58 protein-coding genes and 3 pseudogenes are annotated in these 54087 nt (G+C 70.8%); 26 read left to right on the forward strand and 35 right to left on the reverse strand.

The features are described from left to right. Positions 1-289 precede the first annotated feature (289 nt). The 4 genes from V3T34_RS10300 to V3T34_RS10315 form a co-directional block, all read right to left on the reverse strand. Positions 290-1036: an ABC transporter ATP-binding protein gene (locus V3T34_RS10300; protein WP_305076799.1), complete on the reverse strand. Its 747-nt coding sequence runs from the start codon at positions 1034-1036 to the stop codon at positions 290-292. Further along, positions 1033-2811 (reverse strand): branched-chain amino acid ABC transporter ATP-binding protein/permease, encoded by a 1779-nt coding sequence (locus V3T34_RS10305; RefSeq protein ID WP_305076798.1) that lies wholly within the window; start codon positions 2809-2811, stop codon positions 1033-1035. Before V3T34_RS10305 ends, V3T34_RS10300 begins: the two co-directional genes overlap by 4 nt. 2 nt (positions 2812-2813) lie before the next feature. Continuing rightward, a complete protein-coding gene (locus V3T34_RS10310; protein ID WP_091888222.1) occupies positions 2814-3851 on the reverse strand; it encodes a branched-chain amino acid ABC transporter permease in 1038 nt (345 codons plus the stop codon). Between the two features lie 226 nt (positions 3852-4077). After that, positions 4078-5235, reverse strand: a complete 1158-nt coding sequence (locus tag V3T34_RS10315; RefSeq protein ID WP_091888224.1) for an ABC transporter substrate-binding protein — start codon at positions 5233-5235, stop codon at positions 4078-4080. Positions 5236-5497: 262 nt separating this feature from the next. On the opposite strand from V3T34_RS10315, the gene paaG reads away from it, so the two are divergent. The 4 genes from paaG (at position 5498) to V3T34_RS10335 (ending at position 8964) form a co-directional block, all read left to right on the forward strand. Beyond that, the gene (gene paaG, locus V3T34_RS10320) at positions 5498-6301 is read left to right on the forward strand and encodes a 2-(1,2-epoxy-1,2-dihydrophenyl)acetyl-CoA isomerase PaaG (protein ID WP_305076797.1); all 804 of its coding nucleotides are present in this window, start codon (positions 5498-5500) and stop codon (positions 6299-6301) included. Between the two features lie 35 nt (positions 6302-6336). Then, positions 6337-6762 carry a hydroxyphenylacetyl-CoA thioesterase PaaI gene (gene paaI / locus V3T34_RS10325; protein WP_091888343.1) on the forward strand — a complete coding sequence of 142 codons (426 nt, stop codon included), beginning with the start codon at positions 6337-6339 and terminating at the stop codon, positions 6760-6762. 211 nt (positions 6763-6973) lie between these two features. Next, positions 6974-8308, forward strand: coding sequence for a phenylacetate--CoA ligase PaaK (gene paaK / locus V3T34_RS10330; protein ID WP_305076796.1), 1335 nt, complete (start codon positions 6974-6976; stop codon positions 8306-8308). Positions 8309-8334: 26 nt separating this feature from the next. Beyond that, positions 8335-8964, forward strand: a complete 630-nt coding sequence (locus V3T34_RS10335) for a TetR/AcrR family transcriptional regulator (protein ID WP_048431418.1) — start codon at positions 8335-8337, stop codon at positions 8962-8964. 276 nt (positions 8965-9240) lie between these two features. On the opposite strand, the gene V3T34_RS10340 is transcribed toward V3T34_RS10335, so the two are convergent. Beyond that, on the reverse strand, positions 9241-9534 hold the full coding sequence (locus tag V3T34_RS10340) for a hypothetical protein (protein ID WP_331369156.1): 294 nt from the start codon (positions 9532-9534) through the stop codon (positions 9241-9243). 176 nt (positions 9535-9710) lie between these two features. Between V3T34_RS10340 and V3T34_RS10345 the strand changes: the two genes are divergently transcribed. After that, entirely contained in the window at positions 9711-10229 is a 519-nt protein-coding gene (locus V3T34_RS10345) for a hypothetical protein (RefSeq protein WP_305076794.1), read from the forward strand. A 223-nt stretch (positions 10230-10452) separates the two neighbouring features. After that, positions 10453-10746, forward strand: coding sequence for a hypothetical protein (locus V3T34_RS10350; protein WP_305076793.1), 294 nt, complete (start codon positions 10453-10455; stop codon positions 10744-10746). 147 nt (positions 10747-10893) lie between these two features. Here V3T34_RS10350 and V3T34_RS10355 read toward each other — a convergent pair whose 3' ends face one another. After that, positions 10894-11469, reverse strand: coding sequence for a hypothetical protein (locus V3T34_RS10355; protein WP_305076792.1), 576 nt, complete (start codon positions 11467-11469; stop codon positions 10894-10896). A 158-nt stretch (positions 11470-11627) separates the two neighbouring features. Here V3T34_RS10355 and V3T34_RS10360 point away from each other — a divergent pair, with 158 nt between their 5' ends. The 3 genes from V3T34_RS10360 to V3T34_RS10370 are packed head-to-tail and all read left to right on the forward strand — an operon-like array spanning position 11628 to position 12612. Further along, positions 11628-12041, forward strand: coding sequence for a hypothetical protein (locus V3T34_RS10360; RefSeq protein WP_305076791.1), 414 nt, complete (start codon positions 11628-11630; stop codon positions 12039-12041). Between the two features lie 11 nt (positions 12042-12052). After that, entirely contained in the window at positions 12053-12373 is a 321-nt protein-coding gene (locus V3T34_RS10365; RefSeq protein ID WP_305076790.1) for a hypothetical protein, read from the forward strand. Next, entirely contained in the window at positions 12370-12612 is a 243-nt protein-coding gene (locus V3T34_RS10370) for a hypothetical protein (protein WP_305076789.1), read from the forward strand. Before V3T34_RS10365 ends, V3T34_RS10370 begins: the two co-directional genes overlap by 4 nt. Positions 12613-12652: 40 nt before the next feature. On the opposite strand, the gene V3T34_RS10375 is transcribed toward V3T34_RS10370, so the two are convergent. Continuing rightward, positions 12653-13234 (reverse strand): metallophosphoesterase family protein, encoded by a 582-nt coding sequence (locus tag V3T34_RS10375; RefSeq protein ID WP_305076788.1) that lies wholly within the window; start codon positions 13232-13234, stop codon positions 12653-12655. A gap of 367 nt (positions 13235-13601) precedes the next feature. Here V3T34_RS10375 and V3T34_RS10380 point away from each other — a divergent pair. Further along, positions 13602-13763, forward strand: a pseudogene (locus V3T34_RS10380) (DNA methyltransferase); the annotation flags it as partial. Positions 13764-13824: 61 nt separating this feature from the next. Then, entirely contained in the window at positions 13825-14373 is a 549-nt protein-coding gene (locus V3T34_RS10385) for a DNA-methyltransferase (protein WP_305076787.1), read from the forward strand. A gap of 27 nt (positions 14374-14400) precedes the next feature. Here V3T34_RS10385 and V3T34_RS10390 read toward each other — a convergent pair whose 3' ends face one another. Further along, on the reverse strand, positions 14401-14787 hold the full coding sequence (locus tag V3T34_RS10390; RefSeq protein ID WP_305076786.1) for a transposase: 387 nt from the start codon (positions 14785-14787) through the stop codon (positions 14401-14403). A gap of 176 nt (positions 14788-14963) precedes the next feature. Between V3T34_RS10390 and istA (V3T34_RS10395) the strand changes: the two genes are divergently transcribed. Both istA (V3T34_RS10395) and istB read left to right on the forward strand, forming a co-directional pair. After that, entirely contained in the window at positions 14964-16481 is a 1518-nt protein-coding gene (gene istA, locus V3T34_RS10395; protein WP_305076785.1) for an IS21 family transposase, read from the forward strand. Then, the gene (gene istB / locus V3T34_RS10400) at positions 16478-17287 is read left to right on the forward strand and encodes an IS21-like element helper ATPase IstB (RefSeq protein WP_056481133.1); all 810 of its coding nucleotides are present in this window, start codon (positions 16478-16480) and stop codon (positions 17285-17287) included. The genes istA (V3T34_RS10395) and istB overlap by 4 nt, the downstream gene beginning before the upstream one ends. A gap of 249 nt (positions 17288-17536) precedes the next feature. On the opposite strand, the gene V3T34_RS10405 is transcribed toward istB, so the two are convergent. From V3T34_RS10405 to V3T34_RS10415, 3 genes are all read right to left on the reverse strand, one after another. Beyond that, positions 17537-18106 carry a winged helix-turn-helix domain-containing protein gene (locus tag V3T34_RS10405; protein WP_305076784.1) on the reverse strand — a complete coding sequence of 190 codons (570 nt, stop codon included), beginning with the start codon at positions 18104-18106 and terminating at the stop codon, positions 17537-17539. 91 nt (positions 18107-18197) lie between these two features. Further along, complete coding sequence (locus tag V3T34_RS10410) at positions 18198-18353, reverse strand: hypothetical protein (protein WP_305076783.1); 156 nt, start codon at positions 18351-18353, stop codon at positions 18198-18200. A 105-nt stretch (positions 18354-18458) separates the two neighbouring features. Next, positions 18459-18764 carry a helix-turn-helix transcriptional regulator gene (locus V3T34_RS10415; RefSeq protein WP_305076782.1) on the reverse strand — a complete coding sequence of 102 codons (306 nt, stop codon included), beginning with the start codon at positions 18762-18764 and terminating at the stop codon, positions 18459-18461. Between the two features lie 140 nt (positions 18765-18904). Between V3T34_RS10415 and V3T34_RS10420 the strand changes: the two genes are divergently transcribed. From V3T34_RS10420 to V3T34_RS10435, 4 genes are all read left to right on the forward strand, one after another. Beyond that, positions 18905-19393 (forward strand): hypothetical protein, encoded by a 489-nt coding sequence (locus tag V3T34_RS10420; RefSeq protein WP_305076781.1) that lies wholly within the window; start codon positions 18905-18907, stop codon positions 19391-19393. 195 nt (positions 19394-19588) lie between these two features. Continuing rightward, positions 19589-21082 (forward strand): AAA family ATPase, encoded by a 1494-nt coding sequence (locus V3T34_RS10425; RefSeq protein ID WP_305076780.1) that lies wholly within the window; start codon positions 19589-19591, stop codon positions 21080-21082. A gap of 11 nt (positions 21083-21093) precedes the next feature. Continuing rightward, entirely contained in the window at positions 21094-21327 is a 234-nt protein-coding gene (locus tag V3T34_RS10430; protein ID WP_305076779.1) for a hypothetical protein, read from the forward strand. After that, a complete protein-coding gene (locus tag V3T34_RS10435; RefSeq protein ID WP_305076778.1) occupies positions 21324-21602 on the forward strand; it encodes a hypothetical protein in 279 nt (92 codons plus the stop codon). Before V3T34_RS10430 ends, V3T34_RS10435 begins: the two co-directional genes overlap by 4 nt. A 36-nt stretch (positions 21603-21638) precedes the next feature. Here the strand turns inward: V3T34_RS10435 and V3T34_RS10440 are convergent, their stop codons facing one another. Continuing rightward, positions 21639-22544 carry a phage antirepressor KilAC domain-containing protein gene (locus V3T34_RS10440; protein ID WP_305076777.1) on the reverse strand — a complete coding sequence of 302 codons (906 nt, stop codon included), beginning with the start codon at positions 22542-22544 and terminating at the stop codon, positions 21639-21641. 140 nt (positions 22545-22684) lie between these two features. Between V3T34_RS10440 and V3T34_RS10445 the strand changes: the two genes are divergently transcribed. Continuing rightward, on the forward strand, positions 22685-23119 hold the full coding sequence (locus V3T34_RS10445; protein WP_305076776.1) for a hypothetical protein: 435 nt from the start codon (positions 22685-22687) through the stop codon (positions 23117-23119). A 167-nt stretch (positions 23120-23286) separates the two neighbouring features. On the opposite strand, the gene V3T34_RS10450 is transcribed toward V3T34_RS10445, so the two are convergent. The 8 genes from V3T34_RS10450 to V3T34_RS10485 form a co-directional block, all read right to left on the reverse strand. Continuing rightward, a complete protein-coding gene (locus V3T34_RS10450; RefSeq protein ID WP_305076775.1) occupies positions 23287-23601 on the reverse strand; it encodes a hypothetical protein in 315 nt (104 codons plus the stop codon). Between the two features lie 9 nt (positions 23602-23610). Beyond that, positions 23611-23814 carry a hypothetical protein gene (locus V3T34_RS10455; RefSeq protein WP_305076774.1) on the reverse strand — a complete coding sequence of 68 codons (204 nt, stop codon included), beginning with the start codon at positions 23812-23814 and terminating at the stop codon, positions 23611-23613. After that, the gene (locus tag V3T34_RS10460) at positions 23811-24179 is read right to left on the reverse strand and encodes a hypothetical protein (protein ID WP_305076773.1); all 369 of its coding nucleotides are present in this window, start codon (positions 24177-24179) and stop codon (positions 23811-23813) included. Before V3T34_RS10460 ends, V3T34_RS10455 begins: the two co-directional genes overlap by 4 nt. A gap of 1 nt (position 24180) precedes the next feature. Then, positions 24181-24714, reverse strand: a complete 534-nt coding sequence (locus V3T34_RS10465; RefSeq protein WP_305076772.1) for a lysozyme — start codon at positions 24712-24714, stop codon at positions 24181-24183. Next, on the reverse strand, positions 24714-24944 hold the full coding sequence (locus tag V3T34_RS10470; RefSeq protein ID WP_305076771.1) for a DUF7940 domain-containing protein: 231 nt from the start codon (positions 24942-24944) through the stop codon (positions 24714-24716). The genes V3T34_RS10465 and V3T34_RS10470 overlap by 1 nt, the downstream gene beginning before the upstream one ends. Further along, positions 24941-25279 (reverse strand): hypothetical protein, encoded by a 339-nt coding sequence (locus tag V3T34_RS10475; protein WP_305076770.1) that lies wholly within the window; start codon positions 25277-25279, stop codon positions 24941-24943. Before V3T34_RS10475 ends, V3T34_RS10470 begins: the two co-directional genes overlap by 4 nt. Beyond that, positions 25276-25725 carry a hypothetical protein gene (locus tag V3T34_RS10480; protein ID WP_305076769.1) on the reverse strand — a complete coding sequence of 150 codons (450 nt, stop codon included), beginning with the start codon at positions 25723-25725 and terminating at the stop codon, positions 25276-25278. Before V3T34_RS10480 ends, V3T34_RS10475 begins: the two co-directional genes overlap by 4 nt. Positions 25726-25816: 91 nt before the next feature. Then, a complete protein-coding gene (locus V3T34_RS10485; RefSeq protein ID WP_305076768.1) occupies positions 25817-26014 on the reverse strand; it encodes a hypothetical protein in 198 nt (65 codons plus the stop codon). A gap of 604 nt (positions 26015-26618) precedes the next feature. On the opposite strand from V3T34_RS10485, the gene V3T34_RS10490 reads away from it, so the two are divergent. The 4 genes and pseudogenes from V3T34_RS10490 to V3T34_RS10505 form a co-directional block, all read left to right on the forward strand. Continuing rightward, complete coding sequence (locus tag V3T34_RS10490) at positions 26619-28391, forward strand: hypothetical protein (protein WP_305076766.1); 1773 nt, start codon at positions 26619-26621, stop codon at positions 28389-28391. A gap of 39 nt (positions 28392-28430) precedes the next feature. Then, a complete protein-coding gene (locus V3T34_RS10495) occupies positions 28431-29297 on the forward strand; it encodes a hypothetical protein (protein WP_305076765.1) in 867 nt (288 codons plus the stop codon). Positions 29298-29802: 505 nt separating this feature from the next. After that, positions 29803-30971 (forward strand): IS3 family transposase gene (locus V3T34_RS10500; RefSeq protein ID WP_305076763.1). Its coding sequence is split into 2 segments (ribosomal slippage): positions 29803-30070 and positions 30070-30971, totalling 1170 coding nucleotides; the frame shifts between segments, so codons are not numbered across the junction. Positions 30972-30986: 15 nt separating this feature from the next. Beyond that, positions 30987-32468: pseudogene (locus tag V3T34_RS10505) on the forward strand (ISL3 family transposase); the annotation flags it as partial. Here V3T34_RS10505 and V3T34_RS10510 read toward each other — a convergent pair. Both V3T34_RS10510 and istA (V3T34_RS10515) read right to left on the reverse strand, forming a co-directional pair. Next, complete coding sequence (locus tag V3T34_RS10510; protein ID WP_305076762.1) at positions 32401-32745, reverse strand: hypothetical protein; 345 nt, start codon at positions 32743-32745, stop codon at positions 32401-32403. The pseudogene V3T34_RS10505 and the gene V3T34_RS10510 overlap by 68 nt on opposite strands. After that, positions 32745-34040 carry an IS21 family transposase gene (istA, locus tag V3T34_RS10515; RefSeq protein WP_407942691.1) on the reverse strand — a complete coding sequence of 432 codons (1296 nt, stop codon included), beginning with the start codon at positions 34038-34040 and terminating at the stop codon, positions 32745-32747. Before istA (V3T34_RS10515) ends, V3T34_RS10510 begins: the two co-directional genes overlap by 1 nt. 55 nt (positions 34041-34095) lie before the next feature. Between istA (V3T34_RS10515) and V3T34_RS10520 the strand changes: the two genes are divergently transcribed. After that, positions 34096-35730 carry a cation:proton antiporter gene (locus tag V3T34_RS10520; protein WP_305076761.1) on the forward strand — a complete coding sequence of 545 codons (1635 nt, stop codon included), beginning with the start codon at positions 34096-34098 and terminating at the stop codon, positions 35728-35730. Between the two features lie 86 nt (positions 35731-35816). Here V3T34_RS10520 and V3T34_RS10525 read toward each other — a convergent pair whose 3' ends face one another. The 3 genes from V3T34_RS10525 to V3T34_RS10535 all read right to left on the reverse strand — a co-directional run bounded on the left by V3T34_RS10525 (position 35817) and on the right by V3T34_RS10535 (position 41525). Beyond that, the gene (locus tag V3T34_RS10525; protein WP_305076760.1) at positions 35817-36095 is read right to left on the reverse strand and encodes a hypothetical protein; all 279 of its coding nucleotides are present in this window, start codon (positions 36093-36095) and stop codon (positions 35817-35819) included. A 125-nt stretch (positions 36096-36220) separates the two neighbouring features. Next, positions 36221-40171 (reverse strand): PAS domain S-box protein, encoded by a 3951-nt coding sequence (locus V3T34_RS10530; protein WP_331369157.1) that lies wholly within the window; start codon positions 40169-40171, stop codon positions 36221-36223. A 178-nt stretch (positions 40172-40349) separates the two neighbouring features. Next, the gene (locus V3T34_RS10535; RefSeq protein WP_305076759.1) at positions 40350-41525 is read right to left on the reverse strand and encodes a YihY/virulence factor BrkB family protein; all 1176 of its coding nucleotides are present in this window, start codon (positions 41523-41525) and stop codon (positions 40350-40352) included. Positions 41526-41863: 338 nt separating this feature from the next. On the opposite strand from V3T34_RS10535, the pseudogene V3T34_RS10540 reads away from it, so the two are divergent. Both V3T34_RS10540 and V3T34_RS10545 read left to right on the forward strand, forming a co-directional pair. Then, positions 41864-42868, forward strand: a pseudogene (locus tag V3T34_RS10540) (PAS domain-containing protein); the annotation flags it as partial. 145 nt (positions 42869-43013) lie between these two features. Further along, positions 43014-43391: a M48 family metalloprotease gene (locus V3T34_RS10545; protein ID WP_305076758.1), complete on the forward strand. Its 378-nt coding sequence runs from the start codon at positions 43014-43016 to the stop codon at positions 43389-43391. A 44-nt stretch (positions 43392-43435) separates the two neighbouring features. Here V3T34_RS10545 and V3T34_RS10550 read toward each other — a convergent pair whose 3' ends face one another. The 9 genes from V3T34_RS10550 to V3T34_RS10590 form a co-directional block, all read right to left on the reverse strand. After that, positions 43436-43987: a phosphate-starvation-inducible PsiE family protein gene (locus tag V3T34_RS10550; protein WP_331369158.1), complete on the reverse strand. Its 552-nt coding sequence runs from the start codon at positions 43985-43987 to the stop codon at positions 43436-43438. Positions 43988-43989: 2 nt separating this feature from the next. Next, entirely contained in the window at positions 43990-44832 is an 843-nt protein-coding gene (locus V3T34_RS10555) for a DUF2382 domain-containing protein (RefSeq protein WP_305076756.1), read from the reverse strand. A 186-nt stretch (positions 44833-45018) separates the two neighbouring features. Continuing rightward, positions 45019-45696: a PRC-barrel domain-containing protein gene (locus V3T34_RS10560; protein ID WP_305076754.1), complete on the reverse strand. Its 678-nt coding sequence runs from the start codon at positions 45694-45696 to the stop codon at positions 45019-45021. Between the two features lie 68 nt (positions 45697-45764). Continuing rightward, a complete protein-coding gene (locus V3T34_RS10565; RefSeq protein ID WP_407942689.1) occupies positions 45765-46430 on the reverse strand; it encodes an HdeD family acid-resistance protein in 666 nt (221 codons plus the stop codon). A gap of 60 nt (positions 46431-46490) precedes the next feature. Next, positions 46491-47162, reverse strand: coding sequence for an Hsp20/alpha crystallin family protein (locus tag V3T34_RS10570; protein ID WP_305076753.1), 672 nt, complete (start codon positions 47160-47162; stop codon positions 46491-46493). An 83-nt stretch (positions 47163-47245) separates the two neighbouring features. Beyond that, positions 47246-47467 (reverse strand): hypothetical protein, encoded by a 222-nt coding sequence (locus V3T34_RS10575; RefSeq protein ID WP_305076752.1) that lies wholly within the window; start codon positions 47465-47467, stop codon positions 47246-47248. A 35-nt stretch (positions 47468-47502) separates the two neighbouring features. Further along, entirely contained in the window at positions 47503-50418 is a 2916-nt protein-coding gene (locus V3T34_RS10580; RefSeq protein WP_305076751.1) for an ATP-dependent Clp protease ATP-binding subunit, read from the reverse strand. Between the two features lie 171 nt (positions 50419-50589). After that, on the reverse strand, positions 50590-50868 hold the full coding sequence (locus V3T34_RS10585; protein ID WP_305076750.1) for a hypothetical protein: 279 nt from the start codon (positions 50866-50868) through the stop codon (positions 50590-50592). Then, positions 50865-51623, reverse strand: coding sequence for a Crp/Fnr family transcriptional regulator (locus V3T34_RS10590; protein WP_305076749.1), 759 nt, complete (start codon positions 51621-51623; stop codon positions 50865-50867). The genes V3T34_RS10585 and V3T34_RS10590 overlap by 4 nt, the downstream gene beginning before the upstream one ends. Before the next feature lie 154 nt (positions 51624-51777). Between V3T34_RS10590 and V3T34_RS10595 the strand changes: the two genes are divergently transcribed. Then, on the forward strand, positions 51778-52287 hold the full coding sequence (locus V3T34_RS10595; protein WP_305076748.1) for a YciE/YciF ferroxidase family protein: 510 nt from the start codon (positions 51778-51780) through the stop codon (positions 52285-52287). 43 nt (positions 52288-52330) lie between these two features. Here V3T34_RS10595 and V3T34_RS10600 read toward each other — a convergent pair whose 3' ends face one another. Then, positions 52331-53899 carry a potassium/proton antiporter gene (locus V3T34_RS10600; RefSeq protein ID WP_305076747.1) on the reverse strand — a complete coding sequence of 523 codons (1569 nt, stop codon included), beginning with the start codon at positions 53897-53899 and terminating at the stop codon, positions 52331-52333. Positions 53900-54087: the final 188 nt, after the last annotated feature.

The raw sequence follows: 54087 nt of genomic DNA on the forward strand, positions 1-54087 counted from the left end.
CAACCAGACCGTTATGAGCGGTCGGCTCTAACCATTGAGCTACAGGCCCTTCGGTTTCGTCTTCGGTGTCCTGGCGATTGGCCCGCGGACGGGGCGGAGCGCTCGGTCGCGGGGACGGTGACGCGAAACCTGTCCGTAGGTACCCGGCGAGGGCGGTGGCGGCAAGCCCCTCGGTGGCGGTTCCGGACCGGGAGGAAGCGGTTGTATCCTGCGAGGCCGCGATACGACCCTGGCGGGTGACGGCGTTCCCGCCGTGGGGGACCGCCGGCCGTCCCGCGCGGCCCCGAGGTCAGCCCGTCGCCGCGGCCCGGTCCGGCGTCTCGGCCCCGAGGCTGCCGAGATAGGTCTCGGCGACCCGGGCGTCGGCCTGCAGGGTGCGGCTGTCGCCCTCCAGCACCACGCGGCCGCCGTCGAGGACGTAGCCGTGATCGGCGATCCGGAGCGCGGCACGGGCGTTCTGCTCGACGAGCAGGATCGCCACCCCCTCGTCGCGCAGGCGCGCGACCGTGCGCATCACCTCGGCGACGATCAGGGGGGCGAGGCCGAGGCTCGGCTCGTCGAGCATCAGGAGGCGCGGGCGGCCCATCAGCGCGCGGGCCATGGCGAGCATCTGGCGCTCGCCGCCCGAGAGCGTCCCGGCCTGCTGGCGCCGGCGCTCGGCCAGGCGGGGAAAGAGCCGGTACATCTCGCCGAGATCGCCGCCGCCCGTGGTGCGGAACCGGAAGGCGCCGAGCTTCAGGTTGTCCTCGACGGTCATCGTCGAGAAGAGCTCGCGCCGCTCGGGGATCAGGCTCAGCCCCAGCGCGACCCTGGCCTCGACGGGCAGCCGGGTCAGGTCGCGCCCCTCGAAGCGGAGGGTCCCCTTCGCCGGCAGCACCCCCATCAGGGCGTTGAGCAGCGTGGTCTTGCCGGCGCCGTTGGCGCCCAGCACCGTGACGAGCCGGCCGGGCGCGACGCTGAGCGAGACGCCCCGCACCGCCTCGACCTTGCCGTAGGCGACGGAGACGGCGTGCGCCTCGAGCATCGGAACGGTCATGCCGGGCTCCCCAGATAGGCCTCGACCACCGCCGGGTCGCGGCGGACCGCGGCGGGGGCGCCCTCGCACAGCTTGGCGCCGAAATTCATCACCACCAGCCGGTCGGCGAGCCCCATCACGAAATCCATGTCGTGCTCGACGAGCAGGATGCCGAGTCCCTCCTGGCGCAGGCGGCGCAGGAGGTCGCCCAGCGCCTGCTTCTCCTGGTGGCGCAGGCCGGCGGCCGGCTCGTCGAGGAGGAGGAGCTGGGGACCGAGGCAGAGCGCGCGGGCGATCTCGACGATGCGCTGCTGGCCGAGCGCCAGGCTGCCCGCCGGCAGGTCGCGGCAGGCGGTCAATCCCACCCGGGCGAGCTGGCGGTCGGCCTCGGCGAAGAGCGCGGCCTCCTCCGCCGCATCGAGGCCGAGCGCGCCGCGGACCGGGCCGGCGGCGCCGCGCAGATGGGCGCCGAGCGCCACGTTCTCGATCACCGACATGCCGGCGACGAGCTTGACGTGCTGGAAGGTGCGGGCGCAGCCGAGCCGGGCGATGCGCCGCGCCGGCAGGCCGGTCACGTCCGTCCCCCGGAGCCGCACCGCGCCGGCGGTGAGGCGTGCCACCCCGGTGACGAGGTTGAAGGTGGTGCTCTTGCCCGCGCCGTTCGGCCCGATCAGCGCCACCACCTCGCCGGCCCTCACGGCAAACCCGATGTCGTTGACCGCAACGAGGCCCCCGAAGGTCTTTCTGAGGTTCGCGGCTTCGAGCAGCGCCGTGCCGGGGGCGGCGGCCGGGCGCGGCGCCAGGGGCTCGCGCGCCGGCCCTCGGTCGGGCGGGGCGGCGACGGAGCGGCGCACGATCAGCGGCCACAGGCCGTCCGGCGCGCGCTGGAGCATCACCACCAGCAGCACCCCGAACACGATCGCCTCGAAGTTGCCCTGGGCGCCGAAGACCAGCGGCAGCACGTTCTGGAGCTGGTCCTTCAGCACCGTCACCAGCACGGCGCCGAAGACGCCGCCGCCGATCGAGCCGGCCCCGCCGATCACCGCCATCAGCAGGTACTCGATGCCGGCATTGATGCCGAACGGCGTCGGGTTGATGGCGCGCTGGATGTGGGCGTAGAGCCAGCCCGACAAAGCCGCCAGCATCGCCGCGTACACGAAGGCGACGATCTTCACCCGCGCCGTGTCGACCCCGAAGGATTCCGCCGCGACGACCCCGCCCTTGAGCGCCCGGATCGCCCGGCCGGTGCGCGAGCGCAGCAGGCGGTGGGTGAGCCAGAGGCTCAGGGCCAGGAATCCCCAGGTCAGCAGCATCGCCTCGCCGCCGCCCAGCACCGGGTGGCCGAGAAGCGAGATCGGCGGCAGGCCGGTCAGCCCATCGTAGCGGCCGAGCGCGTCGGTGTTGCCGAGCACGTAGAAGAACGAGATGTTCCAGGCGATGGTGCCGAGCGGCAGGTAATGGCCCGACAGGCGCAGCGTGATCGCGCCGATCACCCAGGCGGCGACGGCCGACAGGAGCAGGGCCGCCGGCAGGGAGAGCCAGGGCGAGAGCCCCCCTTGCGTGGTCAGCAGCGCCGTGGCGTAGGCCGAGATGCCGACGAACATCGCCTGCCCGAAGGAGGTGATGCCCGCAACCCCGGTCAGTACCACGAGGCCCGTGACCACGATCGCCGAGAGGCCGGCATAGGTCATCAGCGTGAGCCAGAACGGCGGCACGCCGGGCAGGAACGGCAGGGCGACGACCAGGAGGGCGAAGAGGCCGGTCAGGAGTGGGGTGGGGGCGAGACGGGTGGGCATGGTCACTCCTCGTCCTCTACCGGGGCCGAGCGCAGGGAGCGCCAGAGCAGGACCGGGATGATCGCCATGAACACGATCACCTCCTTGAAGGCGCTGGCCTCGAACGAGGCGACGGATTCGATGATGCCGACGAGGATCGCGGCGGCGGCCGCCGCCGGGTAGCTCGCGAGCCCGCCGATGATCGCCGCAACGAAGCCCTTGAGGCCGATGAGGAAGCCGGTGTCGTAGTAGACGGTGGTGAGCGGCGCGATCAGCACGCCGGACAGCGCCCCGATGAAGGCCGCGACCGAGAAGCTGAGACGACCGGCGAGCGAGGGGGCGATGCCCATCAGCCGGGCGCCGAGCCGGTTGACGGCCGTCGCGATCAGCGCCTTGCCGAGCAGCGTGCGCGAGAAGAACAGCCAGAGCGCGACGATGATCGCTAGCGTGAGCCCGATCATCCAGAGCGACTGGCCGCTGACGAGCAGGGGGCCGGCCGGGAACGAGGCTTCCGACAGCGGCGGGGTCCGCGAGCCCTCCGCGCCGAAGAACACCAGGCCGAGGCCGGTCAGCGCCAGGTGCACGCCGACCGAGGCGATCAGGAGCACCAGCACCGAGGCATGCGCGAGCGGCCGGAACGCCACCGCGTGCAGGAAGCCGCCCATCGGCGTCACGATGGCGAGGGTCAGGAGGATCTCGACCGCGAGGCCGGGCTTCGTCGGCGCCAGGATCCAGGCCGCCGCGGCGACGAGCGCCGGCAGGGCGAGGTCCCGCAGCGCGAGGCGCAGGAGCCCGCGCCCGTCGAGGGTGTGCCGTCCCTCGGCACAATCGGCCAGGAAGGCGAGGCCGCCGAGGCCGAGGAGCAGCGGCACGGTGCCCGGCAGCGTGCCGGCCTCCAGGCTCGCCAGCGTCAGCGCCCCATAGGCGACGAACTCGCCCTGCGGGATCAGGATGACCCGCGTGACGGTGAAGACCAGGACCAGCGACAGGGCGATCAGCGCGTAGATCGCGCCGTTCACGACGCCGTCCTGGAGGAGGAGAAGGAGGATCGTGGCGTCCACGGAATGGGATCCTGGGCGTCTTGGGGGATGCCGTGATTTTTTATGTCTGTCCCACGCGCGACCTCATCCTGAGGTGCGAGTGCAACGAGCCTCGAAGGAGGGCTCCGATGATCGCAAAGATGTCTGGAGCCCTCCATCGAGGTGTTAGTCCATCTGCGATGGACTAACACCTCAGGATGAGGTGGAGGGAGGGAGAGCGGCCTGGCGTCCGATCAGGATCCGCCGTTCAATTCGTCGCCGACAACAGCTTCCACTTGCCGTTCTCGATCGTCACCATCACGCGGGCGCGGTCGTCCTGGCCGACATGGTCGGTCGGGGTCATGTTGACGACGCCGTTGGTGTAGACGACGTCCTTCAACCCCTCGATCGCGTCGCGGAGCGCCGACCGGAACTCGGGCGTGCCGGGCTTGGCGGTCTTGAGCGCGACAGGGATCGCGTTCGCCAAGAGCACCTGCGCGTCGTAGGCGTGGCCGCCGAAGGTCGCGAGCGAGCCAGGCCCGAACTTCGCCTCGTAGGCCTTGGTGTAATCGAGGGCGACCTTGCGCACCGGGTTCGATTCCGGGAGCTGCTCGGCCACCAGCAGGGGACCCGCCGGCAGCACCGTGCCTTCCAGGTCCTTGCCGCCGACGCGCAGGAAGTCGGCATTGGCCACGCCGTGGGTCTGGTAGTACTTGCCGGCGTAGCCGCGCTCCTTGAGCGTCTTCTGCGGCAGCGCCGCGGGCGTGCCCGAGCCGGCGATCAGCACCGCGTCGGGACGCGCCGCCATCACCTTCAGCACCTGGCCGGTGACGCTGGTGTCGGTGCGGGCGTAGCGCTCGGTCGCGGCGAGCTTGATGCCCTTGGCCTCGAGCCGGGGCGTGATCTCGGCGAGCCAGCCGTCGCCGTAGGCGTCGTTGAAGCCGACGAAGCCGACGGACTTCACGCCGGCCTTGGCCATGTGGGCGGCGATCGCCTCGGCCATCAGGCCGTCGTTCTGCGGCGCCTTGAACACCCAGCGGCGCTTGTCGTCCATCGGGGCGACGATCTTGGAGGAAGCGGCGAGGCTGATCAGCGGCACCTTGGCCTCGGCCGCGACCTCGATCAGCGCCAGCGAGACCGGCGTCACCGAGGAACCGACGATGGCATCGACCTTATCGTCGCTCGCCAGCTTGCGCGCGTTGGCGACGCCCTTGGTGGTGTCGGTCGCGTCGTCGAGGACGATCCACTCCACCTTCTGGCCGCCGATCTCGGTCGGCAGCAGCGTCACGGTGTTGGCCTGCGGGATGCCGAGCGAGGCCGCCGGGCCGGTCTTGGCGATGGTGACGCCGATCTTGATCGGCTGTGCCAGCACGGGACCGGCCAGAACGGTGCCGGCGAGGGCGAGCGCCCAGACGATGCGCTTCATGGTGGTATCCTCCCGTTTACGGGCCGCGCCGGTTGTTGCTCCGGTCGCTGGCGTCACGGGCCTTCGTTGAGCCCGTCCGGTCGTGCTTTGCAAGTCCGCTTTGTTGGCAAGTCCGCGCGGCGCCCGTCCACCCTGGCGTTTGGCTGAGGGCGTGCGTTTGACTTCACCCGCGCAGCTTTATAATTTACCGTCCGGTTGGTCAATAGATCGCGCCGGCGGCTCCTCGGGGCCCGACACGGCGGGACGGGGAGGACGGAACCGAATGAGCGAGACGAGCGAGACCCTGGTGCTGGTCGAGCGCCACGCCGGCTACCGGGTGCTGGTCCTCAACCGGCCCGACCGGCTCAACGCCTTCAACGAGCCGCTGCACCTCGCCCTGCGCGCGGCGCTCGGCGAGGCTGCCGCCGATCCCGACTGCCGGGCTCTGATCCTCACCGGGGCCGGCCGCGGCTTCTGCGCCGGCCAGGACCTCTCGGCCCGCAATTTCGCGCCCGACGTCGAGCCCGACCTCACGCGCACCCTCGAAGCCTTCTACAACCCCCTGGTCCGGCAGATCCGCGACCTGCCGATGCCGCTGATCTGCGCCGTCAACGGCGTCGCGGCAGGCGCGGGCGCCAGCCTCGCCTTCCACGGCGACCTCGTGCTCGCCGCCCGCTCGGCCAAGTTCCTCCAGGCCTTCGCCAAGCTCGGGCTGATTCCGGATGCCGGCGGCACCTGGCTGCTGCCGCGCCTCGCCGGGCGGGCCCGGGCCCGCGGCATGGCGCTGCTCGCCGAGCCGATCACCGCCGAGCAGGCGGAGGCCTGGGGCATGATCTGGCGGGTGATCGACGACGCGGACCTGATGGCCGAGGCGCATCGGCTCGCCGCCCACCTCGCGTCGCAGCCGACCTACGGCCTCGCCCTGATCCGCCGCGCCCTCGACGCCTCCGAGACCAACGACCTCGATGCCCAGCTCGCCGTGGAGAGCGAGCTGCAGGGCGAGGCCGGGCGCACGCCCGATTACCGCGAGGGCGTCGCGGCCTTCCTGGAGAAGCGCCCGGCCCGCTTCACCGGGCGGCGCCGGTGAATCCCGGCGAGCTGGCCCGCGCCTGCGCGGAGGCGATGTGGGCCGAGGACCGGGCGAGCCGGGGCCTCGGCATGGCCCTCGACCATGCCGGGCCGGGCGAGGCGGTGCTGTCGATGCGGGTGCGCGACGACATGACGAACGGCCACGGCTCCTGCCACGGCGGCTTCATCTTCGCGCTCGCCGATTCGGCCTTCGCCTTCGCGTGCAACGCGCACAATCAGCGGGCGGTGGCGCAGCATTGCGCCGTGACCTTCCTGCGGCCGGGAAGGCGCGGCGAGGTGCTGACGGCGCGGGCCGTCGAGCGGGTGCGCGAGGGACGCTCGGGGATCTACGACGTGACGGTGACCGACGCGGAGGGGCAGGTGGTGGCGGAGTTCCGCGGCCATTCGCGCACGGTGCCGGGGACGGTGCTGGCGGGGGAGGGGGGAGCGGTGCCGTCTGCCCAATCGGAGCCCCCCTGAACGCCGCTACGCCTCATCCCACCCACAACCTCATCCTGAGGTGCGACCGAAGGGAGCCTCGAAGGAGGGCTGCAGATGTCTCGCGCTCCCTGGAGCTCTCCTTCGAGGTCAGCCGATCTTCGATCGACTAACATCTCAGGATGAGGTCGCGGGTGGGGTGATCGGGGTAATCTACACATAGAAAGTCAAAAATACTCCAGGGAGAGACGCCATGCTCCAGATCGCCCCCCGCAAGCTCGCCCGCATGGTACCGGAGGCCTCCGAGCTCGACCGGTTCGAGACCGCCTCGCGGGCGGAGCTCGCCGCCTGGCAGCGCGAGAAGCTGCGCGAGACCCTGCACCACGCCTACGCCAACGTGCCGCATTACCGCGCCGCCTTCGACGCCGCCGGCGTGCATCCGCGCGACTTTTCCGACCTTCCCGACCTCGCCCGCTTCCCCTTCACGGCGAAGGCGGATCTGCGGGCGAACTATCCGTTCGGCATGTTCGCGGTGCCGCGGGAGGAGGTGGCGCGCATCCACGCCTCGTCGGGCACCACGGGCAAGCCGACCGTGGTCGGCTACACCAAGGCCGACATCGACACCTGGGCCGACGTGGTGGCGCGCTCGATCCGGGCGGCGGGCGGACGGCCCGGGATGCTGGTCCACGTCGCCTACGGCTACGGGCTGTTCACCGGGGGGCTCGGCGCGCATTACGGCGCCGAGCGGCTGGGCTGCACGGTGATCCCGATGTCGGGCGGGATGACCGAGCGCCAGGTCCAGCTGATCCAGGACTTCAAGCCCGACATCATCATGGTGACGCCGTCCTACATGCTGGCGATCCTCGACGAGTTCCGCCGCCAGGGGCTCGACCCGCGGGCCTCCTCGCTCAAGGTCGGCATCTTCGGGGCCGAGCCCTGGACCAACGCGATGCGCCAGGAAATCGAGGAGGCGTTCGACCTCCACGCCGTCGACATCTACGGCCTGTCCGAGGTGATGGGGCCGGGGGTCGCCAGCGAGTGCGTCGAGACCAAGGACGGGCTCCACATCTGGGAGGACCACTTCTACCCCGAGGTGATCGATCCGCAGACCGGCGTGGTGCTGCCGGACGGGGAGGAGGGCGAGCTGGTCTTCACCTCGCTCACCAAGCAGGCGATGCCGGTGATCCGCTACCGCACCCGCGACCTGACCCGGCTGCTCCCCGGTACCGCCCGGGCGATGCGCCGGATGGAGAAGATCACCGGGCGCTCCGACGACATGATGATCGTGCGCGGGGTCAACGTCTTCCCGAGCCAGATCGAGGAGAAGATCCTGACGATCCCGGCGCTCTCGGCGCATTACCAGGTGGTGCTCTCCCGCGAGGGCCGGATGGACACCATGAAGATCCGCGTCGAGGCCCGGCCGGAGGCCGACATCGCGGATCTGCGCGAGGCGGCGGCCGACCGGCTCTGCCAGGCGGTCAAGGACACGATCGGGATCACCGCGACGGTGGACGTGCTGGCGCCCGGCGGCATCGAGCGCTCGCTGGGCAAGGCCCGCCGGGTCGTCGACCGGCGTCCCCGCGAGTAATACGAGACCAGCAGCGACGAGATCTCATGGCCCGCACCCGCGCCACCGACTACGACGACAAGCGCCGGGCGATCCTCGATCGCTCGGCCGAGCTGTTTGCCGCCCACGGCTACGACCGCGCCTCGATGAGCCGGATCGCCGAGGCCTGCGGCGTCTCGAAGGCGAATCTCTACCATTACTACCGCGACAAGGACGAGATCCTGTTCGACGTGATCCGGCTGCATCTCGAGGAGCTGCTGGAAGCCGTCGAGGCCGCCGACCGCCCGGGCCTGCCGCCCGAGGCGCGCCTGCGCGGCCTCGCCGAGGCCCTGCTCGAGGCCTACCGGGATGCCGACGCGCAGCACAAGGTGCAGATCAACCACCTCGGCCTCCTCGCCCCCGAGCGGCAGGCGGAGCTGAAGGCGAGCGAGCGCGAGCTGGTGCGCCTCTTCTCCGAGGCGATCGCCGGGGTGGCGCCCCACCTCGCCGGCACGCCGCTCCTCAAGCCCGTCACCATGTCGTTCTTCGGCATGGTCAACTGGCACTATCTCTGGTTTCGCCCCGGTGCCGGCCTGACCCGGGCGGACTACGCCGACCTCGTCACCCGGCTGATCGCCGAGGGCGCGCGCGGCATCGCCGCCGCGCCGGCCCCCGAGCGCCGCGCCGCCGGCGGGTGACGGCCCGCCCGACTCTCCCGTGGACGACCGGCGAGGCTCCTGCTACCACCGCCGGCGGTCAGGCCCCGTAGCTCAGCTGGATAGAGCAGCCGCCTTCTAAGCGGGCGGCGGAAGGAACGGCCAAGCGCTCCTCCCCTCTGCAGAGCAGTCGCCGCGACCGCGCGCCGAACCTTCCGGTAGCAAACCCGTAGCATACCGGCAGATGGCTCCGAACGCGCCGCTTGAGGCGGCGTGACGCCTGCGCGACGGCGCCGAGCTCGCTACGGCGGGATGGGGCTATCCGGCCGAGCCGCCGCGGCGTCCCCGCGCCTGACGGACCGGCGCGGTCGCGCGGCTGCGCTCCTCGGCGACCAGGCGCACCAAGGGCTCGGGCGTATCGTCCTTCACCTGGACTCGCCGGAGCACCCGCGACAGGCATGCGTCGAGGTCCGCCGCCTTGACCTGCGCCTCCGCAATGGCCCCCGGGCGCCCCGGCGGCGATGCGGCCGCCCCGGCGCGCAGCATCTCCATGTAGCCGGCGTGGGCGTCGCGGAGGCGCAGCGCCTCCATGACCCGGCCCGCCAGCCTCATGTCGTCTCGGTCCATCCCCGCCATCGCGCGCCCTCCGCCACCGTCCCGGGGATGGCGGGCGCGGGGTTACGGCCGCATTTCCGGACACCGGCGCGTTGCCGCCGTCCACAGGGATGGCGGCTGGTGGCTTTCGAGGACCGGTGGGACGATTCCCTCGTCACCCGGGAGAGCCCCCCATGCGCTACGACGACGACCGCGACGACGACGAGCAGGACCCCTTCATCCGCGATAGGCTGGAGGAGATCTACGCCGATCAGGACGACACGCCCCTCCCGGAGCCCGACGACGAGCCCGGGCAGGACCTCGTGCCCCCGGCCGAGCCCGAGATGGCCATGGCGCTGCCGGAGGAGGGTCGGGAGGAGCCCGTGCTCACCGGCGCCGCCGTGGCGGCCGCGGCCCGCCGGCAGGACGCTGCCCGCAAACGGATCGAACGCGCCGCCCGCCGCCGCCAAGGCGTCCCGGACACGCGCACCGTCGACAGCGCCATCGCCTGGGCGCTCGCCCGTGTGCTGCGCGAGGCGGGCGTCCCCGACCTGGTCCGGCGCGCCGGGACCGTGGAGGGGCTCACCGTCGAACTGGCGCCGATCCTCCGCTACGCCATGGAGGCCTTGCGGGCGCGGGGGGGCAGCCCGGAGATGCGGCGCACGGTCATCGCCGGGAAGCTGCTCCCGGGGCCGACGAGCCGGGCCGGCTGAGGCGGCGGCGACCCGGACGGCGTCCAGCCAAGTATCCGTTTCAATGAGGCATGGTAACGGGGCGCTCCTCTTCCAGGGGGCGCCCTTTCTGTTGGCGCGTCCGGCTGAGGGGGAACGCCCAGGACTTCCTTTACTCTGCCCACAGGAAGTCGACCGGCGAGCCTTGGCGCCGATTCGGCGAGCTGCGATCTCAAGGTGGCACCGAACGAGGGAGGCCGCCCTGATGACGCACTACCACACCAGCGCCCACCAAGTCGGGCAGGCCTTCGAGACCGCGGCCTACTCCTTCGCCGGCGGCCTTGCCTCCGCCCTCATCACCGGCCGGGCCGCCCGCGCCGAGCGAGATGCCGAGACGGCGGATGCCTGGCGCGCCGTCGCCGCGCGGGTCCGCGCCGGACGCATCGAGGCTGTTCGGGCCAGGCAGGCGGACGCCGCCCGCGCCGAGGCCGCCCGCCAAGACGAAGACGAGCAGCGCCGCCGCATCCTCATTCTCCGCGCGCGTGCCGCCGCGGCATGACGAGATGCCACCGTCGCATCCCGTGATGCCAGCGCGTGTGCTGGGGGAAAGAGTCAAGTCGGTTAAGCAAGACAGATGGCGTTATCCACAAATAAATAAGCCCGCCTCGGTCTCCCGGGGCGGGCTCGCTTGCGTCGGGCCGTCCGATCAGGCGACGGCGAAGGCCGGTGCCGGCCGGTGGGACGCCTCCCGCCGGTCGCGCCGGGGTTCGGCGTCCGGGTGCGGCTGGGGCGCCACCTTCACGGCGAGGCGCTCCATCTCCTCCTTCCGCCACTCTGCCATCGTGAGCGGCCGGGGCAGCGCGGCGAGATGCCGGTTGCCGAGCAGGTGCGCGCCGACGTGGCGGGGCTCCAGCGACGCCAGCCGGAGGGCCTGCTCCGGGGTCAGCCGGTCGAGGTAGACGCGCGCCGCGTCGTCGAGGCAGGCCGTCGCCTCGGGCGCCTGCCCGGGCAGCGGTGCCAGGTGCGCCACCGCGGCGCGCCCCCATGCCTCGTGGACGGCGGCTGGCGTCGAGGCGGGCTTAGCCTTGGTGGCCGCGTCCTCCTGCGCCATCGCCTCGATCTCGGCCATGGCCTCGGCCTGCGCCTCGGCGACTGCCGGCGGCGGGGCGGTGACGGCCCGGGCGACCCAGCGGGCGCCGTCCCAGATGAGCCGGGGGACTGCCGCCATAGCGGCCAGGGCGGCCCGCATGATGGCGGCGATGAAGCGGATAAGCGAGCGCACGGTTTCCTCCTGAGGGGTGACCCCGTCAGGGTGCGCTCGGACGACGAAAGCCACACGGGCCGCGGGGGCTCTTGTGCCCGGCATCGCGAATCGTACCATGGTCCCTATGCGGTCGGCCCTGCCGACCGCCCATCCGCCGCACGGGAGACCTCGGCATCATGCGTCCCACCGCCCCCATTCTTTCGCGTCCCGCCCGCCGCCTTGAACAGGCCGACCGCGAGCGCATCGCCGACGCGCTCCATGCCGCCGGCGCCACGCCGGTCGTGCACGCTCGCATCGCGGCCCCGTACGACGAGTACCCGCACCCCGAGCTCGACCTCGTCATCCAGGCCGACTGGCGCAGCACGCGCCCGATCAAGGAGGCTTGGGTCAACTGGGCCCTGGAGAACGACCTCGACCTCGACGGGAAGATCGAGGTCCGCCTCCTCTACACGCATGCGCTGCCTGAGGGGCGAAAGCGCCGCGAGCGCGAGGGACTCAGCGGCCTTCAGGTCGATCTCGCGCAGGTCCTGCTGGAGCGCGATCTCGCGGCCCTCGACGCCGACGACCGTGCCCTCGGCCTGGCCATCTGAGGGAGGCGACGGTGAACGACAACAACCCCGTGCACTTCCACGCCCTCGGCGCCCGCCGCGCTGCCTTGAGCGCCTTGCCGGCACTCCAGTACCTCAAGGGCGCCCGCACCCGCGCCGACGCCGAGGGCGTCGCAGCCTCCATCGCGGCCGCCTGTAGCCGGCCGCGGCCGGCGTGGTACCGCGAGGATCGGCCCGGCGACCGGTACCTCGGAACCCTCGCGAGCGGTGAGGTCCTGGCGTGGGCCTGCGGCGTCACTCCGGACGAGCCGCTGGAGCTTATGGCGTGGGTGGACGAGTGGCAGGGCGCCTGCGTCTGGAGAGCGGAAGCGTGACGCCCGATCTGCTCGCGGCCGCCGGCCAGGCCCTCTTCGGTGACGAGTGGCGCCGCCCCCTGGCGGCCGCCCTCGATGTCGATGCGCGCCTCATGCAGCGGTGGGCCGCGGGCCAGCGAGGCATCCCCGAGACGGTGGCGCCGGCGCTGCTCGCGCTGCTCGGGCGGGAGGCGTTGGGGCTGGAGGGGCGGGCCCAGGCCCTGCGCCGGGCGGCCGTAGCCATCGCGGAAGCCGAATAGCCGAAGGGCCCCGGGACGCTCCCCGGGGCCCTTCGGCGTTTCAGCGGATCTTGCCTGCGGCCGCGTCGGCGGCGAGTTCCTCGGGCCAGGTCGCCGCCCGTGCCATGCGCGCCTTGATCTCGTCGAGCCGCACCGGCCGGAAGTCGCAGGCGTCGACGCCGACATCCGCCGACCGCCGCGTGTCCGGCAGGCTGGCGTGGGTGTGCCCGAAAAGGTGGAGGGTCCCCTGCCAGATGCCGGGCCAGGCCCGCATCGAGTAGTGGCACATGAACAGCCGGGTGCCCTCGACGGTGACGTCGACGAACCCTTCGTGCTGGCTCGCCCAGGGCAACCGCCGGCCCCGCTGTTCGTGGTTCCCGCAGACGAGCCGCTTGACGCCGTTGAGGCGCTTGAACACCGCGGCCGCGTGCTCGGCCGAGCAGCCGAACGCGAAGTCCCCGAGATGCCAGATCTCGTCGCTGAGCCGGACGACGGCGTTCCAGTTGGCGATGAGGGTCTCGTCATGCTCCTCGACGGAGCCGAAGGGTCGCGGCCGGGACATTCGCCCTTCCATCATGCCCTCGTGGCCGTAATGGGTATCGGCGGTGAAGTAGGTGATGGGGTTCGAGGTCGAGTTCTTCATCGGGGCAGCCTCCTGTCGAAGGGGCTGCCGCGCTCGCGGTCACGCCCCCGGGTGGGTGGGTCTCTCGGTGCGGGGGGTGGCTATTCGTTTCACGGCGCTCTCCATGCGGGGCCAGGGTGGGATCGCAGCTCCCGACTCCCTCGGCAAGCGGCGGCTGCCGGCGTGGTTACGTTTTCCCTTGCCGGATCTCCTGGGCGGCCATGTCCGGATTTTCGGACATGGCACCTCCCGTGAGCTTCCGATTGACTCCCGAGGCGATTCCGCAACAACCGAACCTCAACGCTGTAGGGGTTAGCTCCGCCCCATCGTCACCGCGGACGTCCGGGAGGGCTTGCGCGCGCTCGACGCCAAGTCGGTCAATTGCGTCGTGACCTCGCCGCCGTACTTCTGGCAGCGCGACTACGAGGTCGAGGGGCAGATCGGGCACGAGGCGACCATCGAGGCGTACGTAACGGCCTTGGTCGAGACCTTCCGGGAGACCTACCGCGTGCTCGCCGACGACGGCGTGCTGTTCCTCAACCTCGGCGACGCCTACTACAACGCGAAGGGCCGCCCCCCTCGGTCACGACCCGAAGCACTCGGCCCGCCTCATGGCCCGGCAGAAGCTGCGCGCGGTCGACGGGCCTGGCCTCGGCCTGCCGCGCAAGTCGCTGATCGGCCTCCCGTGGCGAGTCGCCCTGGCCATGCAGGCGGACGGCTGGGTCCTGCGCAGCCCCATCATCTGGCAGCGCCCGAACGCGCTCGGCGAGCCGACCGCCAAGGACCGGCCCTGGCGGACGTACGAGCACCTGTTCCTGTTCTCGAAGGGGCCGCGGTACCGCTTCGACCGGTCCGGTCTGAACGGGGCGGAGGACGTCTGGGTGATCCACGCCCGGCCGGAGAACCCCTATGCGCATTGCGCGCCGTTCCCCGTCGAGTTGGTCGAGCGATGCCTTGCCTGCGGCTGCCCGACCGGCGGCACGGTTCTCGACCCCTTCCTAGGATCGGGCACCACCCTCGTCGCCGCGGCGCGGGCCGGCCTCCATGGTGTGGGGGTCGAGCTCAACGACGCCTATGCCTCGCTGGCGGAGCGTCGCATCCGCGAGAGCGTGTCCGATGTTGCGCGGCGTCCCCGCAAGGTCGCCGTCGCGGCCGAGTAGGACCACGATCATACGGTTTCCGGTTAATTAGGCCAGCTTGGGTTTTGGCTTGGCAGTTTTGGGCAGCCAGTGGAAGCTTGTGCGTGAGCGGATGACGTTGGTCTGCTCGCTCAAGGTGGCGCATCGCTGCTCGACCACCCGTTCCAGCTCATCCAGGTTGGCGATGTGCCGGTTGACCACCGGCTCGTCGACCAACGGCCACAGCGTCTCGGCCGGCTGCAGTTCGGGCGTGTAGGGCGGCAGGTAGACCAGCCGGACGCCCTCGGGCACGCGCAGATTGGGCTGGGTGTGCCAGCCGGCATTGTCGAGCACCACCACCGCCCGGCAGCGCGTGCCCGCTCCGACCTCGCGCGCGAAGTCGGCCAGCAGCCGCTCGAAGAACGGCTTGGACAGGCCGTTGGAGAGGTACCACACCGTCTCGCTGCAGCCCGACAATCAGGATGGTGACGGCACGACAATCAAGATGAGGCACTGATCTCGTTCGCGTCCCGGAGGGAGGGCGAAGCCCGAGCGTAGGGACGCGAACGAGATCTGGCGATCACGGCCGACCGGCTGTGCGGACGGCCCTCCTCGCCGAGGAGGGGTCCCGCATGCCCGGCCGCCATGTGACCGATCGCCAGATGAGGCTCTACATGCAGTTCCGTCAGACCGACCCGCGACGTGCCGCGGCCGCCAAGGCCGGCTTCAGTCCCGCCACCGCCGACCGCATCGAGCAGGATCCACGCCTGCCATCTCTGAAGAAGGCTCCCAGGGGTCGGCGGCGGCCCGATCCTCTGGCCGAGATCTTCGAGGCCGAGGTCGTACCCCTCCTGCAGGCCTCCCCGGGCCTTCGTCCCATCGCCCTGTTCGAGGAGATGATCCGGCGTCACCCCGAGCTCGATGCCGGCGTCCGGCGCACCCTGGAGCGCCGCATCCGGTCCTGGCGGGCGCTGCACGGTGCGGAGCAGGAGGTCATCTTCCGCCAAACCCACGAGCCCGGGCGGATCGGCTTGTCGGACTTCACCGACATGAATGCCGCCGGCATCACCATCGCGGGGATCGCGCTCGATCACCGGCTCTACCACTTCCGGCTCGCCTACTCGGGCTTCGAGCATGCCCACGTGGTGCTGGGCGGCGAGAGCTTCGTGGCGTTGGCTGAGGGGGTGCAGAATGCGCTCTGGAGCCTGGGCGGCGCACCCGGCGAGCACCGCACCGACAGCCTCTCGGCCGCCTTCCGCAATCTCGACGCGGACGCGAGCGCCGACCTCACCCGCCGCTATGAGGCGCTATGTGCCCATTACGGCATGACCCCGACCCGCAACAACGCCGGCCTCGCCCATGAGAACGGGGCCGTCGAGGGGCCGCACGGCCATCTCAAGCGCGCCATCGCCGACGCGCTCCTGCTGCGGGCGAGCCGCGAGTTCCCGGATCTCTCAGCCTACCGGCGCTTCCTCGACGAGTTCGTCGGGCGCCGGAATGCCCGCAACGCCCGGCGGATTGACAGCGAACGGGCCTCGCTGAAGGCGCTGCCCCGGCATCGGAGCTGCGACTATGAGGAGACGGTCGTACGGGTCACCAGTTCGGGCGGCTTCACCCTGCGCAAGGTGTTTTACACCGTGCCCTCGCGCCTGATCGGGCACCGCCTGCGCGTGCGCCTCTACGACGACCGCCTCGCACTGTTCCTTGGCGGGACCCCACTCCTGGAACTACCCCGTGGGCGAGCCCATCCCGATGGCCGCCACGATCAGGTCGTGAACTACCGCCACGTCATCCACGCCCTGCGGCGCAAGCCGATGGCGCTGCTCAACCTCGTCTACCGCGACCGGCTCTTCCCACGGGACGCCTACCGCCACGCCTTCGACGCCCTGTTGCAGGCTGGTCCCGAACGGCAGGCCTGCCGCGTCATGGTCGAACTCCTGGCGCTCGCCCACGAGCGAGGCTGCGAAGCCGAACTCGCGGTGAGGCTCGCCGCGGATCTGGAGGCCCGACGTCTGCCCGACCTGGCGGCCCTACGCGTCACCTTCGCACCGGACCCGGCCGGCATCCCGCACGTCAGCGTCCATCTGGCGACGCTCGCCAGCTACGAGGGGCTGCTGGGTTCCACCGTCCAGACGGGAGAGGTCGCATGAAGACCGCCTCCGCCGCCGACGTCGCCCGCCTCGCCGTCATGCTTGGCGACCTGCGCTTGCCCACCATCAAGGCCGTCTGGCCGAGCTTTGCCGAAAAGGCCGACACGGAAGGCTGGCCGGCAGCCCGCTTCCTGTCCGCCCTCGCCGAGCACGAGCTCGCCGAACGCGACCGACGTCGCATCGAGCGTCATCTCGCCGAAGCACGCCTGCCGCCGGGCAAAACCCTGGACACCTTCGACTTCGAAGCCGTCCCGTCCGTCTCCAAGGCTCAGGTCATGGCCATCGCCGCTGGCGACGCCTGGCTCGGTACCGGGGCCAACCTGCTCCTGTTCGGGCCGCCCGGCGGCGGCAAGAGCCATCTGGCGGCCGCCATCGGCCTGGCACTGATCGAGAGCGGCTGGAAGGTGCTGTTCACCCGCACCACCGATCTCGTCCAGAAGCTCCAGATCGCCCGGCGCGACCTCACCCTGGAAGCGGCCCTCGCCCGGCTCGACCGCTTCGACCTGCTGATCCTCGACGACCTCGCCTACGTCACCAAGGATCAGGCCGAGACCAGCGTACTGTTTGAGCTGATCGGCGCCCGCTACGAGCGGCGCTCGATCCTCATCACCGCCAACCAGCCGTTCGGTGAATGGGGCAAGGTCTTCCCCGACCCGGCCATGACGCTTGCTGCCGTCGACCGCCTCGTCCATCACGCCACGATCTTCGAGATGAACGTCGAGAGCTATCGGCGGCGTGCCGCTCTGGATCGCAAACGCGGGCCCGGCCGCCCACCAACCCGCGCGACAACGAAGACGGCGCCGTGATCGCCGCGCCGCGTCAATCAAACGGCCAATCAGCCTTGCGCCGCGCTCACCAGAGGACCAAACTCCTCCCGCCGCGACGCCAATGTGCCTCATCCAGATTGTCGCTGACCAATCATCCAGATTGCCGCGCTACAGTCTCGCCGCTCTCCGGCGCCACAAAGGCGGTGACGTGCAGCCACTTGAAGCGATGGTGACCCAGCGCCACCGGCCGCTCGCCCGCTGGCGCCCAGACCCGCCGCGTGACCGGCTTCAGGCCGAGGCGGTGTTCGTCCGTCGCATAGGCGACGACGGGGAGATGCGGCTCACGGGCCTCCTCCTCGTCGACGGCCTGCGCCAACTTTTTTTAAAAGCCTGTGCGGCCTCGGGGGTGGCCGCACGCGGATTGCGCGGGCGCGGCCGTTGCAGCGACCAGCCCAGCGCTTTGAGCGCCTCCCAGCCGCGCTGCACCGCCACCTCCCGCCCCAGGTCCTGAGCCAGGATGTCTGCCACCTTGCGGCTCGTCCACACGCCCCCGTCCGGCGGCGGCTCGGCCAGGCGCTGGCGCACTCGCTCGAGGACGTCTGGCGTCAGGAGGCTGGCCGTGGCGCCGTTGTGGCGGCGCCGATCGCCCAGCGCTTCGACCCCCTCGGCGTTGTAGCGCTCGCACAGACGGCGCACCCAGCGTTCACTGAACGCGGTGGCCGCGGCGGCTTGCGCGAAACTATGGCCCTTGGCCAAAAGCCAGATCGCCTGGGTCTGGCGGGCAGTGTGCGCGTCACGGCAGGCCGTGAAACGCTCCTCCAACTCCGACACGCTCAGGTGTGCGACAGGGCCGGCCATCGGCGCCTCCCTCGACAATCAGCATGCCCTAGCAATGCACCAAACCACCCCCAGTTCACAGCTAAGCTGACCAAATCATACGGAAAGCGTATCAGTCCGCCGGATTTCCGGACAGAGCCAGGCGGCGCATGGCCCGCGCCCGGTCGGCATCCGTCATGCGCCGGCGCCAGCCGTCCGGGACGAGGCTCGGCGCGGGGTCCCAGCCCATCAGGGCCGAGAGCGTCGCGCGGTCCCCGAGGTCAGCCATGTCGAGGCCGTGCTGCTCGGCGTAGCGGCAGAGGCGCCGGTGCGTCTCGTCGAGGCGAACGAGGGGTGCCGGGATCGGCGACAGGTCCGGTATCCGGGCGGGCGGCTACCAGCGCGGCCGGGGCGGGCCCCGGCGGGCATTCCGCTCGTCCTCCTCGGCCTGCTCGCGCTGGAGGTCGTCGAGCGTAGGCCACCCGTAGTTGAAAGTGGTCAGGGCCAGGTCGAGGCCGACCATGTTCATCATGCGCAGCACGGTGGCGAACGACATGTCGGGGTTGTAGCCGTTCTCAAAGGCGATAATGCGGGTGCGGCTGGAGCCGATGGCGACGGCCACCTGGCCCTGCGTCAGACCCTTCTCGCGCCTCGCTTCCTTAATGGCTTGGCCGAGTTCCTGGATGTCGATCCGACTCATAAACGCGACATTTCCCGCCTGAGGGAGCCTTGAGGTCGCGTTATCGCGACCTCGGGCATGCCCGCAGGATGCGTCCTGGGCACGCAAGGGACCACGCCCGTTAACCATGCCGGCCGCTCCGCCGTGCTATCCCGGGCGCCATGCGCGTCGCCCTCCATCCTGTCCCGGACCACCCGGACGCCGTCGGTACCCTCGACGGTCAGCCCCTCCTCGTCGTCGGGCGCGAGCTCCAAGTCGGGGGCCGGCCCGTCCCGCTCGACGAGGCCGGCGAGGCCCTAGCGGCCGCCGTCGAGGCCGCGGCGACGGCGCTGTGGGGCGGGGACTACCTCGGCTCGCTCGCGCGCGTGCTCGACTTGAACCGGCGCTCGGTCGTCGGGGACAGGATCGCCCGGAACGGCCTGCCAGCCTGGGCGCTTGCCATCCTCGGCTACGGCGCCGGGCATCCCCGGCCGCGCGGGCTCGGGTACCTCCTCCTCGCGGCCGCCGAGCTCCTCGACGACGCCGGCGCGACGCCGGCCGCGGCCCGGGGCGCCGATTGCTCGGGGCTCGCCCGGCAGGGACTGGATGACGCCCTGGCTCTCGTCGCGCGGGCGCGGGACATGAAGCGGCTGCCGGCCAGCGGCGGGTAATAGTTCCTTCAGGATCGGCGGGGTATCCAGTTCGACTCTGCGCCTGAGTTCCGCTCGGGCGCGCGGTGAAGGATACCCGACATGACGAGCACCCTGGACGAGGGCGCGCGGGCGTGCGCCCTCGAACGCTACTTATCCGGCGACGCGGAGGCTCCCAAGCGGGGCGGCTTCCCCTTCGCCCCGGCAGCCCTCCTCGTGACCGCCCGCTACGGCAGGACGGTTCCCTCGCTTCGGCCCGCCACGGCCATCGGGGAGGACGTGCGGCTGGTCGGCGTCTACAGGGCGTTGAAGATCGCCTTCGACGCCTACGCGCATGACGCGCCTCACGACAAGCGCACGGCCTTGCAGACGCTGTCCGTCCAAGTCTCGACCGCGTTCGACTACGTGCGCGGGTGCATCGTCGAGGGCGAATTCATGGCTCTCGACTGCACTGACGAGGAGCAGATCGTCGACGGGCATTTCATTTTGCTTGCCGGTGTCCTGGCCCTCTGCCTATGGGAGTGCGGTCATGAGCAGGGCCGCGAATACGTCCGCGGACGGATGCGGGACCTGCTCGCCGGCGCCGATGGGTACATCTACGCGAGGGCGAGCCTCGGCTTGGCGGAGGACACGGACAGCCTGACGTGGCGCCCGGGCGGCGGTGCGCTCGGCTCCCTGCAGGCGGCCCTGGCCCGCGGCGGGCGGCTCCTCGACGATGCGTCCCGGGGCGCGCCCGCACCGGAACCGGCATGGGCCGCTGAGGCCCGCGGGAAGGCCGCCGCGGAGAAGGCGGCGAAGAAGCGGCTGGAGAGCGGGCCGAGCCTGATGGTTTTGGCTGCCATCGAGCACTTGCCGGGTTTGGCCAAGGCCGGCGAGGCGCGCCCGGGCGGCGCGACGGGATCGACCCCGAGGGCGGAGTGGGCGCCTCTTGCCGGCCGGCGGCTGCCCCTCGCCCGCGTCCCGGACCTCGCGGCGGCCCAGGCCGACCTGGTGTCCGAGTTTCCGGACGACGCCGCCGTCATCGACGCGATCCTCCGGCCGCTGGCCGGGCGGGCCTACGTCGCCTTGCCGCCGACGCTCCTCCTCGGCCCCCCGGGAACCGGCAAGAGCCGGCTGGCGAGGCGCCTCGGCGAGGTCCTCGGACTGGCGGTGACGGTCTACGGCTGCGCCGGGGTGGCCGATTCGAGCTTCATCGGCACGTCGCGGCAGTGGAGCTCGGGTCGCGCTTGCGTCCCCTTGCAGGCGATCCGACGTGCCGAGGCAGCCTCGGTGCTGGTCGTCCTCGACGAGATCTCGCGCGCCGGGACGCGGCTCGATAACGGCCGGCTGGTCGACGGCGTCCTGGCCCTGACGGAGCGCGAGACCGCGAAGGCATATCATGACCCGTACCTGGAGTGCGCCGTCGACTTGTCGGCGGTCAGCTACGTCGCGACGGCGAACTCGCGCGCCGGCCTCGACCCCGCCCTGCTCAGCCGGTTCCGGGTGCTGGAGATGGGACCGAGGACCGCGGCGTCGCTCCCGTCCCTGTCGCGCGCGATCCTCGCCGACCTGCGGGGTGAGCGCGGGCTCGACGCCGTCTGGCTTCCGGACCCGGACCCCGAGGAGGAAGCGGTCCTCGCCGCTCACTGGCGGGATGGCAGCGTGAGGTCGCTGCGCCATCTCGTCGAGGGCCTGGTCGCCGCGCGGGACCGGCTCGCGGTGCGTCAATGAGGGTGGCACACATGCTCCAAGCATCCCCCGTCCTCGACGACCTCGCCGCGACCGCGGCCCGCATCCAGGCCCTATGGGAAAGCGGCCGGTGCTGCTCCCTAGTCGGGCGCGGCCTGCGGGCTCGCGTCCTCCGCGTCAGCCGTCTCGTCCAGGCCGGCCGCATGGCGCCCGACGAGGCCCGCCGCATCGCCAACGAGGCCGAGGGCGTCGCGGTGTCCTTCGGCCCGCTGGAGGACGTCCCTTGAGCTCTGACCTCGCCGCGGCGGCGGCCCGCATCCAGGCCGCCGTCGCGGCCGGCGAGATCTGCCCGCTCGTCGGCCGGGCCGCGCGGGTGCGCATCCTGCGGACGGCCCACCTCGTCGACGCCGGGCAGATGCTCCCCGTCGAGGGCCGGTTCCTCGCCATGGAAGCCGAGGCGCTTGCCATGGCCATCGCTCTCCTTCCGGCGTCGCCGCGGACCGTCCGGGCGGCCGAAACGCAAAGGCCCGGCTTCGCTAGGGAAACCGGGCCTCCGGAGTAGCCAACCCGACTTAGCTACGCATTCCGCGCACCGGGGTCAGAACCCGGGCAGGGACCCCTGCGACGGCGGGGCCGGCGGCTTCACGCCGAGCTCCTTCGCGTAGAAGACGATGCCCTTGCCGGTGAGCCGCGTGACCGGCCGGGGCTTCCCGCCATGCTCGGCCCATACCACCGTGAAGAGGCCGCGGTCGATCAGGCGCTGGGACGCCATGTTGCCCCCGTTGCGCTCGAACAGGTCGTGCCTGCCCTTGAGCCACGCGACGAACTTGTTCGGCGGCTGCCGGAGCGCCTTGCCCGCTGCTTGCAGGCCCCACGTCCCGTCGCTGTCGGCGAGGGCCTCGCAGAACTCGACGGCTGGCCGAGCGGCTTCGACCTTCGCCTCGGCCAAGGCGAGGTTCGCGGCCTGCTCCTGCGTCACCTGGAGAAGCTGCAGGGCGATGACCTGCAGCTGCGCCTGGTCGCGCACGTTGATGACCGGCAGGGTTGTCGGCGCGGGTACCGGCACCGGCGCGACCGGGACCGCGTAGGTGCCTGTCCTCCGGATGGAAGGAAGGACCACGTCACCGACCCAGCGGCGGAAGCGGTAGGGCGCGCTGCTCTCCTTCATGGCGTTCCGCGACCGGAAGATGAGGGTGTACATGGCGCCCTCGGTGATGACCGAGCGGAGCGGATTGCCCCGGCGATTACCCTCGCTTGAACCGAGGGTATTCCGGTCGTCGATGCGGAGGGTGACGATGCTGCGCTCGTCCGGGCTCAGGGCCTTCAAGGCCGCGGACACGTTGACCGTGCCTATGGCCGCGCAGACGTCGGCGGCCACGAACAGCGCCTCGCCGGCGCGGTCGATGACGCGGACGGGCTTGTCGTCGAAGAAGAACGTGGAAGGGGTCTCGCCCAGGGTGGCGAGGGCGGTGGTCGTGCTATGGTGCAGGGCAGCCTGATTCACGGGGCTCTCCGTGGGTCGGGTCAGGCCCTCGGTGGTGTTGACGCACCCCGGGGGCCGGCGCTGCCGGGCCGGCGAGCGTTAACGCGATTCTAGCGATTCGAATTTGGCTTGCCTGGTCTCTCCAGCTTCGAGATGTGCGATTGACCGATGAAGAGGATATCCCACTCGGCCTGACGAAGGAGCAGTGGGCCGCGATGCTCGCCGAGGCCGAGAAGCGCGATGCCGCCAACAAAAAGCGGTCAGCGACGATGAGGGCGAAAGCCGCGGCTCAGAAGGCGGCACGCCTCACTCAGCCGCCCGCCAACCTCGATGATGCTTGGCAACGGCACGCGGAGACTTGCCCGTATCCGCCTTACTCGGATGAGGCGTCCGCGTGGTTCCGGGAGCACTCTCGCTTTGAGTTCGACGGCACGACTTGGCGGCGCGAAAAAACGTACCAGAAGACGAACTCTGGTAAAGGCAAGCGGCTGCGTAGCATCACGTATTACGGCGCAGACGCTCGTGTAGTCACGACATACGACGCTGGCGCGAACCGCCGGAATGACCCTGAGCGGGATTGGGGCCTTCCGGATTAGTGCTGTTCTCCGGCCAAAGCGCGGCCGCCACCAGGATGGCGAACACCGCGAGGGTGGCAGTCTCAGGCGGGGTGTCCGTATTCTCGGATATGACGGCCCGGGCGGCACGGAGCGCGTCCCGGGCGAACAGGCGGGCATCCGCCCGGGCGGCGTCGGCGGCTGAAATCTCAGCCACCGGTTGCCTCGCGCACCGCGGCGAGTTGGGCGCGGAGGTGTGCGATCTCGTCGAGCAGGACCCGGCGCTCGGCCACGTAGATGCGGTTCGAGCTCTCGGCGCAGGCGCGGCCGCCCTGCGCGTCGCCGAGCTGGCCCTGCAGGTCGTCTATGCCCTGCCGCAGCGCGAACAGCGCCGCGGCGTTGCCGAACACCTGCACGTGGTCCCGGCCCTCGCCGACGTTGACGATGGCGGCCGCGTCGACGGGGGCCAGGGTGCGCCGCGTCGGGTCCGCGCCGTTGGGGAACTCGATGAACGTGACGCGCATGGGGGCTCCTCAGGGTCGGGGTCGGCGGGTGCGGGAAGCCGCTTGGACGGCGGCGGCGACGTCGAGGCGCGACGGGACGAACTCGCCCCGGAGCGCGGCCAGAACCGGCGCGTCGGCGCAGGTCAGCAGGGACGGCGGTACTGCCGGTCGGGAGACGGTCTGGCACCCGGCGAGGAAGGCGGCGAGCGCGGCCGCGGCGGCGACCCGGATCATGGCGCGCCCTCAAGGACCCGGCGCAGCACCGGGGCGACCGGGGCGTCGTCGGACCGGGGCGCCGTCAGGATGCGGTCGCGTACCCCGCGGGACGCCCGGGATCGTGCCGCCGCTTTTTCGGACACCGCCTCGACGGCCTTGGCGCCTGCCGCCGCCTCGGCGGCCGCGATCCTCGCCTCGTCGCGTTCCCGGCGTGCCGTCACCAGGTCGGCCTGCAGGTGGGCGAGGTAGGCGGCGCCGGCCAGAGCCACCGCCGCCAGGGCCAGCGGCAGCACGGCCCGGCGCAGGTAGACGACCGCCAGGCCAGCGGCCGCCGCGGCGGCGAGGGCCGCGAGCCCGAGGGGCGTCCAGACCAGGGCGAGCACGTCAGATTCCCATCCGGCAGAGGGCGCGCTCGCGCTGGCGCCGGGCGGTCAGACCCGGGACGACGCGGCCGCCGGCGCGGTTGAACAGGAGGAGGGCGTCGCAGGCGCCGGCCCTGTCGCCCGCGTTCCAGCGGCGGACGACCGTGCTCTTGCAGAAGGCGCCGGCGCCGATGTTGTAGGCGAGGTCGAGGAAGGCGACGTAGACCGGGTCCGGGATCGGCACCTTGACGCACCGCTCGACCGAGGTGTCGGCGAACTCGCCCAGCGCCTTGACCAGCATGGCGTCGCATTGGGCCTTAGTGAACCGCATACCGAGCGCGACCCCGCGGGTCTCGCCGTAGCAGACGGTCGGCAGGTCCCGGGCGAGCCGGTCCTTGTAGGCCACCAGACGGACACCCTCGTTGCCGCCGGTGAAGGTCACAGCCGTCGCGGCGACGCCGGTGGCGGTCCCGCCGGCGAGGACGGCCGCCAGGATGCGGTTGCGGGCCTTGGCGGGGGCACGGGCCAGCGGGCGCAGGAACGCGAGCATGGCCATCAGGCGTCTCCGGAGATGGCGGGCTGGGCGACGAGGCGGGCGACGGCGCCGGCCAGGGTCACGCCGGTCAGGGCGAAGGCGAAGGTCGTCGGGTCGACGGGCGGGGAGCCGGCGAGCACGCCCATGCCGGCCTCGACCGCCGAGCAGACCACCCCGAACAGGGACAGCCAGAACGACCAGGAGTGCCGGGCGACGCGCCGGGCGTTCGGGACGAGCCGGGGGCGTCTCACGGGCGCGCCCTCCGGCCGGGACGGGGCCGCGGCGGAAGGGACGCACCCCCGCCATCTTCGTCGTCGCGGAAGGTACGGCGAAGGATCTCGCCGTGGTCGTGCAGGGCCCTGGTGAGGTCCGTGCCGGTCCGGACCAGCGTGTAGCCGAGGTCCCGGTCGGCAGGGTCGAGGGCGATGCGGGGCAGGCCGGAAGCCGCCTCCGGGGGCCTGCGGGCCTCCTTGATGCGGGCGAGCACGTAGGTGCCCCCGGCAAGCAACCCGCCGACGGCAACGGTGCCGATGGCCTTGAGGGCGTCGGCGGGCAGGCCGACGAAGGTCGCGACAAGGTCGATCAACGGGCAGCCCTCCGGAGGATGGCGGCGCGCTGGTCGTTCCGGCCCTGGTCCCAGATCGCCCGGAAGGCGCAGTAGCCGTCGACCGCCGCGAGCACCCCGTAGGCCCCGACGCCGGTGTTCACGCCGGGGTAGCCATCGTGCCAGAGCAGCCACGTGACCCAGCCCCAGAGCGCGGCGCCGGCCGTGGCGGTGACGAACCTGAGGATGGGGCTGTGCCGCTTCGAGCCGTTCACCCAGAGGGCGAGCATCCTGATCAGCGCGACGCCGAGCAGCGCGGCGCCCCAGGTGCCCTCCGGGGCGATGGCGCCGAACGCGGCGAACGTTGGCCGGCTGAAGGTCGGCCCCGGGAGCAGGAGGGCGACCGCAACGCCGAAGGCCACCAGAGCTCCGACCCATTCGGCCTCGCGGCGTTCGTGATGCCCGTTGAACGGGAGATAGCGGTACACGGGGGCGGCCTCGGGGGCCGCCGACGCGGCCGGGATGGTGCCAGCCTGCTCGCCGCCCCGTGGCCAGTTCCAGGCCACGCCCGGTTCCGGGTCAGGCCCCCCGCATCACCACCGTGACGACCCGGGGCCCCTGCAGCACCAGCCCCACCCTGCCGACCGTCACGCCGTTCGCGCCCCACCGGGGACCGGGGTAGCCGTAGTAGGCCAGCCACACCCGGATACCGTCGACGTCGTAGCCGAGCCCCCGGAGCGCCTCGACGGCCTCGCGGTCGGACAGCCCCTCCAGCACCGGCTCCAGGCCACACACCCGGTCGGCGAAACGCCGTAAGGCGTGGAGGGTGGGACGGGCTCGGTACCCGCCCGACCGATCATGCGACACGCAGGGAGGCGGGGGCGACGGATCGGACGGAGGGGCGGCCACGGGGGCCAGGGCGAGGCAGGGAGGCACGGTGCGGCTCCGGGACGGGTTCGGACCAGGCTGCACCCGGAACCCCGCCAGGCGAGCCTGCCTGCGCCACCTCGTGCCCCTACCGGTCCCAGCATCTTCGGCCCGAAACCCCGCACCCCCTACAGGAAGCCCGTAGGGCTTCATTTTTATAGACCCGGTCGAAACGTGACACCTGTCCTACCGTGAACCGGTCGACTGGATGTCTGCCGCGAACGATTCGGTGGACCATCCTTGCCGGGTCTGGGCCTCGCCGTGGTCCGCTCCTCCCGGGACGGGGTGGGACTGCGCACCCCGGACCCGCCCGGCTTGTCGAATTCAAGAACCAGCTGCACCGTGTCGGCGTGAACGATTTGCTGGTTTGCGGGTAGAGGTGCCTCGCGGGTCGGCGTAGCCGGAGAGCAGCGAACCCGTGTCCCCCATCGCGTCGCCCCTTGACGGGGCATCCGTGGCCGATCCTGGCCCGACCGACGACCTGCGCTTCATCGAGCGCCCCACGACATACGGCCTGCGCTATTCGCGCTACGCCGCGCTCCTCCACCCCGCGGACACGCGCGGCATCGCGGTGCTGACGCACTCAGTCCGGCTGCCGGAGCTGGACGCCGACGGCAAGGAGCAGTGGCGCACCGAGGCGACCGGCGCCGACGGGGCCGAGCTCCCCGCGGCGGTCGACACCTTGCGCCCTCGCAGCATCACGCTGAACGTGTTCCGGAAGCGCGAGGGCGAGGACCACCGCAAGCACCCCCGGAAGGCGACCTGGAACCTCGCAGGCCTGAACTGCCTCTGGGTCGACCTCGACTACTACAAGGCCGAGGAGTACGCCGGTGCCACCAGGGAGCACATGGCAGAGGCCATCATGCTCCGCTGCTACGACAGGAACCTGCCGTACCCGAGCTTCATCCTGTCGAGCGGGCGGGGGCTCCTGCCGGTCTGGCTCCACGACCGTCAGAAGCCGTCCATGCTGCCGGTCTGGAAGGCGCTGCAAGACCGCCTCCACGCCGATTTCGTCGACATGGGCAGCGACGCTCGGGGCCGCGCCTGCACGATGTCGTTCAGCGTCGCCGGGCGCACCAAGCGCGACCGGGTGACGGGGCAGGAGAACATGGTGCAGGTCGTCTGGCCCGAGTACGTGGACCAGATCAAGCGCCACGACTTCGACTTCCTGCGCACGGAGATGCTGCGCTACTCGGCCGACGAGGTCCGGACTTACCGCAAGGCCCAGGCTCGCGAGCGGGCCGCCAAGGCCAAGGCGAAGGCCGAGCGCGCGGCGAAGGCGGTCGCGGCCGGCGAGGCTCACAAGCGCCCCGCCCTGAACCTCGCCACGCTGCACCGCTCCGTCTACCGGGACCTTGCGCGCCTGTTCGAGGCCCGCTACCAGGGCTGGCCCGTCGACCCCGGCCAGCGCGACCTATGGCTCTACCACCTGTCGGTCGCCGCGGCCTGGTGCATGGCCCCGGACGCGCTGGTGGCCGAGATCGACCGCCTCTCGCCCTTGTGCGGCCTGACCGTCCAGCGCGGCCGCGCCATGATGGGCACGGTCATCCGCAAGGCGCGCCGGGCGGCGGCCGGGGCCACCGACGCCTACAAGGCCGGCCGTTCCGACCCCCGCTACAAGTCCAAGCCCAAGAGCCTCGTGAAGGAGCTCGACGTCACGGTCGCCGAGATCCGCCGGCTCGAGCTGCGCATCCTCCTGACCGACGCGGTGCGGCGCGAGCGCGAGGCCGACCGTTCCCAGCAGCGCCGGGCCGAGGCCGGCGCCAAGCCGCGGGTCGACGCCCAGGCCGCGCGCCTCGCCCTCGGGCAGCGTGCCCTCAGGCTCCGGGCCAAGGGGTTGACCACGGAGGCCATCGCCGCGGAGGCAGGCGTCTCGATCTCGCAGGTTCGCAAGGCGGTTCGGGAAGCGCAGGCGGTCGCAGCCATCGGCGGGTCGGTGCCGAAACCCAAGCGCGGCCGTCCACGCAAGTCCCTTGAGGCGGCGCCGGCCGAGCCGGTCGGGAAATGTCACGATTCGACCGGGTCTATTGACGCGTGCGGGCAAGCGAACGAGGCACCGGCGGCTGTTGTCGCTATCGAGGCCGGGGCCTATACTCCGGCCGTTCGCTGCTCTGCACCTCAGACTGCAACCGACGCCCGCTGCGTGCCGCCAGGCCCGGCGGGCGTTGACGTCTGGGACGATGACTTGCCCGAGTTCCTCCGCCACCTTTTGCCGGTTCCCTCGTAGCCTGGAACGGGACACGCCCGGAGCGGCAACCTGCCGGGCATGAGCACCCGCTTCCGCGTCTCCATCGCCGCCGACGTCATGCCTCAGATCGAGGCGTGGCGTGACCGCTACGTCTCGACCGTCGGCATCGCGAAATATCGGAGAGCCGCGGGGTGGGCCGTCGACGAGGTCGCCAAGCACGCCGTCGTCGGCATCCGACAGCAGTTCGACAAGCACCTGCGCCGGAACACCCCGTGGACGCAGAGCGCGATCAAGTACCAGCGCTCGTCGGCCGGGGGACTGAACGCAATCGAGCAGGGCAAGGCGGACGGGCTGTTCTCGGCCGTCTACGTCATGCCGAAGCAAAGCGTGTACCTGAAGTACCTGTTCGGGCTCCAGGACAACATCCGCCTCCCGGGCGACGTCGGCTTGGCCCAGAGGCACATCCTGATCCCGTGGTGGCAGAACATCACCCTGACGCAGAGCGTCCAGCCCACGCGGTTCGGCGGGGTGCCGACGGGGTTCCTGGCGCGCCTCGCCCGGGAAGCGCAGGGCACCCGCGCGCCGAAGCGGTCGGGCACGCAGAACCGGTGGGGCGTCTACTTCGGCGAGATCACCCTGCACGGCCAGAAGCGCCTCGCCTACGTCGCCCGGCCGCCGCGCGTCGCCACGTCCGAGAGCATGTACGTGCCCGGGCGCGAGGGGGGCATGCGGCGCATCGGCCGGCGCATGGTCGACATCGACCATCCGCGCATCCTGTTCCTCGCCGTCGACCGGGCGACCTACAAGCCGATCCTGGAGAAGCCCTGGCAGGAGGCCTGCGAGGCCGCCGCCGCCCGCATCCCCCAGATTATGGCCGAGCAGCTCGCGGACAACCTGGCCCACGCCGCCAAGAAGGCCGCGGCCGGCCGGCGCACGGCGACCTGAGCCTGTCCGGAAATCCGGACACGCCTCGGGCTCGCGGGAAGCCGTGCGCGGTTCACGAGGAGACTTTCGACGAGATCCACCAGCGCGCTGGAAAACCGGCAAGGCGCCGGTGGAACCACACCCAGACGCACCCTCGACGGCCAGAACGTGGTCATAACGTACCTGATGGGCGACGGGCCGAGGGGCCGTCTCACGGGCGCCGCCGGGTTGGTGCGCGGTCGCATCCTGATGCCGAACTGGCGCGCTTGAGGCGACGCAGGGTGTCAAACAGCGTTGAACATTGGTTCTTCCGCAGGTTCGGTGCTGAGCGCCTTGTGAAGCGTTGATCCCTGGGGTGGCGGAGGGAGAGCGCGATGCGGATCTCGAACCCGTTATTGCCCTCGGTTTCAGAAGGTGTGCAGGTCGACGAGCTTGCGCTGGACGCCGATGCGCTGACGATCACGGCCAGGACTTGGACTTGCTCCGCAAAAGTGGAGAGCTCTTTTCCTGAAGGAGGAGGGTTCCGATGGCAGACCGGAAGCAGACCTTTACCCCTGAGTTTCGCGCAGAGGCGGTGCGATTGGCGCAGACGAGCGGGCGGTCCCGCCGCGAGGTCGCCGCCGATCTCGGCGTCGGGCTCTCGACGCTGCGCAACTGGATCGACGGCCGACGTGAGCGGGAGATGGACCATCCGCCGGCCGACCGGCAGGAGGATATGGCCGCCGAGCTCAAGCGCCTGCGCCGCGAGAACGAGGTGCTGCGCCAGGAACGCGAGATCCTGAAGCGGGCCACGGCTTTTTTCGCCAAGGAGGGAAGTCGATGAGGTTCCGCCTCGTCGACGCGGCGAAGAAGGACTTCCCGGTCGCGCGCTTGTGCAAGGTCCTCGACGTCAGTCCGAGCGGCTACTTTGCCTGGAAGAACCGTCCGGCCTCGGCACGGCAGCGCGAGGACCTCGTGCTGCTTGCCCATGTTCGCTCCGCCTTCACGCTCTCGCACGAGACGTATGGCAGCCCCCGCATGACGCATGAGTTGCGCGAGCAGGGCCTGGCGGCAGGCCGGCGGCGCGTGGCCCGGCTGATGCGGGAGAACGGGCTCAAGGCCCGCCAGCCCCGCCGCTTCCGGCGCACGACGGACAGCGGCCACGCCTTCCCGATCGCGCCCAACCACCTCGACCAGGACTTCACGGCGGCTGGGCCGGATCGGAAGTGGGGGAGCGATATCTCCTACATCTGGACGCGGGAGGGCTGGCTGTACCTGGCGGTGGTCCTCGACCTGTACTCTCGACGAGTCGTGGGCTGGGCGGCGAGCGACCGTCTTCACAAAGAACTTGCGCTGACTGCGCTGCGACGTGCCCTCGTCGTCCGGCAGCCCGGACCAGGTTTGCTGCATCATTCCGACCGCGGCAGTCAGTACTGTGCGAATGAGTATCAGGCGGAACTACGAGGACATGGCATCGTGATCTCGATGTCCAGCAAGGGAAATTGCTTTGACAACGCGATGGTCGAGACGTTCTTCAAGACGCTGAAGAGCGAACTGGTCTGGCGCACTACGTTCCAGACGCGAGCCGAGGCCATCGACGCGCTGGCCCGTTACATCGATGGCTTCTACAATCCCCGCCGCCGTCACTCGGCGCTGGGCTACACCAGCCCTATCCAGTTCGAGAGGGGCTTCACTCACCAAACCGCTCTCCATTAAACCGGAGCAAGTTCAACTACCGCAGCCCGCGCAGCCTGTCCGCATTGTGGGCGATGGTCGGCCCGGGTGCATAGCTCGTACTGGCGAACCCTGAAGGACCTGCCCTGGCAGGATCGCTCGGTCACGTGGCGGGTGAAGGTACGCCGCTTCCGCTGCAGCCATTGTCCGGGCCGCATCTTTGCCGAGCCTGTTCCCGGCCTCGCCCGTGCGAGGGCACAGCGCAGCGATCGCTTGGCCGAGGCACAGACCGATATCGGCATGGCGCTCGGCGGCGAAGCCGGCGCCCGCCTGTCGCGACGGCTTGCCATGCCGGTCAGCGGCGACACCGTCCTGCGACTGATCCGCCGTTGCAAGAGCGCAGGGTGCGCGTCCCCGCGTGTGGTCGGGATCGACGACTGGGCTTGGCGGCGGGGCCGGCGCTACGGCACGATCGTCTGCGATCTGGAACGGGGTCGCGTCCTCGATCTCCTGCCCGGCCGCGCCTGCGAGCCCGTGCGGGATTGGCTCGCTGCGCATCCCGACATCGCTGTCGTTAGCCGGGATCGAGCGGGGCCGTACGCCGAGGCTGCGCGGCTCGGCGCGCCGCAGGCGATCCAGGTCGCGGACCGCTGGCACCTTCTCGTCAACGCCTCCGAGGCGCTGCGTTCACTCGTCGAGCGGCATCAAGCAGAAATCCGGGAGGCCGCCCGCCAGGCAGCGTTCCAAGACGCTCCAGCCGCCATCGTCGCGGTCGCTCCTGCTGACCCGCCTCCGGAGCAGGATACTGGGCACGGTGGCGGCCGGCGACGACAGCGCTGCGAGGCGGGGCTACGCCTGCACGGTGAGGGCGTGGCGATCAAGACGATCGCGCGCACGCTCGGCGCCTCCCGCAACAGCGTACGACGCTGGCTACGCTTGGGGGCGTTCGTGCCCTATCGCCGGGCGCCGGCCCCGAGCCGGCTCGATGCTCATCTGCGCTTTGTCGAGGCGCGCTGGCAGGAGGGTCAGCACAACGTGGCGGGCTTGTATCGCGAGCTTCGCGCCATCGGGTTCGAGGGCGGCTACGAGATCGTCCAGCGCTGGGCGAAACGACGGCGCCGGGACCTTCCAACCCGACCGCCCTCGACCCGCATCCCGTCGACACGCCGCATCGCGCGGTGCCTGACAAGCGATCCGGCCAGCCTCCCGCCCGCGGATCGCCGCTTCATCGCAGCGCTGTGTGCTCTTGCGCCCAGGCTGCAGGCCGCGGCCGAGCAGGTACGCGGCTTCGGGGCAATCCTGCGCGCCCGCGATCCGGCCGCATTGAAGCCGTGGCTGGAGGCGGCCGCCGCGAGTGAACTCGGTGGCTTCGTCGCCGGGCTGCGGCAGGACGAGGCCGCTGTCCACGCGGCCATCGGCGAGCCGTGGAGCAACGGGGCGGTCGAGGGGCAGGTGAACCGCCTGAAGCTGATCAAGCGCTCCATGTACGGCCGCGCCGGCCTCGACCTGCTCCGGCAGCGCGTCCTTCACGCTGCGTGAGGCGGACCAGAAACCGCCCGACAAACCAGACTGAGCACCTCCCACCGTCAGCACCGAACCTGCGGAAGAGCCAAAGTTGCACGCCGAAACACAGACCGAAGGCCATGTCGATGCGGCGCTGGTCACGCCGAGCGACCTCGCGCTCGCAGAACAGGGTCAGCGCCTCACGGATCGTCAGCTCGCCCCGGCCAGCCTCGTCGATCAGGCTATCGAGCTGATCGCGCATGGCCGTCAGCTTCAGGCGGTCGAGCAGCAGGGTGAGGTGGTCATCGTCCATCAGAAGCCTCCCCCGGCGATCGCCTCGTACTCGGCCAGCGGCCGCAACAGCGCCGGCGGCATGATGGGCGACGGGTCGAGCCGGTGAGCCGGTCGCTCTCGGCTACCCACAAGCCCGGCCAGATGGGCATCGTCGACGACACGGCCGTGGCGCCCCTTCAACGCGGCGTGCACGGCGACCTCACATCCGCCGTGGTGGACGCGCACCACCGCTCCGCTCACGGTGACGCGAACCCGCTCGCCGATCAGCCGCCACGGCACCGAGTAGGCGTTGCCGTCGACGCTGACCGCGCAGTCTGCCCCGACCCGGCGCACGAGATCGCGCGCGGCGGAGAACGGCGGCACGCCCGCCAGGGGCTGCAGCGCCCGGGCCTCGTCCCGGGCAAACCGCGCGCCCGGCGCCTCACCGGTCGTGCCGTGCGCGCGCCGGTCGGCCACATCCCGCGTCCAGGCATCGAGATGCGCCTCCAGGGCGGCAAAGCTCGCGAAGCGGTGGCCGGCCACAGCGTTCCTCTTGACGTAGCCGACGCCGCGCTCGTCCTTGCCCTTCGTGCGCGCCCGGTACGGGGCGCAGGCCCGCACCCGGAAGCCCCAATGCCGGGAGAAGGCGTGCAAACGCGGATGCAGGATGACCTCGCGGCTGACCGGGTCATGGTGCAGGACCAGGGCGCGGGCATTGTCGAGCAGCACCTCACGCGGCACACCGCCGAAGGCCTGGAAGGCGCTCTCCAATCCGGCGAACCAGTCCTCCTGCCGCTCGTGGCCGAAGGCGCGCACGTGCAGTCGACGCGAGTAACCGAGCGTCGCAACGAACAGCGAGACCCGGGTTGGCACACCGCCGATCTCGATCCGCCTCTCGCCGAAGTCGATCTGCATCTGCTCGCCTGGCCGCGTCTCGAACCGCACGCTCGCCCGCGCGGCGATCACCAGGTCCCGCCGCAACGGCGCCACAGCCCGTTCCACGGTGCGCAGGCTGACGTGGATGTCCTTCTCGTTGGCGAGGTCCTGGCGCACGACGTCGGCGTTGCCGGCATGCTGCCGGAACCGTTCGGCCAACCAGTCCGTCAAGCCGTCGAGCCGCTTCGATCGTGAGGGCGTTTTAGAGGAACGCCAATCACCCTGACGGAGCCAATGCTTGACCGTGTTCTTCGAACAGCCGAGCTCGGTCGCGATCCGCTTGGCACCCCAGCCCAGCGCCTTCAGCCGCACCATCGCCGATACGTCGTCCGGCGTCTTCATCTCGGCCCTCCGCGGATCGTCCGTCCGCTGAAGAGCCTGATCTTCGTTCCTGATCATCTCGACCTCCTCGCTCATCGAGGGGGTCAGGTCCTCATGGCGTCAGGGGGTCAGTTTGCCGTGTCGCCTGACAGAAGGTGGCCTTGCCCTCGACTTCCGCGAGCTGCGGGCGGCCGGCGAGGGCGTGCTGCGGCTCACCGCCATCGCGCTGCCCATCAACTTCGTGCTGGGCACGCTTGCCGCGCACCTCATCGGCGGCATGCTCTGGGGGCCTTCGGCCGTGTTCGGAGCCATCCTGGTCGTGACCGGCCCCACGGTCATCCTGCCCCTGCTGCGCCACGCTCGGCTGGAACGCCGCTCGGCCTCGTTCCTGAAGTGGGAGGCCATCGTCAACGATCCCGTAGGGGCCATCCTCACCGCCATCGTCATCGAGATCCTGGTCGGTCTGCCGCACCGCTCGGGCGAGGAGGCCGTGACCGACTTGGCGCTCCACCTCGCGGAAGGGGCGGCGGCCGCTGCCGTGCTCGGGGCCGGCTCGGCCATTCTCGTGGCCTGGGCGTTCCGGCGCGACCTCGTCTCCGAGACGCTGAAGACACCACTGCTTCTGGCGCTGGCGCTTGTAGCTTACGCGGTCCCGAACCTCTTGATGCACGAGGCCGGGCTGATCGGCGCTACCGTTTTCGGCATCGCGCTCGCGAACCTGCACGTCCCCGGCATCGCGGAGCTGCGCCGTTTCAAGGAGGCGCTCGTCGTCCTCCTGGTCTCTTGCCTCTTCGTCGTCCTCACCGCCGATCTCGACCTTGCGGTTCTGGGCAAACTCTCCCTGCCGGTGCTCGCCCTGACGGCCGCAACGCTGTTCGTGGTGAGGCCGGCAGCGATCTGGTTGGCCACCTGGCGCAGCGACCTGACCTGGCGCGAGCGCCTGTTAGCCGGTTGGATCGGCCCGCGCGGCATCGTGGCGGCCGCGGTCGCCGGCCTGGCCGGCCCGAGGCTCAGCGAGGCGGGCTATGCAGGAGGCGACCTCATCCAGCCGACGGTGTTCGCCGTCATCGTCGCGACCGTGCTCGCCCATGGCTTCTCGCTCGCGCCGCTGGCGCGGCGTCTTGGCCTCTCGGTCGCTGCGGACGCGGAACGTCTCGCCATCGTGGGCGCCTCGCCCTGGTCGAGCGAGCTGGCCCTGACCCTGCATCGCGCCGGCGTGCCGGTGCTACTGGTCGACACCTATCCGGGTGCCTTGCGGACTGCCCAAGCCTCAGGCGTGCCGACGCTGCAGGCCGAACTCCTGTCTCGCGAGGCGGAGGAGGGCTTGGCCGACCAGCCGCCGGACCGCCTGCTCGCGGCAACCCGGGACGAGCTCTACAACGCGCTCGTCTGCACTCGCCTCGCCCCGGAGCTCGGGCGCGAGCGGGTCTATCAACTCGCGCCCTCGGAGGATCATCTCCTCCATGCCGAGACGGGCGTGAGCCGGGATTCCCGGGGCAAGGTGCTCGGGGACGAGGGGTTTGACTTCGAGACCCTGGCCGGCCGACACGCGGCTGGATGGCGCTTTGCCGTTGCACCGGCCGATACGGTGGGCACCCGGGACGTGCCTTGTCTGCTAGTCATCCGCAGGAACGGCACCCTCGATTTCCCCTCGCTCGACCACGAACTCGGGGCAGCGACGGAGGGGGACCGGCTTCTGCTTCTCCGGCACCCTGTCGAGGTGCGACCCGAACCAGGACACGCCCCGAGGCCTGCGGACGCGCTTTAGCAGGAGGACATCGGCGAGGCGTGAGCCGGAAACGGGCGGTAGCTCATCGCTCCGGCATTATACGCTGGGACCGGGAACGTCGGCCCTTACTGAAACAGATACACCATCTCACGATGCCGGCGCTTCAGGTGCAGTCCGATCAGCTCGAATAGCCCGCCCCTGTTCCGCGAGCGGTACCCCGGCAAGGCGAGTTCGTGAAGCAGGGCGTCCATCGCGGCACGGCGTGCCCGGTAACCCTCGAAGCCGTCGAGGTAGTCGTCCACGACCCGCTCGGCCTTGATGATGGTGCCAGGCTTGTAGGAAGCGGCGAGCGCAAGGATCGAACGCACGGTTTCATCGAGCCCATCCATGCCGATAGTAGGCATGGCGACCTCATACAGTTCCCTTGTATCCGGCGGAAGCTTGGCCGACGGCCTCGTCATGGCGCATTGCCCGCCTTAGCGGGCGCGGTTGTCACGCCTGAAGGTGGGGGCTTGCACGATGTTGTCGGTCATGGTGCCGAAATGAGTTCCTTGATGCGCGAGGCGAGAGCCTCCATCACGAAAGGCTTGGTCAGCACCGCCATGCCCGGCTCCAGGTGGCCGTTCCCGACAGCGGCGTTCTCGGCGTAGCCGGTGATGAACAGGACCTTCAAGTCCGGTCGGCTCACGCGGCCGGCGTCGGCCATCTGCCGCCCGTTCATGCCGCCCGGCAGGCCGACATCGGTGACGAGCAGGTCGATGCGCACGTCCGATTGCAGGACCCTCAGCCCGGCGACCGCGTCGGCGGCCTCGATGGCGGTGTAGCCCAGGTCTTCCAGAACCTCCGTCACCAGCATGCGGATGCTCGGCTCGTCGTCCACGATGAGTACCGTCTCGCCCTGCTCGGCACGCGGAGCCGAGGCGAGGTCCGGCATGCTTTCGGCGCCCTCCGCGTCGCCGTAGTGGCGCGGGAGGTAGATGCACATGGTGGTGCCTTGACCGACCTCAGAGTAGATGCGCACCTGCCCGCCCGATTGCCGCGCGAAGCCGTAGATCATCGACAGGCCGAGACCGGTGCCCTGACCGGTCGGCTTCGTGGTGAAGAACGGGTCGAAGGCGCGCGCGATGACGTCCGGCGTCATGCCGGTTCCTGTATCGGTCACGCACAAGGACAGGTACTGCCCCTGCGGTAGATCGCGCTCGCGCGCGGCGCGGTCGTCGAGCCACTTGTTGGCGGTCTCGATGGTGATGCGCCCGCCGTCCGGCATGGCGTCCCGCGCGTTGATGCAGAGGTTGAGCAGCGCGTTCTCAAGCTGCGGCGGGTCGACCAGCGCCGGCCAGAGACCGGCCGCGCCGACCACCTCGATGTGGATGGCCGGGCCCACCGTCCGGCGGATCAACTCCTCCATGCCGTTGATGAGGGCGTTCACGTCGGTGGGCTTCGGGTCGAGGGTCTGGCGACGCGAGAAGGCGAGCAGGCGGTGGGTGAGGGCGGCCGCTCGCTTCGAGGCGCCCTGGGCTGCGTTGATGTAGCGGTCGAGGTCCGTCAGCCGGCCCTGGCTCATCCGGGTCTGCAGGAGTTCCAGGCTGCCGGAAATGCCGGTGAGCAGGTTGTTGAAGTCATGTGCGAGGCCGCCGGTGAGCTGGCCCACCGCCTCCATCTTCTGCGATTGCCGCAGAGCCTCCTCGGTCCGCGCGAGCGCATGCGCCGACTCCTTCTCGGCCGTGACGTCGCGACCGACCGCGTGGATGAAGTCCGCGTCCGGCACCGCCGTCCAGGACAGCCACCGGTAGGAGCCGTCCTTGTGGCGATAGCGGTTCTCGAAACGGGGGATAACCGAGCCGGCGGAAAGGTCCCCGGCGGCCGCGGCGGTCGAAGCAGCGTCCTCCGGGTGAACGAGGTCCATGAAGGAGCGGCCGACGAGTTCGGCCTCGCTCCAGCCGAACAGGGCGGACCAAGCCGGGTTGACCGCCACGATGGTGGCGTCGAAGCGGGCCACCAGCATCACGTCGGTCGAGAGGCGCCACATGCGGTCGCGGTCGCGCGTGCGCTCCTCGACCTGCTGCTCCAAGGTCGCGTTGAGGCACTCCAGCTGGGCCGTGGCGCGCTTGCGGTCCTCGATGTCGGTGTTCGTGCCGATCCACCGGACCACCGCGCCGCCGGCCCCGTGTATCGGCTCGGCGCGCACCAGGAACCACCGGTAGATCCCGTCGCCCCTGCGGATGCGGAACTCCGTCTCATAGGGGTTGCCGGTCGCGAGAGCATCCGCCCAAGCGCGCCCGGCGGCCTCGACGTCGTCGGGATGGACGATGGCGGCCCAAGCCGTCCCGTCGAGTTCGCCCGGTTCGACGCCGCAATAGGCGTAGACCTGCTCGTTGAACCAGTAGAGCTCGCCGTCCCCGTCGGCGGCCCAGACGTGGTTCGGCATGGCCTGCGCGAAGACCCGGAACTGCTCCTCGCTCTCGCGTCGGCTCGCCTCGGCGCGGAAGCGCTCGATGGCGGCGCGGGTGCGCTCGGCGACGTCGCGCACGAAGGCAAGCTTGTCGGTGCGCCAGTCGCGTGACTGCCGGTCGTGCAGGAAGAAGAGCGCCACGACGCGCCCGTGCTCCATCACCGGCACGTTGATCAGCGCCCGCGCGCCGACCGCGAGGAGAGCCCCGGGGTCACCTGCCGTGCGCGGGTCGACGGTGACGTCCCGGATCACGACTTCACGGCCTTCCGCCAGGCCGGCGCGGACCTCGCCGTAATCGGCGAAGCGGTGGCGCCCGGCGACGCTCGACACGCCCGGGGCCGTCCAGTCCCGCTCGATATCGACGTGCTCCAGCGCCTCGTCGACCGTGCCGTACCCGGCCCGGTCGAGACCTAGCGTGCGGGCCATGATCTCGGCGCCGGCGGCCGCCATCTCGGCGGTGTCGCGGCATTCCTGAAGGCGGTCGCCGATGGCGATCAAGGCGTCCCGGAAGGATTCCAGCCTGCGTCGTTCCGTGAGGTCGCGGGTGACGGTACCATAGCCGGTGACCGCACCCTCCACGTCGCGGACCGGGAAGATGGTGTAGTGAACCGGGACGGCGGCGCCGGTCGAGAAGTCGCGGAACGCGAGGTCGCCTTCCCAGAAGCCGCTCTCGCGCGCGGCCGGGAGCGCCTCATCCAGTACCCTGGTCCTGTCGCCGGGCTCGAAGTAGTCAGCCACGTCGTAGCGGCGGGCTTCCTCCAGGCTCGCGAGGCCAACGAGCCTGCGCCCCGCCTCGTTCACGAACTCGACCTTCCCGTAGAGGTCCGCGAGGCCGATGAAGTCGCTCGATTGCTCGACGAGGGCCGCGAGCCGGCGCGCTCGCGCCTCGGCGGCCCGGGCTTCGGTGATGTCGCGGACCGTGCCGACGAAGCGTACGGGCTGGTCGTCCCGGTAGACGGTGTTGCCGCGCGCGGCCAGCACGCGCTCGACGCCGTCGTGCCGCCCGACGACGCGGTATTCCAGCTCGAAGCCCTCGCGCGAGCCGATGGCGGCCTGGACCGCGCGGTCTGCCCGCTCCCGGTCGTCCGGGTGAACGCCCGTCAGGAAGGCCCCTTCGTAGGAGACCGGGTCGTCGGCCGACAGGCCGAACAGGGCGCGGGTGCGCGCATCCCAAGTGAGCGCGCCGGTGACGAGGTCGTAGTCGTAGATGCCGGTCCCGGCCCCATCCAGGGCCAGCCTGAGCCGGTCCTCCGCCTCCTGCAGGTCGGCTCTGGCGCGGTGGCGCTCGGCGATGTCGGTGACCATGACGAAGATGCCGTCGACGACACCGCTCGCGGTCCGGCGAGGGATGTAGCGGATCTCCGATTGCCGGGGGATGCCGTCCCGGTACGGCATCAGCGCGTCGAAGGTGACGTCCTCGCCGGCGAGCGCCCGCGAGATGAGGGGAAGCCGGGCCTGGTAGACGTCCTCGCCGACGATCTCGCGCACCGGCCGGTCAAGGATCTCGCTCGCGGGCCGCCCGAACCAGGCCTCGTAGTACCGGTTCACGAACCGGTAGACGTGATCCCGGTCGATGAACGAGATCAGCACAGGCAGGGCGTCGGTGACGACCTGGAGCTCGTCGCGTACGCGGCGGGTCTCCCCCTCCGTTGCCGTAGCGTCAGTACGGTCGCGCAGGATCTTGAGGAAGCCCATCTCGGCGCCGTCAGGCGAGCGCAGGAGCATCATCTCGCCGCTGGCCCAGAACCGTGATCCGTCCTTGCGCAGGTGCCAGCGCTCGTCCGCCGCGCGCCCCACTTCGGAGGCACAGCGCATCTCCGTCTCGGGCCGCCCGGCGGCACGGTCCTCGGGGGTGAAGAAGGTCGCCGCCGGCTGCCCGACCATCTCCTCGGCCGGCCAGCCCAGGATGCGTTCGGCGCCCGGGTTCCAGGCGGTGACACACCCTTCGTGGTCGGTGGTGATGATGGCGAAGTCGACGGCGCTGTCGAAGATCGCCCGGCAGAAGGCCGGGGTCGGCTCGCTGGGCATGAGCGGAGAGGAGGCGTTCAAGACAGGATTACGCGGAGTGTTCGAGGAGAAGGCGAGCGCCCGACGAGGGTGGGTGCCGCTTGACCGTCATATGAGGCGAGGCGTAGGCCGACCCAAGTTGTTAGGCAACCGGCGTCTGCCGGACCGGTGCGCAGGCGGTCGCGCATGTCGCCGGCGGTCAGGAGGATGCTGCCACGGTGTCGGCCATGCGGGCCTGACGGGCGCCGAGAGGCTTGTCGCCACCCACCGTGGTGTCGCGCGCGGTCTGGTGTTCCATCTCGGCGTTGAGCTCGGCCCCGAGCAGCACCACCGTCGTGGACAGCCAGATCCAAGTCATGAAGCCGATGGCGGCACCCAGCGAGCCGTAGGTCTCGTTGTAGCTACCGAAGTTCGCCACGTACCAGGAGAACAGCCCCGACGCGACCAGCCACAGGGTGCCGGCCACGGCGCTGCCCCATGTCACCCAGCGCCACCGGGGCTTCCGGCGGCTCGGACCGAAACGGTACAGCACCGCCAGGCTGGCGATGACGAGGACGAGCAGGGCAGGGAACCGGAGTAGGGCGATGTACCAGGCCTTCTGGTCAAGCCCGAGCACCTGCAGCGTGGCCGGCACGACCACGATGCCGGTGAGGGCCAGCACCACGAACAGCAGCGCCCCGACGGTGAATGCCAGCGACTGCAGGTTGAGCATCACGAACGAGCGCTTCTCCTCCTCCTCGTAGGCGATGTTGAGCGCGTCGAAGACCGCCTTCATCCCGCCGTTCGCGCTCCAGAGCGAGATCAGGATGCTGATCACCGCGGTGAGGCCCAGCGCCTTGTCGCCCTTGTCGACCAGCCGCTTCACCTGCCCGCCGACGATGTCGATGGCTCCGTCCGGCAGGATGCCGCGCAGGTCGTTCAGGTGATGGTTGATGGTGCTCGGGTCGGCGACCGCGCCGTAGATGGAGACGAGCGCCGCGATAGCCGGGAACAGGGCCAGGATGGCGTAGAAGGTCACTCCCGCCGCGACCAGCAGGATGCGGTCGTTGGAAAACTCCTGGTAGAGGCGGAGCGCGATGTCCTTCCAGCCCTTGGCGGGGATCTCTGAGGGAGTGTCCGCCTTGCGCCCGCGTTCCGGTTCTGCCTCGGCCAGGCGCTCGGCCGCGGCGCCCTCGTGCGAGACGGGCGCATCCTCGGCGCCGAGCTTCCGATCATCCTTTCCGGGGCCGCCCGATGCGGTCGGCAGAGAACCTCCGCGCCGCTTCGGCAAGGCGACCAGACCGACGAGGGCGACGCCCAGGAACGCGGTCCACAAGGCCGGCGAGGTCCGCTCGGGTCGGGCGGATGGAGGCGGCGGGGCAGGCTGGTCCGTCATGGCTCACCGGGAAGCAGGGCCCACGCTCGGCCCTAGGGCATCTTCACAACGGCAACGGACACGCTTTGGTGCCCGCGTGCCGCCGATATCGTGCTCGCCGGCCGTTCGCCATCCAGGCAGCCGCGACGACGCAGCCATCCAGGGGAGCGGTCGTGCGCGTGAACCCGCACTATGTAGGGCCCGGACCGACCGAGCGTGGCGGGCCAGGGCACCCCGCCACGCCGAAGCGACAGGTGACGCGACCGCCATGCCAAGCAGGACTTCCCGTTGCGCGACATCCCAGGCCGGCCGGGGCCGTCGGAGGACCACGAGCGACGCGGCGAAGGGTTGCGGGCGACATGCCTGACGCGTTCGCGTTCCTGCCGCCCGGGGGGGTGACCGGCGCGGAGATCCGCGCCCGCGACTGGTCGGCGACACCCCTCGGACCCCCGGAAACCTGGCCGACGGCCCTGCGCTCCACCCTCTCGCTGATGCTGTCGTGTCCCACCGCGATGTTCCTCGCCTGGGGGCCGGACCTGCTCTGCTTCTACAACGACGCCTACCGGCCGATCCTCGGCTACCGCCTGCCCACCGCGCTCGGCCGGCCCTTCCGCGAGGTCTGGGCGAGCATCTGGGACCAGATCGAGCCGCTGGTCGACGCCACGATGGCCGGCGAGAGCCGGAAGATGACGGACGTCATGCTCGACCTCTCGCGCGAGGGAGAACCCGAGCGGAGTTGGTGGTCCTTCACCTACTCGCCGGTCCTCGACGATGCCGGCGCCATCGGCGGCCTGTTCTGCGTCACTGCCGAGACCACGGACCGCGTGCTCGGCGAGGCCGCCTTGCGCGAGAGCGAGGACCACTTCCGGCACACGGTCGAGCTCAACCCGCAGGTGCCCTGGACCTGCGACCCGCACGGCAACATCACCTCGTACTCGAACCGCTGGCTCGAACTCACCGGGCAAGCCGCGGGCGAACCGGACGGGGCGGGCTGGGCCAAGGCGCTGCACCCCGATGACCTGCCGGGGACGATGACGGCCTTCGCGGCCTCGCTGAGTTCGGGCGAACCGGTGGACGTCGATTACCGCATCCGCGTCGCGACCACCGGGGAGTACCGCTGGATGCGCGCCCGTGCGCGGCCGCGCCGGAACGAGGGCGGCGACATCGTCCGCTGGTACGGCGTGGTCGAGGACATCCACGACCGCAAGGCCGCGGAGGAGCGGCTGCGCGAGATGAACGCGACGCTCGAACGCCGGGTGGAGGAAGCGCTCGCGCAGCGCAAGCTCTGGGCCGACGTGTTCGAGACGACCGACGCCCTGGTTGCGGCACTCGACCCCGACTACCGCGTGCTGGCTGCGGATCGGCATCGAAGCGGGACCCCAGCCGAAATTGCATTAACGCGTTGAGATCGCTCACATAAACAAGAAGGTGATGGGGTCCCAATCGGCGCCGACCGGGACCCCGCTCTACCGTCGATTTTGCTAGCAACATCAATGCGCTACTTCGATTTTGATTGGGGTCCCGCTTTCAACGCCGATCCACATTCTGCAGCTCTCCCTGTCTCGACGCCGTGAGTTCCTGGCCGACGCGGGAGCCGTCGAGTTGACGGGCGACCCGGTGGCGCTCGCGAACGCGCTCCGGCGCCTTCAGACCATGCAGGGCGACGACTGGGAGCGTTTCGCCAGCCGCGGCTGGCGCTGGCTGCACTGGCTGCGCACGCATCCGACCACGCAGGAGCGGGTAGCCCGTCTGGCCGAACTCATCGTGCCGGCCCGCCCGGAAGCGGTCCTGCCGTTCGGCGCCTGGACGGGGGGAACGTCGCGCGACCTCGCAGCGCTCGGCGGCCAGGGCTGGCCGCAGCGGTTGGCGCGGCGCATCATGCCCTAGGCACGGCTTACCCACCGAAGCGCGGTCGCTGCCCGCTCCAAAACTCAGCCCTGCGAGTGCGCCTCCTTGCGATCCTGGTCGCGGACCAGCCAATACACCGCGCCAAGCGCGAGTACGGCAGCGGCGAGGCCGAGGATGGTCATCGGGTCCGTATTGGTGGCGTCCAGGATGATGAACTTGCGGGCGAGCGCCAGCAGCGCGATCAGCACCACGGTCCGCACCTGGATGATGCTCTGGTGCCGGTGCAGCACGCTCAGGATCGAGTGGTTGAACTCCAGCGCGATCAGCACCACGAAGATCATGCCGAAGATCGACTGGAACACCCCATGCTCGGCCGGGTCGAGCATGCCGAACAGCACCATGCTCGCCACGCGGAAGGTCAGGTTGACCAGCGCCGCCACGATCACCGCGCTGATGAGCATGGTGAGCAGGATGGAGACCACCTGCTCGAAGCGCTCGTAGGCGGACAGGCCCGGCCAGGCCTCGCGCGTCTCCTGGAAGGCATTGGAAAGGGCGGCGCCGTGCCGCCCTCCCGATCGGGAGCCCGCCTCCGGGGTCACCCCGGGGGTGGGCTGTGCGCGATGATCCATGTCCATGGCTACCGCGCGGACCCGGCGCCGCTGCTTGTGCCTCGCTCGTCCTCGACCTCGACCTCGGTGCGCCGGACCGTGTCCTGGACCACCTCGACGCGCTCGCCGGCCTCACGGTGGATGACGATCTCCTCCTTGACCACCGGCACCTTCTCGACCACGGGCACCTCGACCCGCTCCTCGGCCTCGATGGTGCGCTCGCGCAGGAGCCGGGCCTCCTCCTCGGGGGTGAGCGTGCGCCCGACCGGGTGGCGCTCCACGCGCACGTGCTCCTCACGCAACTGCACCTCGGCGGTGACTGGCACCTCGACCACGTAGGCGCGCACGCGCACCCGGCCCTTGATCACCTGGCGCTTGCCGACCCGCAGCTGCTCCTCGACCACGGGGATCACCTGCTCGCCTCGCGCCCCCGTGGTGGCCGGGGTGGCATCTGCCGAGCCGCCGGCCTGATAGCCCGCCCAGCCCTCCCGCCGCCACGCGGCCTCGCGTTGCTCCATATCCACCGAGCCGTTCCGCTCCAGGATGGCGGAGGCGCGCTCCAACTCGTCCGGGTCAACGCGCACGCTCAGGACCACGCCGCCCCGGCTCATGCCCTCGGCATAGGCGTAGCGGTCCTGGCTGGGTAGGAACAGGTGCTTGAGCGAGGCCCAGAACCCGCCCTGGTCTCGTTCCCGGTCATACGAGCTTTGGCCCGTGGGCCTGGTGTAGGACGCCGCCCCCTCACCGGGAATAATTTGGATCTCGGCCCGGGTGATTCCGGCCTCCACCAACTGCTCGACGGCCCGCGCGGCTTCGGCGCGGGTATCGACCAGGGCAGTCAAGGTGTGCTGCTGCTGGGTCTCCCGCGTCATGGCGGTCTCCTCCTTATTCGTGGGGTTCAGGGACCATCGCCTGCTTGGTCGCGAGCAGGCCCGCGGCGGAGGCCGCTTCGGGAAGTGATGATGGCTCATTCGGCTGGGCCGAACCTCGTCGACCTGCCACCGGTCGCGCCTTCGGGGACAGGCGCATGCGGCGCCTGCCCCTATACCGCGCGATGCTCAGCGGCTCTGTGCGCCCTCGAACTTGAACTCGGGCGCCTTGTTGAGGTCCTCGCGGCTGGTGTTGATGACCGCGCGGTAGGAGCGGTCGCCGTCCGGCGTGAGGACGATCGAGCTCGGGGGCAGCGAGATGTAGCGCTCGCCGAGCCCCAGGAAACCACCGATCCCGATCACCACGCCGGAGATGGTCTGGCCCTGGCTGATGAGCAGGTCCTCGACCTGGCCGAGCTTCTGACCGTCGTTGTTGTACACGGTCGTCCGCATCAGCTTCGAGGCGAGCGTGTCGGCGGGCTGAGCGGTGTAGTAGGTGATCAGCACCGCGCGCGGGTTGATGGTGATGAGCCCGCCCGGTCCGGCCTGGGTGCCCTGCGTCGCGTTCCCTGCCGCGCCCTGGACGGCGGGAGCGCCGCCCTGACCCGGTTGGGTTGTGGCTTGGCCGGTGCCGGCCTGTCCGCCCTGGCTGCCTTGGCCCTGGGTGCCGCCCCAGCCCGGGACGGTCTGCGCCGACGTGCCGCCCTGGTTGCCGGAGCCGGACGCCGTTCCGCTGCCCGCCGCGCCGGTTCCCGAGCCGCCAGTGGTCGAACCGCCCGAGCCGGCTCCGCCGGACGTGCCTTGGGCAACCGCGTAGCCGGTCAGGGCGGCGAGCGCGCAAGCTGCGATGAGGGTGCGTTTGGACATTGGGTGATCTCCTGTGGTCGTCGCCCGGATCGGGCGTTCTGGATGGGGGAGAGGGCGGGAGCGCCGCGTCAGGCGCCCTGCGCCAGCGCGCCGCCGGCCGGGCGGTCGCGCTCCCGCCGCAGGCGGAAGGCGAGGATGAGGAGCAGGGCGCCGAAGGCCAGCGCGTAGCCGCCGAGCCACCAGGTCAGCACCACGGCGCCGATCAGGGGCGAGACGACGAGCAGAACGCCCCAGAGCAGGGAAACGACGCCGCTGAGGGCCAGCCACCACCGACCGTGCGACTGGGCAAGCTTGAAGGCCGCGCCCAGCATGAGCCCGCCGGTGAGCAGGGCCCAGGCCGCCGTGATGAGCACGAAGGCCAGCACCGCCCCGCCCGGGAAGAAGGCCGCGATCACACCCATGAGGATGTTGAGCACGGCTTCAGCCAGCAGGAGACCCCAGCGCTCGTGGGCCTGCGCCGCCCGCACCGCGGCGATGATGCCGAACACGCCGTCGGCGATGAGATAGCCGGCGAACAGGAGCGCCAAGGTCAGCACGGTCGCCACCGGCGAGACGATGGCGATGATCCCGAACAGGATGCCGCACACCCCGCGCAGTGCCACCGCCCACCAGTTCTGGGCCAGCACCGATGCCATGGCCTCCAGGCCACCCCCGTCAGGCCCGGCCGGGAAGACGCGCACCCGGGATGAGGTCCCGCCGGGGTTGGACGGTGCGGAGGGGCTGCCTGTGCTCATGGAGAACTCCTGGTCAGACGTCTGGCGGTGGCTCCGGAGGTGTCCGGCTCGACCCGAGGCTTAAGCGCCCGTGGTGCCCGAACCGGCGCTCGACGACCCGCCCTGGGAGGCCTCGCCGCCTTGGCCGCCAGCGCCCTGCCCGGAACCCGAGGACCCGGTCCCCTGCGCCGTCTGGGCAGCCTCGCTCCCGGTGCCGCCCGCGCTGCCCTGACTCGACTGTGCCCCACCCTGGCCGCCACTTTGGCCCCCGCCACCAGCCTGCACCTGGATGCGGCGCGAACGCTGCTGCTGGGCGGTCTTCGGCAGGGTGACGGTGAGGACGCCATTCTCGAAGTTCGCCTGCACCTGCTCGGGATCGACCGGGAAGGGGAGCTGGAGCGCGCGCTGGAACGTGCCATAAGAGCGCTCGACGAAGTGGAAGCGCTCCTTCTCCTCCTTGCGCTCCACCTTCTTCTCGCCCCGGATCACCAGCACGTCGTCGTTGAGATCGATATGGACGTCGTTCTCGGTGACGCCCGGCAGCTCGGCCGTGATGCGGATGTCGCTGTCGGTCTCCGAGACGTTGAGCTGCGGCGCGATCAGGGCCGCGCCGCCCTGGCCGCCACTGGTGAGAGCCGTGCCGCGCAGGACGTCGTCGAACAGGCGGTTCATCTCGCGGTGGAGCGAGAGGAACGGATCGCCGCCGAGCAGGCTGCCGCCGGAGCGGTAGGGGGTAAGGGGATTGCGCGCCATCGTGCTTCTCCTAGGCGCTTGCGGGTCGGGTTCGGCCACCGCGCCTCGGGGGTGGCCGAACAAGTTCTGGGCGAGGGTGTCTCTCAGCCAGTCGGGGTGGACGGAGTCTTGGGCGCTCCGCCCTCGTTGCGCTCGGGTGTCGTAAGGTCAGGGCCAACCTCGGCCACCCTGTCGGCGGCCACGCCGGTCCAGGCCGGGGGGTCGCTGGCCGGGAACGACTCCAGGCTCGCCTCCTCGACCGGATCGAGCTCGGCGGGGTTCGCCGACTTCTCCTCGTCCCGGTCCGGCTCAGGTCTGGCGGACATGGCGTTCCTCCTTCAGGGCTGGCTTGACCGCGCCCCTACTCGGCCGCCGCTTGGCCGGCCTCGTCGGCGCCGCCACGCTGGGCGTCCCGCTCCACCTCCACCGCATTCCGGTGGTCGCCGGCTGCCCCACCCTCGGCCGGCTTGGCTTCGCCGTCGGGCTTCGCCTGGGGCTCGAGCACGACCTTCTGCTGGGAGCCGTCCCAGCGGGCGAGCACCCGGTCGCCCTCGTGGACTTCGCCGGCCAGCATGGCGCGGGCAAGCTGCGTCTCCAGCTCCGAGCGGATCAGCCGGCGCAGCTCGCGTGCGCCGAACTCGGGCCGGAAGCCCGCCGCGGCCAGGTGGTCCAGGAGCGAGGGATCGACCACGAGATCGACGCCCTGGCCATGGGCCGTGCGGCGCACGCGCTCGAGCTGCAGCTCCACGATTGACCGGATCTCGGAGCGGGCCAGCGCGTGGAAAACGATGATCTCGTCGATGCGGTTGATGAACTCGGGCCGGAAGTGCCCGCGCAGCACGTCCATCAGCTCGCGCTTCAGCTTCGCCTGGTTGTCCTCCGCGGTGCCGCGGAGGTTGAGGTTGCGCTGGATAATGTCCGAGCCGAGGTTGGACGTGGCGATCAGGACGGTGTTGGTGAAGTCCACCACCCGCCCCTTGCCGTCGGTGAGCCGCCCGTCGTCGAACACCTGGAGCAGGACGTTGTAGACGTCCGGATGCGCCTTCTCGATCTCGTCGAGCAGGATCACGCTGTAAGGCCGGCGCCGCACGCGCTCGGTGAGCTGGCCGCCCTCCTCGTAGCCGACGTAGCCCGGGGGAGCCCCGATCAGGCGGGCCACCGCGTGGCGCTCCATGTACTCCGACATGTCGAGGCGGACCATGGCGTCCTCGTCGCCGAACACGGTCTCGGCGAGCGCCTTGGCGAGCTCCGTCTTGCCCACGCCGGTCGGCCCGAGGAACAGGAACGTGGCTACCGGCCGGCGCCCCTCCCGCAGGCCCGCGCGGGCAAGCCGCACCGCATCCGAGACCGCGCGCACCGCCTCGTCCTGGCCGATCACGCGCTGGTGGAGGCGCTCCTCCATGTGAACAAGGCGCTGCTTCTCCTCGGTGGTGAGTTCCTGCACCGGCACGCCGGTGAGCTTGGACACCACCTGCGCGATGTGCTCGGTCTTGACCTCGGCCGAGGCCGAGCCGCGCTCGCGCCTCCAGCGCTCGGTGGCGTCCTGCAATTCCTTGTTGCGGGCGTCGTGCTGGGCCTGGATGTCCTGGGCGCGGTCGAACTGCTTGCGGGACGCCGCGTAGTCCTGCTCGCGCTTGAGCTGGCGCACCTCCGCTTCGAGCTCCTGCACGTCCACGGGTCGGGCGGTGGCGGAGATCTTCACCCGCGCCGCGGCCTGATCCACGAGGTCGATGGCCTTGTCGGGCAGGAAGCGGCCGGTGATGTAGCGGTCTGACAGCTCGGCCGCGGCGATGACCGCCTCGTCCGTGATGGTGACCTTATGGTGCGCCTCCATCGTGTCGCGAAGCCCGCGCAGGATCATGATGGTCTGCGCCACCGTCGGCTCGGGCACGAAGACCGGCTGGAAGCGGCGCTCGAGTGCGGCGTCCTTCTCGATGTGTTTCTGGTACTCGTTCAACGTGGTGGCGCCGATGAGGTTCAGCTCGCCGCGGGCCAGCGCCGGCTTGAACACGTTGGCGATGTCGAGTCCGCCCTCGCCCCCGCCCTGGCCGGCGCCGACGATGGTGTGGATCTCGTCGATGAACAGGACGAGGCTGTCCTGCGCCTCGGTGACCTCCTTGAGGATCTGCTGCACGCGCTCCTCGAACTCGCCGCGGTATTTGGAACCGGCCACCATGGAGTTGATGGAGAGCTCGACCAGACGCTTGTCGCGCAACGCCTCCGGCACCTCGCCGGCCACCATGCGCTGAGCCAAGCCCTCGACGATGGCGGTCTTGCCGACCCCAGGCTCGCCGATGAGGACGGGGTTGTTCTTCTTGCGCCGGGCCAGCACCTCGATGGTGGTCTCGATCTCCTTGGCGCGGCCGATCACCGGATCGAGCTTGCCCTCCCGCGCCAGCTTGGTGAGATCGCGGGCGTACTTGTCGAGGTTGGGCGTGTTGGTGGGCGCCTCGACCCGGCCCTCCTCGGCCCCGCGGCCGACCACCTTGGTGACCTGCTGGCGGATGGCCTGGGGGGTGAGCCCGTAGCGGCGCAGCACGTCGCTGCCTAAGCCCTCGCCCTCCTCGGCCAGCCCGATCAGCAGGTGCTCGGGGCCGACGTAGGAGTGGCCGAACTCGGCCGAGGCCCGAAAGGCGCGCGCGAGCGCGTCCTTCACCCGCGGCGACACGCCGATCTCCCCGCCCTCCTCGGGCGCGGCGTCCCCGCGCGGGGTCTCCTGCTCGACCTGACGGCGCAGATCGTCGAGCGACACCTTGAACTGGTCCAGGATGGTGCGGACCACGTCGCTCTCGGTGAGCGCCAGCAGCAGGTGCTCGGTATCGACCTCGCGTCGTCCGGCCTCCGCCGCCTCGCGGGCCGCCCCTTGCAGGATTTCTTCGGCGTGCTTGGACAGGCGATCCGCCACGCCCGCTTGGGCGCCGCGGCCCCGCGCGGACCCCCGTCCGGAGCGGACCGGAATGGCGCGGCCGCCGCCGTCTCCCTCTCCCCCGGTACGGTCTCGGTCATCACTGGGGTCGCGGCCCGCGCCGGCACGCTCGTCGCCGCTCAAGCCGGGGCCGGAGCCGAAGAAGTCGCCGCCGAAGAAGTCGTCGAACAGGCTGCCGCCGCGGCCACCGAACAGTGACTCGAGCGGCGAGCTGGAGCGGCCCTGTTGGCGCGCGAGGCGGCGGTAATCGACGTCACACAGCTCCATGTTCTGGCGCTGGCCATCCGAGACCACCTGGGCCCGCACGGTGGCAGGCCGCACCCCGCAGACATCACAGATGCCGTTCGCCATCGTACCCTCCCGGCCATTGCGCGCCGCTGCCGCTACATGAATGCGCGAGGATCCCGAACGGTTCATGGGAAATCAGGAGGTCTGGTCGGAAAAGTGCGGCGCCTCTTAACCTGGATCAAGTGCCGGCCGGTGCTGGCGCCAATCCAGGTCTCGCCCGGCGGGACGGTTGCGTCAGGGCTTGCGGACGACCACCGCCATGCTTCCTCCGATGCTGCGAAGCAGCCCCGCCGCGGCCTGCGACACCGCCTGGTGATGGTCGTCGTCCGCGGACTGCCGGTTGGCCTCGACCGCGCTCTCGACCGCCTCGACGAGCTGCTCGCGCGTCAGCACGCGCGTGTCGAGCAGGGTCATCAGCAGGCACTCCACGAGCGCGAGCGCGGCCCGGCCCTCGGCGTGGTGCAGGGTTTCGGTGCCGTCGAGCCGCTCGTGGCGTGCGCCGCCCTCGCTCACGTCGCCTCCCTTTCCCCTCCGCCGAACTCTGGGCTGGCACGCTCGAACACGTCCTGAACGGGGCGGGCCAGGCGCTCCAGCGCCCGCAGATCGAGGAGGCGGGCCGTGCCGCGCTCGAGGCAGGCGACCTCGGCCTCCCGCAGGTGCTTCAGCACGCGGCTGACATGGACGTCGGTGATGCCGAGGAGGTCGGCGATGTGGTGGTGCTTCATGGGGAGCCGATACTCGGCGGCGTCGGGCGCGATGTGACCCGAGCGCGCCAGGCGGCCGCGGAACTCGAGCAGCATTTGCGCCACGCGCTCCTCGGCGTTGCCGTTGCCCAACCCCACGACCCAGGCGTGGAGCCGGCGCTCGTCCTCGATCACCTGCCAGATCACGCGCAAGGTCACGTCGAAGTCGTGCGCCATCATGGCGCGCAGCCGCTCCTGCTCCACGCGGTCGATGGTCGCGTCGGTGATCGCCTCCACGGCGTCCGGCTGGCGGACCATGAACATGGTTTTGATGCCGAACAGGTCGCCCGGCAGGAACACCGCGATGATCTGGTTGCGCCCGTCCGGCAGGCGGCGGGTGCGGGCGAGCCAGCCTGTGCGCAGGCGATGAACGGTCTCGTGCTCCTCCTCCATGCCGATCACGGTCTGGCCGGCGCTGAAGACTTGGGGTGTCGGTCCCATCAGGTTGAGGATGGCCGCCTCGCCGCGATCGAGCGCCTCCCGGATCTCGGGGCGGTGGAGGGCGTAGCGGGCCGGGTCAGGCATGGGCCATCCTGGGGGAGCCGGGGGGCAGCTGATGCTCTTCCGAGTCGGCCGGCAGGATCGACCGGGGCCGAGCCCGGGTGCGGGTTCACCCCTGACAGGAAACTCCTGCCGCGCCGCGACGTTGGCAGCGCCGATCAGCCCCACGGAGCCGGCCATGCTGATGGACGACCTGCGCGACATCTACCACGCCGAGCTGCAGGAGTTGCGTAGCATCGAGGCTATGCTCGTCGGCATGTTGCCGAAGATGGCGGCCGTCGCCAAGCACCGCCCCTTGCGGGAGCTGTTCGAGACGCATCTGGAGGAGACGCGCGGGCAACTGAAGCGGCTCGACCACCTCATCGCGGTTTGGCGCCTCGACGCCACCGAGCATGTGGACCAGACGATGCAGGCCATCCTGCGCGAGGCGGAGCGCGCGATAGGGCTGGTGCGCGACCCCTACCTGCGTGATGCCGGACTGATCTCGTCGGCGCGTCGCACCGAGTACTACGAGCTGGCCGCCTATCACACCTGCGTCGACTTTGCGCGCGTGCTCGAGCTGCACGACGACGCCCGCCTCCTGCAGGAGCTGCTCAGGCAGCAGGCGCGGTCCATCAGCAACCTCGACCTGGTGGCCGAGGTCGCGGTGTACCCGGAAGCCAACGCTCTGGAGGTGATCACGATCTGAGATCGCGACGTCGCCCCAGCGGCATCGTGCGCGGGAGCCCTGTTCATCGGCGCCGAAAGATGCGCCGGCCCAGGACGGAGCGAAAGCGCTCGACCTCCGCCGAGGAGTGGACGTCCCGCCCGTCCCGCGACATGGCGCCGGGCTCCGAGGAGCTTGGCACGAACAAGCGATCGAGCGCGGGAAGGGCCGAGGGCCGGGCGACCACGTAGGCGTGGTCGCCCGGCGCGAGCGCGTCCTCGCTCCGGCGCATCTCGTGGGCGAACCTGATCCGGTTGTCGCGCACGACGAAGGCGAGGCGCACCCCCGGCGGCAATGGTGCGCCGCCGAGGATCGGGGCGCCAAGCCGCACGGGGAAGCCGACCAGTTCCTCCTCGACCCTGATCGGCGCTCCGAGGTCGACCCGGCGCGGCTCCACATGGCCCGGGGCGGCGAGCCCGAGCCGGCGCGCGATCGGCCCCGCCGTCCAGCCTTGCAGCACCAGCGACGTCAGCACCACGAAGAACGCCACGTTGAAGTAGAGCTCGGCGTCAGGCACGCCCGCCAGCACCGGGATCGAGGCCAGGAAGATGCCTACCGCCCCGCGTAGGCCCATGGCCGACACGAAGACCCGCTCGGCACGGCTGAAGCCGAACGGCGCCAGGCAGGCGAACACGGAGAGGGGCCGGGCGACGAGGATCAGGGCGAAGGCGACCACCAGTGCCGGCCCTGCCTGCGCGACGAGCCGCGAGGGCGTGACGAGAACGCCCAGCACCACCAGCATCCCCATCTGCGCGAGCCACGTCATCGCCTCATGCACGTTCAGCACGCGCGCGGCGCCCGGGATCGGGCGGTTCCCGACGACGACGCCGGCGAGATAGACGGCCAGGAACCCGCTGCCGCCGGCCACCGACGTGGCGCCGAACACGAGGAGCCCGCAGGAGAGCGCGAAGAGCGGGTTGAGACCCGACGGGAGCCGGACGCGGTTCAGCGCCCACGAGGCTGCGAACCCGCCCGCGAGGCCCAGCGCCGTGCCGAGGACCGCCTCCTGCGCGAGGTGGAGGAGCACCGACGCCCCGGGCGGCGTGCCCGGATGGGCCGCCAGCTCGACAAGCGTGACGGTTAGGAACACGGCCAGCGGGTCGTTGGCGGCCGACTCCACCTCGAGCGTGGCCTCGATGCGGTGCTCGACCTTGAGGCCATGGGCGCGCAGCAGGAAGAACACGGCCGCGGCGTCGGTGGAGGCGATGGTCGCGCCGAGCAGCAATGCGCCGGGCCAGGTGAGGTCGAGGGCGAAGCGCGCCGCGACGCCCACGATCAGCGCGGTGAGGAGCACCCCGAGGGTCGCCAGCATCAGGCCCGGCTTGAGACACGCGCGCACCGCGTCCGCCCTGGTGCGAAGCCCGCCGTCGAACAGGATGACCGCGAGCGCGAGCGACCCGATCAGGTAGGCGGAGTGGTAGTTCGCAAAGGTGAAGCCGCCCGGGCCCTCCCGCCCGATCAGCATGCCGACGGCCAGGAAGGCGATGAGAACGGGCGCTCCGAGCCGCGCGGCGAGGAGGCTGGAGAGCATCGACCCGACCGCGACGAGGGCGGTGGCGAGGACGACGAGATTTACGGCACTGATGCTGGACATGAGGTGGCTTAAGGCAAAGGGGCGGGCCGCTGCGCAAGGCGCGATGGCCGCCTCAGGTTCCGATCTGTCGCGGCCAGCCGGGGTCCGCTGCTCGCGCCTGGGTGGAGCGGCCTGCGGAGGTGCCGGCCCATCTGGGCCAGCGCCGGCGGGGGAACCCATGGCGGGGGCGGCTGTTGGGCCTGTCGGGA

Origin of the sequence: Methylobacterium ajmalii, from assembly GCF_036448855.1 — a bacterium.
GTDB lineage: Bacteria > Pseudomonadota > Alphaproteobacteria > Rhizobiales > Beijerinckiaceae > Methylobacterium > Methylobacterium ajmalii.

Excerpts from the sequence above, each read along its gene's own strand:
- V3T34_RS10590 (WP_305076749.1), bottom strand. The coding sequence starts at position 51,623 with ATGCCTGACCCGGCCCGCTACGCCCTCCACCGCCCCGAGATCCGGGAG.
- V3T34_RS10510 (WP_305076762.1), bottom strand. The coding sequence starts at position 32,745 with ATGGACGATGACCACCTCACCCTGCTGCTCGACCGCCTGAAGCTGACG.
- V3T34_RS10420 (WP_305076781.1), top strand. The coding sequence starts at position 18,905 with ATGCGCGTCGCCCTCCATCCTGTCCCGGACCACCCGGACGCCGTCGGT.
- V3T34_RS10555 (WP_305076756.1), bottom strand. The coding sequence starts at position 44,832 with ATGACGCGGGAGACCCAGCAGCAGCACACCTTGACTGCCCTGGTCGAT.
- istA (WP_407942691.1), bottom strand. The coding sequence starts at position 34,040 with ATGATCAGGAACGAAGATCAGGCTCTTCAGCGGACGGACGATCCGCGG.
- paaK (WP_305076796.1), top strand. The coding sequence starts at position 6,974 with ATGCTCCAGATCGCCCCCCGCAAGCTCGCCCGCATGGTACCGGAGGCC.
- istA (WP_305076785.1), top strand. The coding sequence starts at position 14,964 with ATGCCCGGCCGCCATGTGACCGATCGCCAGATGAGGCTCTACATGCAG.
- V3T34_RS10575 (WP_305076752.1), bottom strand. The coding sequence starts at position 47,467 with ATGTCCGCCAGACCTGAGCCGGACCGGGACGAGGAGAAGTCGGCGAAC.
- V3T34_RS10530 (WP_331369157.1), bottom strand. The coding sequence starts at position 40,171 with ATGCCCAGCGAGCCGACCCCGGCCTTCTGCCGGGCGATCTTCGACAGC.
- V3T34_RS10565 (WP_407942689.1), bottom strand. The coding sequence starts at position 46,430 with ATGAGCACAGGCAGCCCCTCCGCACCGTCCAACCCCGGCGGGACCTCA.
- V3T34_RS10375 (WP_305076788.1), bottom strand. The coding sequence starts at position 13,234 with ATGAAGAACTCGACCTCGAACCCCATCACCTACTTCACCGCCGATACC.
- V3T34_RS10305 (WP_305076798.1), bottom strand. The coding sequence starts at position 2,811 with ATGCCCACCCGTCTCGCCCCCACCCCACTCCTGACCGGCCTCTTCGCC.
- V3T34_RS10525 (WP_305076760.1), bottom strand. The coding sequence starts at position 36,095 with ATGCCTACTATCGGCATGGATGGGCTCGATGAAACCGTGCGTTCGATC.
- V3T34_RS10535 (WP_305076759.1), bottom strand. The coding sequence starts at position 41,525 with ATGACGGACCAGCCTGCCCCGCCGCCTCCATCCGCCCGACCCGAGCGG.
- V3T34_RS10595 (WP_305076748.1), top strand. The coding sequence starts at position 51,778 with ATGCTGATGGACGACCTGCGCGACATCTACCACGCCGAGCTGCAGGAG.
- V3T34_RS10495 (WP_305076765.1), top strand. The coding sequence starts at position 28,431 with ATGAGCACCCGCTTCCGCGTCTCCATCGCCGCCGACGTCATGCCTCAG.
- paaI (WP_091888343.1), top strand. The coding sequence starts at position 6,337 with ATGTGGGCCGAGGACCGGGCGAGCCGGGGCCTCGGCATGGCCCTCGAC.
- istB (WP_056481133.1), top strand. The coding sequence starts at position 16,478 with ATGAAGACCGCCTCCGCCGCCGACGTCGCCCGCCTCGCCGTCATGCTT.
- V3T34_RS10405 (WP_305076784.1), bottom strand. The coding sequence starts at position 18,106 with ATGGCCGGCCCTGTCGCACACCTGAGCGTGTCGGAGTTGGAGGAGCGT.
- V3T34_RS10560 (WP_305076754.1), bottom strand. The coding sequence starts at position 45,696 with ATGTCCAAACGCACCCTCATCGCAGCTTGCGCGCTCGCCGCCCTGACC.
- V3T34_RS10385 (WP_305076787.1), top strand. The coding sequence starts at position 13,825 with ATGGCCCGGCAGAAGCTGCGCGCGGTCGACGGGCCTGGCCTCGGCCTG.
- V3T34_RS10300 (WP_305076799.1), bottom strand. The coding sequence starts at position 1,036 with ATGACCGTTCCGATGCTCGAGGCGCACGCCGTCTCCGTCGCCTACGGC.
- V3T34_RS10315 (WP_091888224.1), bottom strand. The coding sequence starts at position 5,235 with ATGAAGCGCATCGTCTGGGCGCTCGCCCTCGCCGGCACCGTTCTGGCC.
- V3T34_RS10360 (WP_305076791.1), top strand. The coding sequence starts at position 11,628 with ATGCGTCCCACCGCCCCCATTCTTTCGCGTCCCGCCCGCCGCCTTGAA.
- V3T34_RS10410 (WP_305076783.1), bottom strand. The coding sequence starts at position 18,353 with ATGGCTGACCTCGGGGACCGCGCGACGCTCTCGGCCCTGATGGGCTGG.
- V3T34_RS10345 (WP_305076794.1), top strand. The coding sequence starts at position 9,711 with ATGCGCTACGACGACGACCGCGACGACGACGAGCAGGACCCCTTCATC.
- V3T34_RS10570 (WP_305076753.1), bottom strand. The coding sequence starts at position 47,162 with ATGGCGCGCAATCCCCTTACCCCCTACCGCTCCGGCGGCAGCCTGCTC.
- V3T34_RS10580 (WP_305076751.1), bottom strand. The coding sequence starts at position 50,418 with ATGGCGAACGGCATCTGTGATGTCTGCGGGGTGCGGCCTGCCACCGTG.
- V3T34_RS10455 (WP_305076774.1), bottom strand. The coding sequence starts at position 23,814 with ATGATCCGGGTCGCCGCCGCGGCCGCGCTCGCCGCCTTCCTCGCCGGG.
- V3T34_RS10465 (WP_305076772.1), bottom strand. The coding sequence starts at position 24,714 with ATGGCCATGCTCGCGTTCCTGCGCCCGCTGGCCCGTGCCCCCGCCAAG.
- V3T34_RS10550 (WP_331369158.1), bottom strand. The coding sequence starts at position 43,987 with ATGGACATGGATCATCGCGCACAGCCCACCCCCGGGGTGACCCCGGAG.
- V3T34_RS10415 (WP_305076782.1), bottom strand. The coding sequence starts at position 18,764 with ATGAGTCGGATCGACATCCAGGAACTCGGCCAAGCCATTAAGGAAGCG.
- V3T34_RS10600 (WP_305076747.1), bottom strand. The coding sequence starts at position 53,899 with ATGTCCAGCATCAGTGCCGTAAATCTCGTCGTCCTCGCCACCGCCCTC.
- V3T34_RS10430 (WP_305076779.1), top strand. The coding sequence starts at position 21,094 with ATGCTCCAAGCATCCCCCGTCCTCGACGACCTCGCCGCGACCGCGGCC.
- paaG (WP_305076797.1), top strand. The coding sequence starts at position 5,498 with ATGAGCGAGACGAGCGAGACCCTGGTGCTGGTCGAGCGCCACGCCGGC.
- V3T34_RS10350 (WP_305076793.1), top strand. The coding sequence starts at position 10,453 with ATGACGCACTACCACACCAGCGCCCACCAAGTCGGGCAGGCCTTCGAG.
- V3T34_RS10450 (WP_305076775.1), bottom strand. The coding sequence starts at position 23,601 with ATGCGCGTCACGTTCATCGAGTTCCCCAACGGCGCGGACCCGACGCGG.
- V3T34_RS10340 (WP_331369156.1), bottom strand. The coding sequence starts at position 9,534 with ATGAGGCTGGCGGGCCGGGTCATGGAGGCGCTGCGCCTCCGCGACGCC.
- V3T34_RS10335 (WP_048431418.1), top strand. The coding sequence starts at position 8,335 with ATGGCCCGCACCCGCGCCACCGACTACGACGACAAGCGCCGGGCGATC.